Source organism: Enterobacteriaceae bacterium ESL0689, from assembly GCA_029433525.1.
Classification (GTDB): Bacteria; Pseudomonadota; Gammaproteobacteria; order Enterobacterales; family Enterobacteriaceae; genus JAQTIF01.
In genome coordinates this window covers 1,845,489-1,903,159 of sequence record JAQTIF010000001.1, presented here as the reverse complement: position 1 = coordinate 1,903,159, position 57,671 = coordinate 1,845,489, and the positions used below count along the sequence as shown (strand labels likewise).

Here is a 57,671-nt window from a genome sequence, read left to right as displayed (position 1 = left end):
CCGGAGCAGATGATTGCCGAAGTGAGTCAGGAGCATCAGGCTGATTTTGCTGGCTTTAAGATTAGTTACGATAACTATCACTCCACGCACAGCGAAGAGAATCGTGCCTTGTCAACGCTTATCTATCAGCGTCTGAAAGAGAATGGCTTAATTAAAACGCGCACTATCTCCCAGCTTTTTGATCCCGAAAAAGGCATGTTTTTGCCGGATCGTTTTGTGAAAGGGCGCTGTCCGAAGTGTCACGCCGCTGATCAATATGGCGATAACTGCGAAGTATGTGGCGCGACTTATAGCCCGACAGAGCTGATTGCCCCTGAATCGGTGATTTCTGGCGCAACCCCGGTTATGCGTGATTCCGAACACTTCTTTTTTGATCTTCCGGCATTTAGCGACATGTTACAGGCATGGACACGCAGTGGCGCATTGCAGGAACAGGTGGCGAATAAAATGCAGGAGTGGTTCGAATCCGGTTTGCAGCAATGGGATATCTCGCGCGACGCCCCCTATTTTGGTTTTGAAATTCCCGACGCCCCCGGCAAATACTTCTATGTCTGGCTGGATGCGCCAATCGGTTATATGGGATCTTTCCGCAATCTGTGCGACAAACAGGGCGATAGCAGCCGTTTTGATACTTACTGGCAGCGCGATTCCAGCGCTGAGTTGTATCATTTTATCGGTAAAGACATCGTTTATTTCCACAGCCTGTTCTGGCCCGCCATGCTTGAGGGCAGCGGTTTTCGTAAACCGACCAACTTATTCGTTCACGGTTATGTCACCGTTAATGGCGCGAAAATGTCCAAATCACGCGGCACCTTCATCAAAGCCAGCAGCTGGCTGCAACACCTGGATGCCGATAGCCTGCGTTACTACTATGCCGCTAAACTGTCATCACGTATCGATGATATCGATCTTAACCTGGAAGACTTCATTCAGCGTGTCAATGCCGATATCGTTAATAAGCTGGTCAATCTGGCATCCCGGAATGCGGGCTTTATTAATAAACGTTTTAACGGCATGTTGGCCGCCGAACTGGCCGATCCGGCACTGTATAAAACATTTACTGATGCTGCAACAACCATTGGCCAGGCGTGGGAAAGTCGCGAGTACAATAAAGCTATCCGCGAAATCATGGCCCTGGCGGATCAGGCTAACCGTTATGTTGATGAGCAGGCACCGTGGGTGGTAGCGAAGCAGGAAGGTCGAGATGCCGATCTGCAGGCTATCTGTTCGATGGGGATCAATCTGTTCCGGGTATTAATGACCTGGCTTAAGCCGGTTTTGCCTGATCTGAGCGCACGCAGCGAGGCTTTCCTTAATAGCGAACTGCGCTGGGATAGTATTGAGCAACCGTTGTTAGCGCATCAAATCAATCCGTTTAAGGCGCTGTATCAGCGTATCGACAGCCAGCAAGTGGCGGCACTGGTCGAAGCCTCTAAACAGCAAATCGCGGCCACGCCAGCAACGGTGAGCGGCCCGCTGGCCGATGACCCCATTCAGCCGACCATCACATTTGATGATTTTGCCAAAGTGGATATGCGTATCGCACGCATCGATAATGCTGAATGGGTTGACGGTTCAGATAAGCTACTGCGTCTGAGCCTGGATTTAGGGGGCGAAAAACGCAATGTCTTCTCTGGCATTCGTAGCGCCTATCCGGACCCACAGGTGCTGATTGGCCGTCTGACCGTGATGGTCGCCAACCTGGCACCGCGTAAAATGCGTTTTGGTCTCTCGGAAGGGATGGTGATGGCCGCAGGTCCAGGCGGTAAGGATATCTTCCTGTTAAGCCCGGACAGCGGCGCACAGCCAGGTCAGCAGGTTAAATAAGCTGATAACGCATTCCCGGCGCGGGGGTCCCCTCCCCGGCCGGGAATGCGTTCAGCAAGCCGTGTGGCTACGCTCACTCAGCCCACGAAGAAAATAGCGCAGGAGCTGATCGCCACACTGGCGATAATTTTTGTGCTCTGGCGCACGCAGCATGGCGGTGATTTCCGGCATGGATACCCGGAATTTTTGTTGTGTCAAAATGGTGAGAATATCATCGGTTTTCAGCGCAAATGCAATGCGTAACTTTTTCAGCACAATATTGTTATTTATCCGCCGTTCAACAGCCAGCGCGGGTGACGATTCATTTTTACCGCGTCGGTCATAAATCAGGCCATTGAGGAAAATAGCCAGCATAATATCCGGGCAGCGCTGAAACCCCGCCTCATCTTCTTTTTTCAGCCATGCGGTCAGTTGTTCAGCACTGACAACCGCATCGCCGAGGGCAAAAATACGCGCCAGCCCGTGATTATTGACTTTCAGGGTATAGCGCAGACTACGCAGAATATCGTTGGTGATCATAATAATTTCACAATAAAAAAACAGTCGCGCTGAGTCTAGCATGATTCCACTGATTTACAGCCCAATCGCCCCTTTCAGGGTTCTTAAATAACGGCGGCTCACCGGCAGGATATGCCCGTTGCGCATCACCAGATCGGCCTGACCACTCTCTTCAAAACGGATCTCTTTCAGATGCGCGATATTGACCAGATACTGGCGATGACAGCGCAATAAAGGTGTACGGCTCTCCAGGGTGCGTAAAGTCAGTTCAGTAAAGCCCTCCTGCCCTTCACGATCCGTGACATAAACCCCGCTCATCCGGCTGCTGATAAAGGCGACATCGGCCATTTGCAATAGCCAGATCCGGCTGTGACCGGTGCAGGGGATATATTTTAACATCTGCAGGCTATCATCAGGCGGTGTCAGATCCTGTAAGCTGCGCTCCTGACGCAGACGCATCAGCGTCTTTTCGAGGCGGCTGGCTTCTATCGGTTTTAACAGATAATCAAAAGCATGCTCTTCAAAGGCTTTCACTGCATATTCATCAAATGCGGTCAAAAATACGATGTAAGGTCGCTGTTCGGGATCGAGCAATCCGACCATCTCGAGACCATTTATCCGTGGCATCTGAATATCGAGAAAAATCACATCGGGACGCAACTTATGCACCGCGCTAATCGCCTCTATCGCGTTTGCACATTCACCGACTATCGTAATATCGGCCACTGACTCCAGCAAAATACGCAGATTTTCGCGCGCCAGCGGTTCATCATCGACGATCAATACTTTTATCACACGCTTCCTCCACAGGTAGCCGCAGTGTCACACGGGTAAAACGTTCTGGCACACAGGATACCGTCATGTCACAATCTGCACAGAAATGCGCCCGTAAGCGTCGCTCGACCAGACTCATTCCGAGGCCGCTGGTGGGGCAATTTTCCTGATATAGCCCGGCATTATCTTCAATCTCCAGCCGCAACCAGTGTTGACACTGACTGGCACGGATCACGATCTCGCCGATCCCGAAATGCTGTGAAGTACCGTGTTTTATGGCATTTTCCACAATCGGTTGCAGCGTAAACGCCGGTAGCTGGTAATGTGCCAGCGCATCAGGCACCAGGATCTGAATTTGCAAATTAGTCTGAAAACGCGCTTTTTCAATTTGTAAATAGGCATTCACATGTTCGATCTCATCCGCCAGGGTGACAATCTCAGAGGGGCGTTTCAGATTCTTACGGAAAAAGGTCGACAAATACTGCACCAGCTGTCCCGCCTGATCGCTATCACGACGAATCACCGCTTTCAGAGTATTTAACGCATTGAATAAAAAATGGGGATTGACCTGTGCATGCAGCAGTTTTATCTCTGACTGGGTCAGTAACGCTTTTTGCCGTTCATATTGTCCGGCCAGAATCTGCGCCGATAACAGCTGGGCGATCCCCTCCCCCAGTGTGCGGTTAATGGAGCTAAACAGGCGATTCCTTGCTTCGTATAATTTAATCGTTCCAATTACCCGTTGATTCTCACCACGCAGCGGGATCACCAGGGTCGAACCCAGTTTACAGTGTGGGTTGATGGAGCAGCAGTAAGGCACTTCATTGCCATCGGCATACACCACTTCGCCACTCTCAATCGCTTTTTGAGTATAAGACGAGGCGATAGGTTTGCCTGGCAGATGATGATCATCACCAATGCCGGTGAAAGCCAGTAATTTATGACGGTCGGTGATGGCGACGGCGCCAGTACCCAGCTCCTGAATCAGCACCTGCGCCACTTTCATGCTGTTCTCTTCGTTAAATCCCTGGCGTAAGATCCCCTCAGTTAAGGCAGCCACTTTCAGCGCTGTCGCCGAAAAAGCAGAGGTATACTTTTCAAACATCGCCCGCTTATCCAGCAGGATACGCATAAATAACGCGGCACCAACGGCATTGGTCACCACCATCGGTGCGGCAATGTTCTGTACCAGATGCAGGGCACTGCTAAAGGGGCGCGCAATCAGCAGAATGATCACCATCTGTACCAGCTCGGCGAAAAAAGTCACCGCACCGGCGGTTAACGGACTGAATACTTTATCGGGTCGGCCACGCCGCACCAGTACACTATGCACCATTCCGCCCAGTAAACCTTCAATGATGGTCGAGAACATGCAGCTTAGCGCCGTCATGCCACCGAGTGAGTAACGATGCAATCCGCCGGTCAGCCCAACCAAGCTACCGACCAGTGGCCCGCCCAGCAAGCCTCCCATGACCGCACCAATAGCGCGCGTATTGGCGATAGAGTCATCGATATGCAGACCAAAGTAGGTTCCCAGAATGCAAAAAATGGAGAAAGTGATATAGCACAGTAATTTATGCGGCAGACGAACCGTCACCTGCATTAGCGGGATGAACAGCCGTGTTTTGCTCATTAACCAGGCGATGACTAAAAAGACACACATCTGCTGAAGCAGCAGTAACACTAATTTAAATTCATACATCGCTGCAAACCATGACCGTACTGATGACGATGTAACATACACCGCTGGCGCCGTGTTGTCCTCGCAGCAAGGCAAAAAGTGATTTTTTCATCGCAATTTTGCCGCTGGCGAGGACAACCGATAAATCACCACCTGCTTTTGACGGGCTACCTGATGTCGCCAGTCTGCTTTGTCCGTCAATTACAGCAATTCAAATCCACTGCGTCGCACATGTGCAGAATCTTCGCCGATAAAGAGATTAAATTTACCGGGTTCAGCGACATACTGCATATTCTGATCCCAGAATTTAAGCATATCGACGGTCACCGGGAAACGGACGGTTTTTGTCTCACCGGGTTTGAGCGCCACCCGCTGGAAGCCACGTAACATTTTTACCGGACGGCTGATTGAGGCTGTCACATCCTGTATATAGAGCTGGATCACCGTCTCGCCTTCCCGTTGTCCGGTATTACGCACTTGCACACTGGCGCTAATCGTGCCGTTGCGCGGCATGATCGGCGAAGACAGCTTTACATCAGACACACTAAAAGTGGTATAGCTCAGGCCATAACCGAAGGGATACAGAGGGCTATTGTCCTGATCGAAATAACGCGACGTATATTTATTCGGTCTTTGCGGGTTATAAGGACGACCAGTATTGAGGTGACTGTAGTAGACCGGCAGTTGTCCGACTGAGCGTGGAAACGACATCGGTAATTTTGCTGATGGGTCAATATCACCAAACAGGACATCGGCAATCGCATTACCCCCTTCGGTTCCGGCAAACCAGGTTTCGAGGATCGCATCCGCCTGTTGATCTTCCGTTTCCAGCACCAGCGGACGACCATTCATCAGTACCAGCACCAGCGGTTTACCGGTGGTTTTCAGTGCGGTGATTAAATCGCGCTGGCTTTGTGGCAGCGTGATATCGGTACGACTCGAGGCTTCATGTGCCATCCCCTGCGCCTCGCCTACTACCGCTACGATCACATCAGCGCGCTTTGCACAGGCGATCGCTTCGTCGATCATCGCCTGTGGTGAACGTGGATCGACCTGTACCGCAGGTTCATATTGATTGAGAAAAGCGATAATGCCACTATCGTGAGTCACATTGGCACCACGGGCGTAAAGAATTTTACCTTTATCACCGAGCACATTTTTGATCCCCGTCAGCACGGTCACTGACTGCGCAGCGACCCCAGCCGCTGACCAGCTTCCCATCATATCGCGTTGACTGTCGGCCAGCGGCCCGATAACCGCAATCGTCGCCGTTTTTTTCAGCGGCAGCGTCGCCAGACGGTTCTTCAGCAGTACCAGGCTTTGCCGTGCCACTTCGCGTGCTTCTTTACGATGCAGGCGGCTCTCGGCATTGGTATCCTCAGGATCGCTCTCCTTTGGCCCCAGGTGGCTATAAGGATCGTTAAACAGCCCCATATCATATTTAACATTCAGCACATGGCGTGTTGCTTCATTCAGCACAGCCATCGGGACTTTTCCTGATCGCACCAGGCCAGGCAGATATTGACTGTAATACTCATCGCTCATACTCATGTTAATGCCCGATTTGAGCGCGATGCGTACCGCATCCTGCGGATCAGTGGCAACACCATGATTGATCAACTCTTTGATCGCACCATGATCGGATACCGTAATCCCACTAAAACCCCATTTATTGCGCAGGATCTCTTTGAGCAACCAGCGGTCTGCGGTGGCTGGCGTACCGTTCAGTGAACTGAGCGCCACCATGACCGCCCCACTGCCTGCCTCCAGCGCCGCCTTATAGGGTGGCATGTAATCGTTAAATAAACGCTGAGGGCTCATATCGACCGAATTGTACTCTTTGCCCCCTTCCACTGCGCCATAGGCAGCAAAATGCTTGACGCTGGTCATCACAGAGTAGCGATCTGCCGGGCTTTTGCCCTGCATGGCGGTGACCATCGCCCGTCCCAGCACTGTGGTTAAATAGGTGTCTTCACCAAAACCCTCAGACACCCGCCCCCAGCGCGGATCACGGGAGACATCGGTCATCGGTGCCCAGGTCATATTCAGGCCATCATCCGCCGCTTCATAAGCAGAAATGCGCCCTACCGTGCTGATAGCCTCCGGACTAAACGAAGAGGCTAATCCGAGGTTAACCGGGAATATCGTGCGTTGCCCATGAATAACATCGTAAGCAAAAAACAGCGGGATTTTCAGCCGACTAAGTTGCATAACCTGATCCTGCATCACTCGGATATCCGGACGTGTCACGGTGTTAAAAATCGCCCCGACCTGGCCCTGACGGATCATTTCGCGGATCGCTGTTTTGGGGGTATCCGGCCCGACGCTGATCAGTCTGAGCTGACCAATTTTTTCATCGACGGTCATTTTATTCAGTAATTCACTGACAAAAACATCCCGTGCCTGTGGCGTTAACGGGAGGTGTTTGCCGGAAAGTTCATCTGCCAGCACTGGTTGCAGTGCCAGATTGACAATGACACCGAACATACAGAGCCATCTCATTTTATTCTTTTTCCTTAATCTGTCGCTGATAGCAAAACATCATAAAAACGCAGTGTGCCATACATTACAAAAATAGCTGTAAAATATCCGTGTTATTTATCATTTTTGATCGTCGGTTTGCTTGTGGGTATGTCGCCTTAACCACCAGCGGATAACAATAACCAGTGCGATCACCAGCAGCAGCCAGAACAGATACTTCAGATAACCATCAAGGTGATGTAGCCACGGCTCAATCGCTTTGCCACCGAGATAACCGAGCGTGGTAAATAAGCCTGCCCAGACCAGGGCGCCGATAATATTTAGCGGCAGGAATATGCGCGGGGGCAGATGGCTGGCACCGATTAATAAAGGCCCAACCACCCGGAAGCCATACATAAAACGGACACCGATAACAAACAGATAGGGGTGTTGATGAATCATCCGTTGCGCCTGGTTTATCCGTGCCTGATAGCGGGAGAAATGCTGCAAGATCCGGTCGCCAAAAAAATGGCCTAAGAAATACAATAACTGATCGCCAATCATCCCTCCTATCGCCACCGCCATTACCACCAGCGGAAACTTTAATAATCCCTGATGCGCCGCGATGCCGCCAAGCAGGGTGACGGTTTCGCCTTCCGCAAGGCTACCCACCACCAGCGCAATGTAGCCATAATGAGAAATCAAATGATTAAAATCCATGCAAAGCGCCCCCTCCTTCAGGATATCATGTTGCTTTAAGCATATACGCTGACGCTGCGGATTGGGTGAAAGACATTAGTATAAAAGCAAAATAGTCATGCAGGCATTATATCCGCTTGCGCTGTTCTCTTTTTCATTGATTCGATTATTCGATAATTCCTGTTAGCCAGTTGTGATCCTGTCGCTATATAATAGATATAGTGACGATATTTATTTTTATCTCGTTGCTTATATTTAGCCTGCAAACACAATTTTCAGAATATTGATAATGTTTAAATTTCACACTTTTTTGATCAGTCTGGTTTTATCCCTGACGATCTCTGTCACATCACCGGCCATCGCTCAGAAAACATCGCACGCTGCCACGTCACAGCCTGAGATTGCCGCCAGTAGTGCCATTGTTATGGATTTGACCAATAATCAGATTATTTACCAGAACCAGGCCGACCGCGTGCGCCCCATCGCTTCCCTGACCAAAGTGATGACCGCAATGGTGGTGCTGGATGCGCATCTGCCGTTAAATGAAATGTTGACGGTGGATATTCGTCATACTCCCGAGATGAAAGGGGTTTACTCGCGTGTGCGCCTGAATAGCCAGATTAGCCGTCGTAATATGTTGTTACTGGCACTGATGTCCTCGGAGAACCGCGCGGCTGCCAGTCTCGCCCACCATTATCCCGGTGGCTATAACGCCTTTATTCGTGCCATGAATGCTAAGGCGAAAGCGCTGGGTATGAACCATACACGTTATGTTGAGCCTACCGGGTTATCGATTAATAATGTGTCGACCGCACGCGATCTGACGAAGCTGCTGATCGCCAGTGCGCAGTATCCCTTAATTGGTCAGTTAAGTACCACTAAAGAAGCGTTCGCGACATTTAGCAATCCCAGCTACACACTGCCATTTCGTAATACCAATCATCTGATGTATCGCGATAACTGGAATATTCAGCTGACTAAAACCGGTTTTACCAATGCCGCAGGACACTGTCTTATCATGCGCACAGTGATTAATCAGCGCCCGGTAGCGATGGTGGTGATGGACGCTTTTGGCAAATACACCCATTTTGCTGATGCCAGCCGTTTGCGTAGCTGGCTGGAAAACGGAAAAGTGATCTCTGCCCCGTCCGATGCCCGCCGTAATAAGAAACAGCGGGAAGCACAATATGTGGAGGCGCTATTAAACGGCAGTGTACAAACTGCGCAAAACCGTTAGTCAGCCGCCGGAAAGTACGGCGGCGATAGCTGGCGAGGTTTTCAGTGTCCGGATAGCGCTAAACAGGGTCTGAGCCTCGTGATAGTGTTTACGCAAATAACTGAGCCATTGTTTAATACGTGCAACATGATACATTCCATTATCATTTTGTTTTTCCATGTAAATATATTTTTTCAGTAGCGCGTTAACCTCAGGCCACGGCATTGGGGGGAGATTCTCTTTTATGACCCGGCTTAAATTGGGTATCATCAGTGCTCCGCGCCCGACCATCACACCGTCACAGCCGGTGACCGCCAGACAATGCTGAGCACTCTGCCAGTCGTTGACTTCACCGTTGGCGATAACCGGAATCGACAGACGCTGACGAATTTCGCCAATCGCCGCCCAGTTAATGCGCTCTGCTTTATAGGCATCTTCTTTAGTACGACCATGCACCACCAGTTCGCTTGCGCCCGCCTGTTGTACCGCATCGGCAATTTCAAACTGTTGTGCCCCGCTGTCCCAGCCAAGACGTATCTTTACCGTTACCGGTAAATCATCGGGCACCGCTTCACGCATCGCTTTCGCCCCACGATAGATGAGTTCAGGATCTTTGAGCAACATCGCACCACCCCCACTGCCATTGACCAGCTTAGAAGGACAACCACAATTAAGATCCACCCCCCATGACCCCAGCGCCACCGCCCGTGCAGCATTTTCCGCCAGCCATTGCGGGTGCTGACCCAGCAGTTGTATTCGCACACGAGTGCCAGACGGGGTCTGACTGTGGCGATGTAATTCCGGACACAGGCGGTAAAACGATTTTACCGATAACAGCCGGTCTACCACCCGCAAAAATTCAGTCACACAGAGATCGTAATCATTCACTTCAGTCAATAATTCGCGCAACAGCGAATCGAGTACACCGTCCATCGGTGCCAGCAAAACACGCATATCATTACCCGGAGAAAAAGCGCCATTGTGTTAACTTCTGCCTGTCACTTCAGCATCACATCCAGCAGCAAAAACCGCCTCTGACATCGGCTTATCACAGAGATATGCAGAATTCATAATGTGATTAATGGCACATTTTAAAGTTTAATTATATGATGATTTTAATTTATCAAAGGTTATAAATCATGAGTCACTCGTTAAGTCTTGTCTGGCGGTATCTACGGGCCTTCGCACTGATCTACGCCTGTTTATATGCCGGTATTTTTATCGCTTCTCTGCTGCCGATTACCATTCCTGGTAGCATCATCGGTATGCTGATCCTGTTTGTGTTGCTGGCACTACAAATTTTGCCTTCTGCCTGGCTTAATCCCGGCTGTACGCTGTTGATTCGCTATATGGCGTTGCTGTTTGTGCCGATTGGCGTTGGCATTATGCAATACTGGGATTTACTGCGAGTACAATTCGGCCCGGTGGTGCTCTCCTGTCTTCTCAGTACCTTCATTACTTTCGTGATGGTGGGCTGGAGCTCGCACCTGGTACACAGAGGATCTCAGCAAGCAGAAGCAAAAAATGAGGATAAAAATGATGCATGAAATAGTGTGGTCTTTGCCACTGACGTTAATCGTTTTTTTCCTCGCCCGCAAACTGGCGGCACGGATTAAGTTTCCGTTACTGAATCCGCTACTGGTGGCCATGGTGACGATTATTCCTTTTTTACTGATCAGCGGCATTCCCTACGCACGCTACTTTCAGGGGAGCAAAATTCTTAACGATTTATTACAACCCGCCGTTGTTGCGCTGGCTTTTCCGTTATACGAACAACTGCACCAGATTCGCTCACGCTGGAAGTCAATCATGGCTATCTGTTTTGTCGGCAGTGTCATCGCGATGGTCACAGGTACTTTTATTGCCCTATGGCTGGGCGCAACACCACAAATCGCCGCCTCGATTCTCCCTAAATCGGTCACCACGCCAATTGCGATGGCGGTCAGTAGCAGCATTGGCGGTATCCCGGCAATCAGTGCAGTGTGTGTCATTTTTGTTGGCATTATTGGTGCCGTATTCGGTCATACCTTACTGAATCTCATGCATATTGAGACTAAGGCCTCGCGCGGGTTAGCGATGGGGACCGCCTCACACGCACTGGGGACAGCCCGCTGCGCGGAAGTGGATTATCAGGAAGGCGCTTTCAGTTCACTGGCCCTGGTGCTCTGCGGAATTATTACTTCACTGCTCGCCCCCTTTTTGTTTCCGCTGATCCTGGCGCTAGCGAGCTGAATGTGATTTTTATTACATTTATGAGTGCAATATAACGTATTTGCGATAACAATGTGGCAGCATTCGCGTATCGCGGTTTTGAGTCTCCTGAACGCGATCTCTATTACATTGTTATGAGGCAACATCATGCACTTACGTTTTCAGTCTGCCCTGCCCCTGCTGATGGCCGATTTACAATCGGCTATCACGCCGATGCTGGCCGACCGCCATTTTCCGGCACGGCTCACCGCAGAACAGATTGCACACTTGCGCCAGAAAACATCACTTGATGAAGACGCACTGGCTTTCGCGCTGCTGCCACTGGCAGCGGCCTGTGCGCGTACCGCTATTTCTCATTTTAATGTCGGCGCTATCGCCCGTGGCATAAGTGGCAGCTGGTATTTCGGCGGTAATATGGAATTTCCTGGTACGACCATGCAGCAAACCCTGCATGCAGAACAGAGCGCTATCTGTCACGCCTGGCTCAGCGGTGAACAATCCCTGCACGCACTCACGGTTAACTACACCCCCTGCGGCCATTGCCGCCAGTTTATGAATGAGCTGAATAGCAGTCAGCAATTGCAGATCCACCTCCCTGATCGTGCCGCCTGTTCGCTACAACACTATCTCCCGCAAGCCTTCGGCCCGCGGGATTTGGGGATAAAAACATTGCTGATGGATAAACAGGATCATGGTTTCCCGTTAAGCGGCGATCCCCTGATGCAGGCCGCTATCCAGGCGGCTAACGGTAGCCATATGCCCTACAGTGGTTCGCCGTCTGGCGTGGCGCTGGCGCTGAAAGATGGCACGATTTTCAGCGGCAGCTATGCGGAAAACGCGGCCTTTAATCCCACGTTGCCTCCTTTGCAAAGTGCACTTAACCTGCTTAGCCTGCACGGTTATGACTATGCTGACATTCAGCGGGCGGTTCTGGCTGAAAAAGCAGAGGCTTCACTGAGCCAGTGGGATACCACCCGTTCCATGCTAAAAACACTGAATTGTCAAAATATTGAACGCATATTCCTCGGTTAATTATCATTCTGATGTTGCGGGTCAATTGACCCGCTGTGCTGAAAATCACGACAATTAAACAATGCTTTCTTGCGCTTATCCGGCAGGTAAAGTAGCCTGATAGCTCTGTTATTCTGATGAGCCAGCTTCATGTTAAAGCGTGTGTTATACAGCTTGTTAGCCTTATTCGGTTTACTGCTGTTACTTGTGCTGGGCCTTGATCGCTGGATAAGCTGGAAAACAACCCCTTATATTTATGATGAATTACAGGATCTGCCTTATCGTCAGGTCGGGGTGGTACTCGGTACAGCGAAATACTATCGCACAGGCGACATTAATCAGTATTATTACTACCGTATTCAGGGGGCATTAAATGCTTATAACAGTGGAAAGATCAATTATCTGTTACTGAGCGGTGATAATGCACAGCACAACTACAATGAACCGATAACCATGCGCCGTGATTTCATTAAAAACGGTGTTGATCCTGCGGATATCGTGCTGGATTATGCCGGTTTTCGTACCCTTGATTCGATTGTGCGCACCCGCAAAGTGTTTGATACCAATGATTTTATCATCATTACCCAGCGCTTTCATTGCGAGCGGGCACTGTTTATCGCGCAGTATATGGGGATTCAGGCGCAATGTTATGCCGTTCCTTCCCCGAAAAATATGTGGAGTGTGCGTCTGCGTGAGTTCGCCGCCCGTTTCGGTGCGCTGGCTGATCTGTATCTTTTTAAACGTGAACCGCGCTTTTTAGGCCCGCAGATCCCGATCCCCGCGTCCCAGGAGGTGCCTGAGGGAAGCCAGTCTTATCCGGCAGTGACCTATGAGCAATTGCTGGACGCTCAAAAGATACCGAAGCCCGATCCTGCTGATACCAGTCATTATCGCACCGCTACCAAGCACCACTGAACATGATATCGCGTTCAGTAGTGATGACGAACCGCACGCAGAAATTCCTGACGGGTATTCTGGCTGGACTTAAACAAGCCACCCAATGACGTGGTGGTCGTCGCGCTGGTAGCATCACAGATACCTCGTGCTTTCACGCAATAATGGACAGCATCAATAGAGACGGCGACATTATTCGTCCCTAGCAGTGTCTGCAACGCGGTCAGGATTTGTTGTGTCAGGCGCTCCTGTACTTGCGGGCGCTGAGAAAAAAACTGCACAATACGATTGATTTTCGATAAGCCAATGACGGCATCTTTCGGAATATAAGCTACGGTGGCTTTACCATCAATGGTCACAAAGTGGTGTTCGCAGGTACTGGTTAAGGTGATGTCGTGAACCGTTACCATTTCATCAACCTGCATTTTATTTTCGATCACCGTGATTTTGGGAAAGCGGGTATAGTCAAGGCCAGAGAAGATCTCATCAACATACATTTTCGCTATCCGATGCGGTGTCTCTTTCAGGCTGTCATCGGTCAGATCAAGATTGAGCAATTGCATAATGTCCGCCATATGACCAGCAATCAGACGCTTGCGCATCTCATCGCTTATTTCCAGCGCTGGCGGCTGCAAGGGGGTTTCCAGCCCACGGGCAACCAGCGCATCATGAACAAGCCGGGCTTCTTTACTCAATGCTGACATTTCATTCTCCTGCAAGCATCATAGGCTTTACTTTTCTGCGGATAAAACAGCGCTTGCCTGTAATCCCGCCGATATACCGGGTCATAATGACAGTTTTCCTGCTGGAGAATATCATATTTTTATATCATAACGGATAAAACTTCTCCCCGGACTATCGCCCCTTTATCCGTAACGAAAAACAGGATTTCTCACGGTGAATTTATAAAAATTTTTTAGCGCCTGGCCACCTGGCGCAGCCCGTCTGGACAGCGACAGCGCAGCATACAGGGAGTACCTGAGCATGTCAGGCACTGCCCAGGACCAGAATGGTAAGTCAAGCCAGGCGCTTAATATGGTCAATATAGTTTTTAGCAGATATCTCTAAATCAGCGAGGGTATATTGCGGTGCGACCCCCGGATCACTGATGGCACCATTAAAATAAAAGAGCGGCTGATAATCGGCCCTGATATATTTCGCGACCATTTCAAAAGGTCTTAATATATCCGGCAATGTAAAACCACAACGCCCTGCCTGACTAAAGTCTTTTTCACTCCCCCCTGCCGATACAGCAAGCCCCATTTTACGCCCCTGCAACTGAGTTGCAGTTGAACCATACGCCCAGCCATAGGTAAACACATCATCAAACCATTTCTTTAATAACGGTGGACAATTAAACCAATAAAGCGGAAATTGAAATATAATACCAGCATGGTCTTCAATTATCTTCTGTTCTTTTGCAATATCAATATGCCAGTCCGGATAGGATGGATAGAGCTCATGTATAGTAAAAAGCTCAGGATATTTTTTTACTTCCTCCAGCCAGCGTCGATTGATCACAGAGGTTTGAATACTGGGATGAGCAACAATAATAAGGGATTTTTTCATTTAAAACTCCGGAAATATAAATAGTGTAAACAGCTGGTTTCAGAAAATATATTCAGAAAAATTAACTATGAAAAGTATACGAGTCACTGAATTTTATGTAAAGTACTATCCCGAATGTAATATACTTACTTGCAGGATAGTATAAATGATCAATATCCCTTGTGATGGCCCCATACTGAAGCTGGATGATACGGGTTTTGGATATACACTTTCGCTGATTAATGGCAAGTATAAGATGGTCATCATCTATTGGCTTTATCAAAATAAAGTGATGCGATTTAATCAACTAAAACGAGTTGTTGGCACCATTTCATTTAAGACATTAAGCACCACATTAAAAGAGTTAGAAGGTGACCAACTGATTGAAAGAAAAGAGTACCCGCAGATACCGCCTAAAGTCGAATATCGTTTGACCAGCCGGGGAACATCTTTAGTTCCCATATTTAATCTGATGTGCCGCTGGGGAGAGGATAACCGAATTTGATTTTACCGGAGGCCAGAAAGCGCTGCCGGGCGTATGACAGAGACTTTGTTGAATAAATCAGGGGCAGTCGATGGGGACTACGGTTCCCTCGGATACATCCGTTATGCGATCCTGACACTATGCGGCATACCCAACGATGTTATTCGGTTCAGCGCTTTGATCATCGCCATCGCTTCATCCACCTGCGCATCATAGTCTCGCAGGCTCAGATAACCTCCCGGCAATGTTTTGACGCAGTACATTGCTGCTTCTGTCACTGAACGCCGGTGATGGCGCTCCCCTGGCTGGCAAACATTGATTAATGGTCGGTGGGCCAGAACAGCGCGTTCAGGCGGTCTTATTGGATGAGGGTTGCCATGGGTAAGGGTCGCGATCACGTTATATGATATAACCATTATTTCACACAGAACTCTCTGGCACTATAATCTCATAGTCAAACCTGAGGACAGAATATGACACCTGTCGATGATGCTGTGCTTAAATTTGTCAGAGATGAATTACGTTGTGAGGCGCTTGATATTGATTCATCACTGAGTACAGGTAAATATCTGACTGTTCGTGAAGATGTCTATGAACTGGTCGATAAATATGCTGAGGTTTTTGGTGTTGATTGTAGTTCTATAGACTGGCGTCGTTATTTCCCAATACTCACATTGCCGTTTCTCCCTAATCGTATAATGCCCGCTCGTTTACGCTCAGATCGACATAAGCCCCAGCCGTTTACCGTCAGAATGCTTGCTAAGTCTGCAAAAGTGGGACGCTGGCTTTATGACTGAGCAGTTAAATGAATGATTTTGTAAATTATTCACTACGGGGAAACCGACGGGGACGCTGCGCATGAGTGTCATCAGCTCATCCGGTGGATTAATGAGGCCATCGCGGCAGGAGCCCGACGCAGGGTTGCCTGCCGTGAAGTGAATCTGCGCCTTCGCACCTGGCGGCGCTGGCAAAAGCACCATGAGGATGACCACCTGGCGACTCACCGCTTATACGACAGCATTAATACTGAACCACAAATTCATAAAACAAATGATTTTAATTATCATTTGTATTTACAATCTGTATTGGTTTTGTACAATCCACTGATCTCTTCTTCATTCTTCATCGCATTCATCAAGTAAATCAACATTGTTTACCGGGTTATTGCCATGAAGTTTTATTGATTTAAAAGGGAATACCAGAATGACAAAACCACAGACCAAAATACTCTCTACGGTAATAGGTATCGCTGTACTGCCCTCTTTTGTTCACGCCAGTGATGAAACCATGGTGGTTACCGCTACCGGATTTGAACAAAAAATCAATAATGCCCCTGCCTCTATTACTGTAATTACTAAACAGGAAATTGAAGATAAGGCCTGGCGCGATATCACTGATGCGCTAAAAGATGTTCCTGGGATTGTCGTGACCGACGGTGCCAGCAATAGTGATATCAGTATCCGGGGGATGTCCGCAAAATACACACTATTTCTGGTTAACGGCAAACGTATCAGTACCCGTGATACTCGTCCCAATAGTGATAATTCAGGGATTGAGCAAGGATGGTTACCGCCGCTGGAGTCGATTGAGCGCATTGAAATCATCCGCGGCCCCATGTCTTCGTTATACGGTTCCGATGCGATGGGAGGCGTGATTAACATCATCACCAAAAAAATCTCCACCACCCGTGCCTGGACCGGTTCTTTGCACGCTGACGCAACACACCAGCAACATCACCGTTCCGGGGATCTCTTACAAACCGATGCTTATGCTTCCGGGCCGTTAATTAATGGCTTGTTGGGTGCCAGCGTCACGGGCCTTTTCTCTCGTCGTGCGGAAGATAAAATCATCAACGGTTTCAGCGAGCAGCGGATGCGCGATGGCGGGATCACGCTGAATCTCACTCCCGATGATAAAAATGATTTTGATTTCAGCTATACACGCGAACTTCAGGAGCGTAACGGTACGCCGGGCAAAACGATAGCATCGCAAAACTGTCGGGGACAGGTGTGTACCCCCAGTCGCAAAAGTGAGGATCAGTATCAGCACAGCACGTATACCCTGAGCCATAACGGCTATTACACCGACTTTAACAGCACCAGTTATATTCAGCGCGAAGAAACCCATAATCCACGCCGCCAGATGAGGTCATACAACACAACCTTCAATAATCAGAACCAAATCTTCCTCAATGATCATACCCTGACACTGGGAGGGCAGTATCTTTATGAAAAACTGACTGACCATACCAGTAACCGGCTGAACAATGCCGATGCCCTGAACCAGCTGACACGCTGGAGCTGGGCCCTGTTTACCGAAGATGAATGGGCGATAACCGAAAGCGTGGCACTGACCGCTGGCTTACGAATGAATAAAGATCAGAATTATGGCACTCACTGGACGCCACGCGGCTACGGCATCTGGCATCTTACTGACAACTGGACGCTTAAAGGTGGCGTCTCTGCGGGCTACCGTGCCCCCGATCTGCGTCAGTCTTCCGCAGGATGGGGACAAGCTACGGGTGGATCACGTCTTAATGGTATTATCATTGGTAACCCGGATCTTAGTGCTGAGAAAAGCCTCAGCGAAGAGCTGGCGCTACTGTGGGATAATCACAGCGATCTGAATGCCAGCGTCACGCTGTTTACCACCCAATTTAAAGATAAGATCACCGAAGTACGCCGTTGTAGTGACAGGTCCGATCCACGCTGTACGCTCGGTCATATTCAGTACGACTTTATCAGCGATCGTATTAATGTCGATAAAGCCGATATGCGCGGTGCAGAAGCCACTTTTGGCTGGAAAATCACCCGTGATATCAACTGGACAACCAACTACACCTATACCCATTCAGAGCAAAAAAGTGGTCAGTTTTCTGGCAAACCGTTGAACAAAATGCCAGGCAATATGCTCAATACCCTTATCGACTGGCAAACCACACCGACGTTCGGCCTCTGGGGTCGCCTCAATTTTCGCGGCAAAACCTCTGAATACCTGAGCCGTACTTCGATGGCGCAGGGAACGCCATCCTATACTCAGGTTGATCTTGGCCTGCGTTATCAGGCCAGCAAACATCTGCTTATCTCTGCCGGTATTTACAATACGCTCGATAAAAAAATTGATTATGCTGATTATGATACTGTGCTGGATGGTCGCCGCTATACTGCCGGGATAACTTACAGTTTCTGATCACATAATAACGAAAATAGCCCTGCATCAGCAGGGCGTTAAATCAGGCTATTGTTTATCGTGTTGCGGAAATTTCATTTCGCTATACCTGACAAAATGCGTACCTTTAATCAGTTTATAGCTAAACCAGATAACCAAAAACAGCGGAATGCCGATATAGGTGGCGACAACCGCTCCCCAGTCAATGGTATCCTGCAGAAAAGCCTGATAATTCTGCCCGAGGGTAATAATCAGGCATAATACAAAGGCAAAAATCGGCCCAAGGGGGAAGAAACGAGAGCGATAAGGTAAATCATTCAGATCATGGCCCTGTAACACATATCCCCGACGGAAACGATAATGGCTGATCGCGATCCCCAGCCAGGCGATAAAACCGGTCATACCGGATGTATTCAGTAACCACAGATAAACGGTCTGGTTACCAAACATTGAGCTGAGAAAACACAACGCCGCAATCACCGTAGTGGCATACAGGGCATTTCGCGGCACCCCTCCCTGAGAGAGACGCGCGAAGATACGTGGCGCTTTGCCGTGACAGGCGAGGGTATATAACATCCGCGTTGAGGCATACATTCCGGAATTACCCGCCGATAATACCGCCGTCAGGATCACCGCATTCATGATGGCGGCGGCTGACAACAATCCCGCATGCTGAAACACCAGAGTAAATGGGCTGACAGTGATGTCTTCTACGTTATTGCGCAATAAGTTGGGATCCGTGTAGGGAATGATCAGGCTGATGATCAGAATCGCGAATATGTAGAATAACAGAATACGCCAGAAGACTTGCCGTACCGCGCGGGGGATATTCTTTCCTGGGTTTTCTGACTCACCTGCCGCAATACCGATAAGCTCGGTTCCCTGAAACGAGAAACCGACAATCATCGCCACACCGATCATCGCAGGTAATCCGCCGACAAAGGGCGCATCTCCTGTCGTCCAGTTACGCCAGCCCGCAGGTTGTACACCTTTAAAAATTCCGGCAATCATCATAATACCGATAATAATAAAGATGATGACTGTCGCCACTTTAATCAGCGAAAACCAGTATTCCGCTTCGCCGAAACCTTTTACCGAAATCCAGTTCAGCATGAACATGACACCGAGGAACAGCGCACTCCAGATCCAGCCAGGAACATCAGGAAACCAGTAGCTCATGACCAGCTGAGAAGCGACAAGATCAACGGCGATAGTGACCGCCCAGTTATACCAGTAATTCCAGCCCAGCGCGAAACCGAAACCCTCTTCGACATAATCCTGACCATAGACGGCAAAGGAGCCCGATACCGGCATATAGGCGGCCAGTTCACCGAGGCTGGTCATCAGGAAATAGACCATCAGGCCAATCAGAATATAGGATAGAAGCGCGCCCCCTGGGCCCGCCTGGGAGATGGTTGCTCCTGAAGCAACAAAAAGCCCGGTGCCGATAGAACCGCCAATGGCAATCATGGTCAAATGGCGTGCTTTCAATTCACGGCGCAAACCCGTTGCTTGTGTGTTTTTTATATCTGAAACCATGTAAAAATGTTACTAATCCAACAACAAAGGTCTGATTGTAACAGATGAATTTCACCCTGGTCGGTATAAATGCGGTGTCATAAGAGAGCTTCATAATGGGTAAGTAATTATTAGTAAAGCACTCTCTCGCGCGCTTTTTACCTCGCCTTACCAGGCTGACAGTGATCATTGATGTCATGCTGCTGCTAAACCGTTATGATGATGCTTTTCCTCGTGGCTTACCCGGAGTTTGGTTATGAAATATATCGGCGCGCACGTCAGTGCTTCAGGCGGACTGGCTAATGCTGCGATTCGTGCGGCAGAAATTAACGCGACAGCCTTCGCGCTGTTTACCAAAAATCAACGACAATGGCGCGCTGCCCCGCTGACAGAAAAAAGCATTGCAGAATTCAGGGCTGCGTGTGAAAAGTACCATTTTACGCCCGCACAGATCCTGCCACACGACAGTTATCTGATAAACCTGGGTCACCCGCTCGCGGAAGCACTGGAAAAATCGCGACAGGCATTTATTGATGAATTAAGCCGTTGCCAGCAACTGGGGCTGACATTGCTGAATTTCCATCCGGGTAGCCATTTACAGCAGATAAAAGAAGAGGCATGTCTGGCGCGTATTGCAGAATCGATTAATATCGCGCTGGATAAAACAGCTGGCGTTACCGCTGTGATTGAAAATACAGCGGGTCAGGGCAGCAATCTGGGATTTCGCTTTGAACACCTGGCGGCTATTATTGAAGGTGTGGAAGATAAATCGCGTGTCGGAGTGTGTATTGATACCTGCCATGCTTTTGCCGCAGGCTATGATCTGCGCAGCGTCGAAGCCTGTGAAGACACCTTTGCCCGTTTCGACAGCATTGTCGGTTTCCAGTATCTGCGTGGTATGCATCTGAATGATGCTAAAAGCGATTTTGCCAGTCATGTGGATCGCCACCACAGTCTGGGTGAGGGGAATATCGGCCAGACCGCTTTTCGCTGGATCATGCAGGACAGCCGTTTCGATAATATCCCCTTGATTCTGGAAACAATTAATCCGGATATCTGGGCACAGGAAATTGCCTGGTTACGCGACCAACAAGTCGCGACAACGCCAGCCTGATGGGTTGTAAAAGGATAAAAAAAGGCCGTGTATTCGGCCTTTTTTTACTGCCCGATCATGAGATCAGGCCAGGGTTTCCGCCGTCGGGGCTTCTTTCGGCTTCAACGCCGCGTAAGCCAGTCCGGCAATCAGCGTTCCGACGACAATCGCCAGCAGATATCCCAGTACCGGGGTGATCGCACCAGGGATTAATAGCACGAACAGCCCTCCGTGCGGTGCCATCAGCTGTGCTCCAACCAGCATCGAGATCGCACCGGTCACTGCCCCTCCCACCATACAACATGGCAGTACGCGGATCGGATCACGTGCCGCGAAGGGAATCGCCCCTTCCGATATAAAGCACAGTCCCAGAACCAGCGCCGCTTTTCCTCCCTCACGCTGACCCTGATCAAATTTCTTACTCGCCACCAGTGTCGCTACCCCCATCGCCAGTGATGGTACCATCCCGGCAGCCATAATCGCCGCCATTGGCCCATAAGTCTGTGTACTCAACAGGCTGACCCCGAAAGCATAGGCTGCTTTGTTAATTGGCCCCCCCATATCCGAACACATCATTCCGCCAAGGATCACGCCCAGCAGTACCGCATTGGTTGTTCCCATTGTCCGTAGCCAATGGGTCAATCCGTCAAGAATAGCCGCCACGGGTTTGCCAATCAGGTAGATCATCGCCAGACCGACAATCAGGCTGGAAATCAGCGGGATGATCAGAATCGGCTTGAGTGCCTCCATACTGGATGGCAGTTTTAATCGGGTACTGATCAGCTTCGCGATATAACCGGCCAGGAAACCGGCGATAATCCCACCGATAAAACCAGAACCGCCGGTGGCGGCCAGCATACCGCCGATCAGGCCAGGCGTCAGGCCGGGGCGATCGGCAATAGAGAAAGCGATATAACCTGCCAGTACCGGAACCATCAGGGCAAATGCCGTATCACCCCCGATATGCATTAATGCGGCAGCCAGCGTGCCTTTCACCTCATAGGCTTTAATGCCAAAAGCGAAGGACAGCGCAATACATAACCCCCCCGCCACCACCATCGGCAGCATATAAGAAACCCCGGTCAACAGGTGACTGTAAATACCGGCACCCTCTTTCTTCTTCGCCACCCTGGTTTGTGGGGTACTCTGGCTACGCGGGTGATAGGGTTGGGCTTCAATCAGCGCTTTATCCAGCTCCTGCGCCGTTTTTTTCAGCGCCAGCCCGGTTGAAGTATGATACATCGGTTTACCGGCAAACTTGGCCAGATCAACATCAATATCGGCAGCCACAATGACTAAATCCGCCAGGGCGATTTCTTCCGGGGTAATCACGTTCCCGGCACCGACCGAGCCGCGTGTTTCCACTTTCACTTGCCAGCCACGTTTTTTTGCTTCCTGTTCAATGGCCTCTGCCGCCATAAAGGTGTGTGCCACCCCTGTCGGGCAGGCGGTGATCGCCACCACACGTTTGGCATGTTTGTCATGATCAGATTGAGCTGATGCTGCAGGGGCCACATAAGGAGTAGCCTGATTTTTTGCTTCGTTGAGCAATTTCCCCGGCTCAATAACCGCCATAGCCGCGCACTGAGTATCACCGTGATAGACACGTTTACCATTAAGTGCTTTATCTGCCGGCAGCGCCGGGCCTAAAACGATCACCAGTTCCGCATCATCCGGATTATCAGTGAGTTCCAGTTGAGCGCTATGTGCCGCAGCACGCAACTGATTTTTTAACATACAGGCGCGAGCCTGTCCGATGCTGTCATCAATAATCAGCAGCGTTTTCATTATGCCTCTCCTGCTGTCAATAAAAGGGTTTCAGGTCGATACGGGCCATCATGGCCGCCAGCTGATTACGATCCGTAATACCAACATTGCTCTGGCTGACCGCCAGAACAGCCACCGCAGTAGCCAGTCGCAGTGTGTGTTCACTCGATTCGCGCATCAGCAGGCCATAAATCAGTCCCCCCACCATCGAATCTCCCGCACCAACCGTGCTGATAACATCGACTGAAGGGGGTTTCGCCAGCCATTCACCGGAGGCATTGACCCACAATGCCCCCTCCTCACCTAACGAGATAACGACATGCGCAATCCCTTGTTCGCGTAAAGCGTGAGCGGCTTCGATAACATCTTTTATTTCCGGTAGTTTACGACCGGCCCACAACTCCAGCTCCCGGCGATTCGGTTTCACCAGCCATGGTGCGGCTTTGAGTCCGGCAACCAGCGCTTCCCGACTGCTATCAAAAATGATGCACGGACAGAGACTACGCAGACGCACCATCCAGTCAGTGAAGGCTTCAGGCTTGACACCCGACGGCAGACTGCCGCTGACACACACCATATCGAATTGCCCCAGCCAGCTCAGTGAGTCATTCACAAAGCGTTCCCAGTCTGCTGTCGTTACTTCAAAACCAGAGAAGTTCAGATCAGTGACTTCGCCATCTTCTTCCGTCAGTTTGACATTGATACGGGTTCGGCCTTGTACGATCTGAAAGCGATTAGCAATCCCTAATTCACTGAATAATTGCTGAAAACCATCCTGATTATCTTTACCCAGAAAACCGCCGACAGTGACATCAATACCGAGATCTTTCAGCACTTTTGCCACATTAATACCCTTCCCGGCCGCATGCAGACCCGTGGTACGTACCAGATTGACTTCACCGTGTTCGATACGGGCAGTATAGCCCACCAGGTCATAAGCCGGATTTAAGGTAATCGTTGCGACACGCCTGCTCATTTATACCCCCTCCCCCAGGCCAGCTGCGATGACTTCACCTATCGCATTCAGCGCCTGTTGCGCATCTTCACCTTGCGCCGTAAAGCGCAAGCGATTTCCTTTTTTTACCCCCAGCGCCACAACTTTCATCAGGCTGCGCCCATTGGCGGGTTTACCTGAACCATCCAGATTGGCTACCGTGATATCACTGTTGAATTTTTTGATCGTATTGACCAGCATCGCACCGGGCCGTGCGTGCAGGCCATGTTCATTACGCACGACAAATTCGGCACTTAACACATCGTCAGCCGTGGCCTCATCACTGGTTAATAATGCCAGCAATGCCGCGCTATCGGCCTTCAGCAGCCGATCGACTTTCTTTTCACGCAAGATCTGACTCAACCGATTCAGCACCGCGACAGGCTGATCATCGGCCATCGCTACTGTGATCAACAGAGAGACCGGTTGCCCGTCAGCAGTGAAGCTCTTTAGCGGACGCGCGATGGCAATCGCACTATGTAAATTGCCTTCCGGGCTGTCGTTCAGCCAGACGCCCTCTCCCAGATTCATCGGTTTATCATTAATCACCTTGCTGACAAAAGCGGCATCCACTGCCCCCGCTTCCTTCAGGCGAGCGGCGTTCAACGCCTGTAGCGTCAGCAAATCACTGGCGGCAATATCAAGGTTCAGCATCTCATTATCCAGCTTCAGCGTCTCCCGCTGTTTTTCGCCCATCAGCAGCGCACGCAACGCTTCTGCGCCTGGCGCGGTCTTAAGCTGTTCAGCAATCTCATCATCGCTCAGGATATGCGTCAGCTGGCGTAGCAATCCGAGATGCTCATCGGAACGGGCCGCGATACCAATCACGATATAGGCTGTCTGCCCATCTCCCCAGTCAACGCCCTGCGGAAACTGGTAAACCTGAACACCTGTTTTTATCACTTTATCGCGGGTATCGGTGGTGCCATGAGGTATCGCGATTCCGTTTCCCAGAAAAGTGGAGGTTTGCTGTTCTCGTGCCAGCATACCATCAACATAGCCTTCTGCCACATTGCCTGCACTGACCAGTGCGGCGGCCACCTGGCGAATGGCGTCCTCTTTATTACTGGCCTGTTGGCCAGGATGAATATCCTGCTCAGATAACTGGAACATAGTTCTCCTCTCTCGCTGACTTGAATCGTTTCAGTCATTTTTGCAAAAACAGACTCTCTTTTTCACGGAGATACAAGGGCTAATACCGAAACGGTGCAATAATTCTGAACCTGTATTACCTATTGCGCAAGAATAGTTGGATATTCGATATCAGAAATAAGAAGTACCGCATGTTTTATGCTGAATCGGCCGCAGATTTCTGTCCTGATTTCAGCTTTTGCTGAAATCCAGTGACCTGTCAGCCGTTGTTCAGATGCCTGGCTGGTAGCGTGAAAAGACGCCAGCAAGACAGATAATTTGATCACCCGCGATCACGACATCACTCACTGATCAACCATCAGTCCAATGACAGAGATATCTATTTATTGTTATCGCGCGTAAAATCATCCGCTCTGATAACGCTGATTCACTTTCTTACTTATGCAAAATAGTGGTTCTTTTCTGAGGGGCCGATTTAATCTGACCTCGTTTGCTTTCCTGTGCGTTGCCTTCCTGACGGGGATTGCCGGTGCGTTACAAACACCTACACTGAGCCTGTTTTTGAGCGATGAAGTTCACGCACGGCCCGCCATGGTCGGTTTCTTTTTTACCGGCAGTGCCATTATCGGCATTTTCGTCAGTCAGTTCCTCGCCGGGCGTTCAGATCGCCGGGGCGATCGCAAACAACTTATTATTTTCTGCTGTCTGCTGGGGGCGGTCGCCTGCGTACTGTTTGCCTGGAATCGTAATTACTTCATTCTGCTTTTTGTCGGTGTCGTCCTGAATAGTTTTGGCTCCACTGCCAATCCACAAATGTTCGCCCTGGCACGCGAATATGCAGATAAAACCGGACGCGAGGCTGTGATGTTTAGCAGCATTCTGCGCGCTCAGGTTTCGCTATCGTGGGTTATCGGGCCACCACTGGCTTATGCACTGGCGATGGGTTTTGGCTTTACCGTGATGTATCTCTGTGCTGCTATCGCTTTTATCATTTGTACTGCCATGGTCTGGCGATGGCTGCCGGGGATGCGTAAAGAGGAGCAGCCAGGCGCTACACACGTCGAAGCCCCGCGTGTCAATCGTCATGATGTGCTGTTGCTCTTTATCATCTGTACATTAATGTGGGGCAGCAATAGCCTGTATCTGATTAATATGCCACTGTTTATCATTAACGAATTGAAACTGCCTGAAAAACTGGTGGGGTTGATGATGGGTACGGCGGCCGGGCTGGAAATTCCGGTGATGTTAATCGCAGGCTATTATGCAAAACGCTTTGGTAAGCGTTTTTTGATGCGTCTTGCGGCAGCGGCAGGTTTACTGTTTTACAGCGGTATGCTCCTCGCCGATACCCCCGCAGAACTGCTGGCGTTACAACTACTCAACGCGATCTTTATCGGTATTCTGGCCGGGATCGGGATGCTCTATTTTCAGGATCTGATGCCCGGTCAGGCGGGGTCAGCCACCACTTTATATACGAATGCCAGTCGTGTCGGCTGGATCATCGCCGGTTCACTGGCGGGCGTCGTGGCGGAACTCTGGAACTATCATACCGTTTTCTGGATTGCATTGATAATGGCCGGGATCAGTCAGATGAGTTTGTGGCGAATTAAAGATATATAATGTCCGCATCTGATGTCGCGATACCCGTGCTACTGACGGAGATTATCAACATGGCGAACGGATTTATTTCCTTTGTTTCCCGTGATTTTATTCATTCCGCTTGCCTGAACAGCCGGGTGCGAGTAGTTTTACGCGATATTTTTCAACCTTCATTGACAGGATGATAACAATGCCCAGAGCGAATGAAATAAAAAAAGGTATGGTACTGAACTACAACGGAAAACTCCTGATTGTAAAAAATATTGATATTCAGTCGCCGAGCGCCCGTGGCGCCGCAACACTCTATAAAATGCGCTTCTCTGATGTCCGCACTGGCCTGAAAGTGGAAGAGCGTTTCAAAGGGGATGACATTGTCGATACGGTCACGCTGACGCGCCGTCCGGTTGATTTCTCGTATGTCGATGGCGATGAATATGTGTTTATGGATAAAGAAGATTTCACGCCTTACACCTTTAATAAAGAGCAGATTAAAGATGAACTGGTTTTTATTCCTGAAGGCGGCATGCCGGATATGCAGGTATTAACCTGGGATGGTCAGTTGCTGGCGCTGGAACTGCCACCTACCGTCGATCTGGAGATCATTGAAACCGCACCAGGGATTAAAGGTGCCTCTGCCAGCTCCCGTACTAAACCCGCCACCCTGAGTACCGGACTGGTAATTCAGGTGCCGGAACACCTGTCTGGCGGTGATAAAATTCGCATTCATATTGAAGAAAAACGTTATATGGGGCGCGCAGATTGACAATATCACCGGATAACACAGCGTACAGGGAGTACCTGAGGACTTCGAGCACTGCCGAGGGGCAAAATGGCCACTAAAATAGCCTGATGGGCCAGGCGCTAAGGGGTAACATAAAGCTACCCCTCGTCAATCGTGACAACGAAACAGGATGGCTCACTGCTTTGTTGAAATTTCGTTTAACATAATACAGTTATGTTTCTTAGCCATTTGACACAATTCATAACGACTATGATTAAAAATCGACTGCCGCTGATTTTGTTACTTAATATGATGGGTTTGATACTCTTTTTCTCATGGTATCTCCCGGCTAATCACGGTTTCTGGTATCCGCTGGATGCCGCCATTTTCCATTTTTTTAATCAATGGGTAGCAAAAAGTCATAGCTACGCCCTGCTGCTGGCATTGATCAACCATCGGGTTTTCGATGCCTGCTCTTTACTGGCGATGGGCGCTCTGATGTTATCCTTCTGGCTAAAAGGCCAGCATGCTGAACGACGTCGGATCGTCATGATAGGTTTGGTTATGTTGCTTTCGGCGTTGATTATTAATCAACTGGCGCAACATCTGATGCCGGTTGACCGTAGCAGTCCCTCCCTCGCTTTTAGTGATATCGTCAGAGTCCGTGACGTCGTCTCTTTGCCAACCAAAGATGCCTCGAAAGATAGTTTTCCGGGTGATCATGGCATGATGTTGCTGGTATTCGCGGCCTTTATGTGGCGCTATTTTGGCTCTCGTGCTTTTATTATTGCCCTGGTTATTTTTATTGTTTTTGCTTTTCCCCGGGTGATGATTGGCGCTCACTGGTTTACGGATATTATCGTCGGTTCATTATCGGCGATACTGATTGGCGCACCGTGGATCTTATTGACATCACTCAGCGATAAACTTATTGCGTGGTTTAATCATATCATTCCGCTCAGAATAGGGAATTTTAGTCTTTAAATAGACAATGGTGCTCTGCGCTTATTTCGCGAATGATTCCGCTGGTGCCAGCGCATACCATGAGCTTCTCGCTGGTCATATCGATAATGGTATCGACCAGCAGACTTGTGGATTATTGCTCTTACACGGTGTTTTCCTCTTTACATCCCTTCATCTTGCAACGCCAATACTTACAATAAATTGCATAAAACTACTCGTCATCATAGCGTTAATACGGTAATCTCTCTGACCGTCAGCTTCATGGTAAGGTCAATCCTGTTAGTAAAATGTAGGTATTACCGTGCATTTTAAGGAATTGTCTTATTGCTTATTGATGGTATGTGATCGGATTTTATTGTGTTTTCTATTTTTACTGTGACACCGTTGTTAAGAACCTTCAGCAGGACCGTCAAATCCTGGCCTGTTATAAAACACATTATGCGGTTGATCCTCGCTATTCTCGTCTCTATTTTGCTTTCCGCCTGCAGCGCAACCAGCCATACCATAAAGAATCCCTCTTCTGAGAATCATGAAGACTTCTCATCGCTACAAACTTCTCAGAACGAATTTGAAGCCATGGTGCACAATCTTGATATTAAATCCCGCTTGATGGAACAATATACCCGCTGGCAGGGTGTTCGCTATCGCCTGGGCGGCAGTGGACAAAATGGCATTGATTGTTCGGGCTTCGTGCAACGTACTTTCCGGGAGCAATTTGGGCTTGAACTTCCGCGCTCCTCTTATGAACAACAAAACTCAGGGAAATCGATTTTACGTTCTCAACTCCGCATGGGTGACCTGGTTCTGTTTCGGGCGGGTTCTACCGGACGTCACGTGGGAATTTATATCGGCAACGACCAGTTTGTTCATGCATCGACCACCCAGGGAGTGACCATATCCAGTATGAATGATCCTTACTGGAAAAAGCGCTACGATAACGCACGCCGGATTTTAAGCCATTCGTAATTAGCGCCATCCTGACCCCTGTTTCTGATGCAATCAATCTGGATACGGACAAGGAATAGGGAAGAATCTTATTCCATGACTATCCACAAATACTAAACGATGCTGACTCATTACTTTTCATCCCGGCGCAATATCTGGTTAACCAGCATATTTATCGGCATCGCTGCCGCGCTGCTGGCTGGCGTGATACAATCTATAGCACTCTATCACAGCCGCACTGAACGGCTTGATACCATTATCAATAATATCAGCACCCATCTGACTGAGCATTTCAGCGAACTTAATAAAGCGATTACTCATTTGCAAACGCTGGCTGATCAGGATTGTCAAAGCATTTTATCCAGCCCGTCGGCACAAACGATATTTGAGCTCGATGTCAGTATGTTCATGCTGATAAAAAGAGGACATGTTATTTGCTCCTCCACGACGGGCGCGATAAATGTCCCGCTGACTCAGATTATTCCACAAATCAACCCGCATAAAGCACTCGATCTGCAGTTACTGTCTGGATCATCCGGGATACCACGAGCCCGGCTGGCGATGTGGCTGCGTAGCTCAGATGAAGATCAGGATGGAGTGTATGTCTCAATGAATCCCAACCTGATACCTTACCTTCTCTATTCCGATCATCCGGATAATTTCAGTAAAATTGCGCTGGTGGTTGACGATAAAGCTATTTTCAGATTAAAAAACAGTCCTGTTGATCTGCGAACACTGCCGGACAAACCGACGCGGCAGATACCGGTCCAGGGATTACCGCTAAAGCTCTCTCTCTATACCAGCGGTCAATTATCAGAAAGAAATATGCAGTTTATCCTGCTGTTAAGCGTGGTGTGTGGTGTGTTAGCCGGTTTCGCTGGCTACTATATCATGGCGATAAAATGTGGACCGCGTAAAATTCTGCAAACCGCGATGAAAAATCATCAGTTTTATCTCGTCTATCAACCAGTGGTAAAAGCCAATAGCTTACAAATTGTCGGCGTTGAAGTGCTGATGCGCTGGCATCATCCAGCGGCAGGCGAAATCCCACCGGATGTGTTTATTCGCCTTGCCGAAAAGCAACAAATGATCGTGCCGCTGACACATCATTTACTAACCCTGCTCGCGCTCGACGCACCAATGTTACAGACCATTCTTCCGGCCGGGAGTAAGTTAGGCATCAATATCTCACCAGCCCACCTGCAAAGTAGCTGTTTTCAGCACGATATACAGCAATTCGTTGCCGCTCTGCCAGAGGGTCACTTCAATCTTGTGCTGGAAATGACCGAACGCGCTATGATCGATACCAGCCAGTCCGAGGCGAATTTCGACTGGTTACACCGACAAGGAGTGGAAATCGCCATTGATGATTTTGGTACCGGTCACAGCGCCCTGATCTACCTTGAACGTTATAACTTCGACTTTCTGAAAATCGATCGCCGATTCGTGCAAGGCATTGATACCGAAACTGTCACCTCTCCTGTTCTCGATGCGGTCCTGAAGCTGAGCCGCCACCTGCAATTGACTACCGTTGCCGAAGGGGTGGAAACACCAGAACAAGCGGAGTGGCTGACCCGACATGGTGTTGATTATCTGCAAGGTTACTGGCTGAGTCAGCCTTTGCGTCTGGAAGCGTTAATTGCGGCACATAAGCAGCAGGTAAAATATTTTACAGGCTGATGATCACATACTGAACAGACCCGATAGGATGATGCACATGATCCCACCAGGTTATCGTGTTACTAAAAAGATGAATCATGGGGCAAGGAAAGAGAATCGTGCTCTCTTTTAACATTCCATAACGGGCATGCACTGACCCGTTTCTGATACTCAATATCTCCTCAGAACAGAACGTTAAACTAAAAATGGCTCAGCGATCGCCACACCGAAGTTTTTCAGTCGGCCGATTGCCAGAAACTCATCCTGTTGTTTAACAAACAGACAGGGTGCGTCGTCGTACTCAATGATAGAGCAATCGACATCAATACCACTCAGCGCCTGGCCGACTTTATTCATGGCTGGCCACGCATTTTCGCCTTCCGGACTAATCAATTTGATAGCCACCAGATTATTTTCAGTCTGTACCCCATTTTGTGGAACAGGCTCCACCTTTGAACCTGTAAACCCCGCCTGCCATCGATAATACTGTGGCAAACGACTTACGACAGCGCGTTGTAATATATCCATATCGTTTCCCCGGCATATAATTATTAACAATTATTTTACATCAATGCAGACAAACTGGTGAAAAATAATCATCAATGGTATCAGAACCGTTTATCTTCCTGCTATATCAGCATTAATGCACCTTTACCCGGATGCCATCATTTCACAACAGAAACTCAATGGTGTTATATATCCCTAATTTTGGGATCTATAGCAACTTTTTTAGCTTAATAATACGATTCTTTACGTAACTTTATTTTACATAAAACAAACATTTCCTCCATATTCCCACGGTGAATGATGACGGGAATCAAATTCAGAAGATAAATATTTGCCAATATTGATAGATAATAACAATTGATAATTTAAAGGTTAGTTGAATTATATTATAAAGACAGACAATTCCCTCTCCGGTAACGCAGATAATGCGGCTACCAGAGTTGGAAATGTGATCAATAAAGGGGTTATCTGATATAGGCGAGAGGCCAGAAATAATCAGCCAAATACAGTTGATGTCTATTTATCAGAGGATATCCTATTCCATCGGCGATGAGTTACAGACTAATATGGCTAATTTCTTCTTCCGTCAATGGACGGTATTCACCCGGTGCCAGTGCACTGTCCAGTATGATATTGCCGATACGTTCACGATGCAGTGCAACCACATGATTACCGGTAGCGGCAAACATGCGTTTCACCTGATGATAGCGCCCTTCAACAATCGTCAAACGGACATCAGTCGGTGTCAGGACTTCAAGACGCGCAGGCTTCGTTAATTCTTTTTCATTATGCAACTGTATTCCTTTGGCAAACTGCTCTACTGTTCGTTCATCCAGTGGATATGCCAGCGTTACCCGGTATGTCTTCTCACAATGATGACGCGGTGAGGTGATCCTATGTGACCATTTTCCATCATCAGTTATCAGTACCAGTCCGGTGGTATCGATATCGAGGCGACCTGCGGCATGCAGTTTGTTTGCCATCGGTACATCGAGAAAATAGATGATAGTCGGATGATCAGGATCATCGGTAGAACAGACGTATCCCTGCGGTTTATTGAGCATAAAATACCGCCAGCCACGGTGCTGGATCAGCGGAGTATCATTATACTTCACCTCATGCTCCGGCTGGAGCTGAAATGAAGCGTCCTTGATGATTTTATTATCCACCAACACACGGCTGCTGCGGATTTCACGACCAGCCATAGCCCGGCTGATACCCAGTTGCTGGGCGATAAATTTACCAAGTCGCATAAGTTTTTTTGCCTGTGATCATACTGAAACGGGCACTGGCCCGAAAAAAAGAAATGAAGCGGTTAGTATAGCGGGCTCTTCATGTCACTCAAGAGGAACAGAAAAAGAGTGATGTATTCAGTGTGTTTATATTGTCTCAAACATCATATTCGCGCTCAATAAAAGTACCGATGATCCTGTTATGCATCTCAACAGATTTTGAATACCCCAGGGTCTTACGATTTAAGCGGTTACGCAGATTCAGATTTTCCCGCGCAATCCGCTGCGTGTAAAGCTTACTGATGCCGCGCGCGATAAATGCACCTCGAAACGCGCGATAAATCACGTTGAATTTATTTTCAGTATACGAAAATGAATTACAAAAAACACGCTACTAACAGCCCCGTCATCAATCCAGCATTGTGGGCGACTTGGGCAATACCAGGTTGCTCATCCCAGCGGATAAACAGACCACTCACTGTCAACAACATTAATCCTCTTAACAGATATAAATCACTGACGTGATTACGTTCACCCTGTAACCACAAAAATCCTGTCAGGGCATACAGCACACCAGAGAGACCTCCAAACCATATTCCATTTGCCATAAACTGTGCCATCCCACCAGTTATTGCAGCAGTCAACGTTAGTATCAATAATTGCAGGCTACCCTGATTGCTTTCCATTCTGCCTGCGAGATAGCACCATCCCAGCATATTGCTAAATAAGTGAGCAAAAGAAAAATGAATAAGAGAATGGCTAACGTAGCGCCATATCTCAGGGCTTACGTTAGTTTTTGGCCAGCTCAATAGCATCATTACAGATTGTGATTCGCCTGTTTGCATTACGCCATATATAAACAGGCTTATAATCAATACTGACCATGTAACTGGCAGACATCGATGCTGCATATCACACCGGTTTTGTAAGCTTGTACTCTTGCCAGCTTTGCAGACCATCGCGTTCACTGCATAGCGTAATCTGGTTAAATATCTCACCTTCTACTGCCACCGGGTCAGGCCAGCTCCAGCTTGTTTCACTGGTGATAATCGTGCGAACAATCCGCGTCCCCTGTAGTAACGTGATTCGGTATTGCGTTCCGGCTTCTGGCCCCGTATCAGCTTCGCTGTGGGAAACCAGATTATCTGCCTGCAACAATCTGTCGCGGTGTGACCACGATAACGTCAGGCCGGGTTCTGTTAGTGCTGGCAGCGTAGTAGTGAGTTTGCCGTTCACCCGGACATTACCTGGTGGATAGGGACGCGCCTGGCGCTGGCGGAATTTGAGTGTCTGAACAGTGGCCACGGAGGCATCCAGTGACCCGTTCGCAGTTGTCGTCAGTAGTCTGACACTGGCCGTTTCCCCTGGCAGGTAGTCAACACCATCACTCTCCAGCCAGCCGTCATAGCACCAGATAATCGCACCGCCTTTATGTTTTTGTGGCACAGTATCTGCGCAACCACGTCCCGTTGTAAGCGTACCGCCAGCCAAATCAATACTGTCAATACGGACAATTTCATCATCAATCAGCAGGGCGTCTCCAGTTGTAAACGTCGCGTTGTTAAACGAGACAGCAATAACACTGTCCAGACGGTCAATATCAGTGAGCAGTAATCCTGCTGGCGTCCAGTCCCCCGTACCGTGATCGAGATAGTCAGCACTGCCAGTGCGTGACTGGATAGTGTAATTAATTGATGTTGCTGTCGGGGCAACAGCCAGAATCCCCATCATACAGATTTCTGCTGTCAGGGCATTCAGGTCTGCTGTACTCATTCCGGCAGCCAGCGAGGCATATGGAATTTCTAACAGCCTCTGTTGTGTGACCGGGCATAGCGCTGTATCCGGGGGCGTCCATTGTCCCTGTGGCTGGCTGCTGCTATAAACCGTCGAAGGTAATCCAAATACGTCCTGCACAACTTTGACTGTTATCGAACCATCCTGCTCTTCTTTCAGGCTACCGACCCGAACTACCATATTAGTAATATTGTGTTCTGGCAGAGAAATACGGAAAACACCAGCTGGTGTTAACTGACAGGCCCGACGATCCATTTTTAGTGCAAACCGGTTTAATCCACTGCCACCGGCTTCGAGATCACGTTGGGCCACACGGGCAGCCAGTGACCAGGTGGGCAGTGCTGGATAGTCGCGTTTTTCACTAATCAGTCCCACTGACTGGATTGCGCCGAGGTTCTGCGCCCGGACTGAACTGTCAGTATTACTCACTGGATCATGCCAGTTTACAACAATTTCATTGGGTGCATTATCACTGGCGGCACTGTCATCATCCTGCACACTGAGAATACCGTTATCACAGGTGAATAACGGCAAATCCGCGATGTTATAATCGTTCCGAATTAATCTGGCAGTTAATTTACCACTGGATAAATCACAATATTGTACTGCACCAATATGGTCTAAGATTTGCTGAATAAAATTATCCAGCGAATCCTGGCGATTATAACGAAAACAGAGACCGAAATTTTCGTTATACAGCGTATCGGCCATCTGCTGATAGGCATTCAAATCCAGATCGTCATTCAGCGATAAACCGCGCCCCCATTCCCGACTGGTTGCTGCCTGCACCAGAATATGCGCCGGATTCATCGCGTAAATAGCGCGGTAATTTTCCTCAGCGGCACCTTTTATATCTCCACTCAGTACCGCATCGCCATTGTTTAGCTTAATCAGTGCTTTTTCCGGGTACCAGACCACGCCATTATCCCAGCCCTTTTTAACGCGCCGTACCCGGTAGACCCACGGCTTCGGGCTGGCGCTGTAGGCACTGACCAGACCAGAAAACAGAGTGCTGACAATACCGCGAAAACCAGGCACTAATCCGCTCAACAGGTTACGTAACCGTGCACCAGGTTGCTGGTCAGGTTCACCAAACATCACATCAAGCCACCCCTTAATACCGCCTTCGCCGCTGGTTTCTGTACCGCCAAATAAATCGGGTTTATCAATATAAATACTGGTGTTAGTCGTAATTTGTTGTGGTGTAGTGGCAAGAATAACTTTTTTATCAGCGATAATAGCCACCAGTTCGTCAATCGGCCCCCGGCCAAGTCCCGCGTGAATATCCCAGAAATATTTATAACCGACGGTTACCTTCTTTTTTTTACCGCCCATTACTGGCTCCTGTTGCTATTCTGCCGAGCCAGATTGACTACCCGTAATGCAAACGCATCACCAGTCTTCAGCAATATCTGGCTACTGATCCTGCCCGTCTGAATAAACTGACGAAAATCGAGGTTATATTGTTTAAACCACGTCCGTGCTCCGCGTGCGCAGCCACCGGCAGCACGAATATCTGCCATAGTGATAAATATCTCGGTTTGAATTTGCTTCATTTTTTAATCGCCTGATAACGATAATTACCATACGCCAGAACCTGCCAGTCTTCCGTCCAGCAGTCACCGAAAAAAATACATTGCGGTGTTCCCTCATCTGTCTGGGGAAACTGCCAGCTATCAGCAGTCGCCGCTTCGGTTTTATTACGTACCTTTTTCGTTAACGCTTGGTTCAGAAAATAGCTGGCGATCATTACCGCGATATAGTAGACAATCTGCCAATAGGCTTGTGCTACGACGTGACCATCAATTACCACCTGAGTCGGCTGCAATAACTCCGGGATAAACGCCAACATAAATCACCTCCGTTAAAAAACTTTAATAATCTGCCACGGGTTGACATCAGGCAGGTGTGGAATGCCTCCATAATTCAGGCAATTAGCAAACTTGTTATTACAGGTGGTTATTGTCAGATCACAGCCAGGATAGGCGGTAATTTCCTGCCCGACACTCAGGCCGTCACAACCACCAAACAGGGCAATCGTGTTATTAGTGTGGCTACGTGCTCCCCGGCGCTGCAATACACCACCCACCTGATATTCGATATAACCACCACTAAACCAGCCGTCAGGCGTGGCTGCAGGCAGATTGACGGTGATTCCGTTACCTGTCAGGGCAGTAATAATCAGTGCCACCGCATACTGGCTCGGATTAACCCGGCAGTTTACATCGTATAGCGCATACGGACAGGCCCGGCCCCAGGTTAACCGTACACCGGAGCGGGTGAACGTGGCCGCGAGGCTGATATCTCCCACTCATATACTGCCAGGCGGTTAAACTGCCGTGGTGTTTGCGGGCCACTAATGCGAATACCATCACTACCACTGACCGTAACAGCCAGCAGTGTCTGGGATTTAAGCCAGGCATTCCAGACTTTTACCCTGACGGTCTGTACAGAGCTGACTGCTCCCAGTGAAATTGCCGCTGGCAGCAGTCTGATGCGGTTGTAAAAACGACTGAGCCAGGCATCCGCCAGATAGCCGTTGTGATGTGTCTGACTAGCTGTACTGACTGGACGGGTCGCGATACCAGCAGGTAATAACGTTGTCGGTAGTGCCAGTCTGGCCCCACCCTGACGGGTGACTAGTTTGTGGACATTACTGCTGACGGGTGGCCGGATCAGCGCTCTGCCAGGAGTGAGATAGCCCGTGCTCATTCGACAATCCTGTATCCAGAACACTGATAGAACACCTCGACTGGCAGCAATGTGTTACACGTTACGACCGTTCATACACGCTGTTTTACTGCGACCCACCGTACTGGGGAACTGAGGGCTATGGCGTTGCGTTTGAGCTGGATAATTATCAGCGACTGGCGGAACTGGCACGTAGTATAAAGGGGAAGCTGATTGTTTCCGTCAATGATATCCCCGAAATGCGGGAAATATTCCGGGGATTGAGACAGCAGTCTTTAGCTGTTAAATACAACCTGGCCGTTAGTGGGCAGCCCACTGCGCGCAGGGAACTGGTGATTTGTAATTTTTAACAAGGAAAGTGGTGGTGATAACGTGGTGCTGAAAAGTGATTTGCTGGTGAAATGAGCAAGTAATGATAATGATTCAAATTTTATACACATTTTATTTTTCCTGTTTATTTCGGTATCCATCTAAATCAATAATTTTTGAGCTTTTCTGTACTGAAACAGTAGGGCCACGTATTGGCGGTGGCCCTTGGGAGGTTTTGTCAGGGTAGAAACTGAATATCAGCGTTACATTATCCAGCAAGCCTGCCTGATTTTGGCTGAGTGAGAACCTTGCCAACCTCAAGAATGGCCCTCCGTTGTTCCGGCGTCATATTATCAAATGCATCTATCAGTTCTTGCTTCTCAGAAGAATGCTCTGGATGCACTTGCACTACTGACTGACTTGGTACGCCAGTAACAACATACAAAACATCTACACCAATATTTGATAGTGCAGATAACTGCACTGCAGTCGGAGAAGTACGATCTTTCTCCCAGTCAATAAAAGTTCTTTTAGCAACACCAATAGCATCTGCTATTCCTTGCTGAGTAAGTGATAGTCGTTCTCTTTCTTCTTTAATACGCAAACCGATCATGTGAGTTTTTCTGCACTATATAGGTTGACTGGTGAGGATATCTGCACCATAATCTATCACACATAAGGCAAACATCATTGCATCAATCAAGGAGACAACGATGACTGCGGAACAAGTTAAGTCGCACTTCCGGCAACGGGGAATTACGTTCACTCGCTGGGCTGAAGAACATGGCTATAGCCGCAATGAAGTTTACCGTGTACTCAACGGTCAAACCAAAGGACGCTACGGCAAATCACACGAGATTGCCGTCAAACTGGGACTGAAATCAGCGATCCAGGCAGCCTAACATTTTACAACCTGCGTAACAGGTTATCACATATTGCAAAAAGGAGAATGAATGACATGAAGGCTACCATTTTAAAACCTCGGATGCGTGTTCTATTACAGTGCGGGCAGGACTACCTGGAAGCTACTGTTATCAAAAGGATACCTCGTAACAGTTATGGTTTGAAAGCACGCACCATTATTAGTGTAAAGGAATTTGTCGGACTGAGAGGCCCAGCAGATCAGGGGATTGTGGAACTTTCAGACTATGAGGTCTCCCGAAAACTGCAACCTATCGAGTGTTGAGGTTATGACTATGAGAGCAAATTCAGTTTCCAGTTCCGGTACCCGATGCTTTCACCATAAGTTCTAGCCCGTCACCATCACGGTAGGGGGTGTCCTGCTTTTTACCTGTAACCGGATCTGTTTTGGCTTTAGCGTTAGCAACTTCAGTAGGTGTTAAAGGCGTAATAATCCTAAATAGCTGCGCCTAATACCGCTACACTTTCGCCAGCCCATGTTTACCTCCGGGGAATGGGCTGACGGTTTCCATAAAATGGCGAACCTTTTTCAACAGTTGCCACATCGAACGGCACTGGTGGTTTCGGGTTATCGTATCGTGAAGCGCCAGCCATAACCGCTCAACATGATTCACCCATGGCGAGTATACAGGTTGATAAATTACTCTGAACTTCGGGTTCGCTTTCAGCCAGTTTCGTGTTTTCTCACTCTTGTGAATAATGTAGTTATCCACGATGAGCGTTATCGTTTTTGCACGGCGATACGTCGCTTTCAGATGCTCTAACAGACTGATAAATAAAGATGAGGATTTGCTACTGCCGCCTACATAGCTGACCTTTCCTGTATCACTATGCAATGCACCTGCCAGATAATATTTTTCATTCTGACCGGGTGTGACCACCCGTTTTTGCTGCCCGCGTAACTGCCAGTCAGCACCGATTTTCGGGTTGAGATGAATATCCACCTCATCTTCGTAAAACACCGGGTTTTCTGCGCTGCATTGCTCCAGCGCGTTATGGATTGCCGCCATTTTCTCTTCTTTATGCGGATCGCGTATATGTAGAGTGGGTGCTGCTCTGCGCCACACCAGCCCCGCGGAAGGCAGCCAGCGGCGGACTGTACCGGGATGAAGTTTACATCCGGTTATCTCGTTGATTTTTATTGCTAACAGTTCGGTGCTCCAGCGGGAGCGCTGATAACCGAAATCACCGGGAGAGCGGCTGACGAGCAGAACCAGCAGTTTGCAGATTTGTTCAAATGGCCATTTGCGTTCACGGCCGGACTCAGTGATATCAGGCCTTCCGCGCCATACAGGGTAAACCAGTTAATCCAGCGCCCGACGGATGAACGGGCACAGCAGAGAGTTCGGGCAACATCGCTGACACTGAACCCGCGGCTCAACATCAGCATGGCGGTCAGCCTGCGGGCATGGTTTTTATCGCGTGTTTTATGGATAGTTTTCTGCATCAGGCGTCGTTCGTCACGGGGTATTGGTGCTATGATTGTCATCGCTCAGTCCGGTAGGTGATGTGAGATATTTGGCGATTGATCAGATCGCAAAATCCGGGCTGAGTTCCCTCAAAGTGATCTACTATTTGGCGCAGCTATTTAGGCATAGTGCAGTCTTCCGGCATACTACCAAAAACCAGAGTGGCATACTGCTAACCCCTGATCGTCCGGGAATGGACAGGGCGTGTCCCTGTTTTCTCTGCCCGTGGACAGGGTGTTTTTACCCATATTAGGCTGTGTCCCTTAACCTATTTGAAGGTCAGAATTGAAAGCAAAAATTATCTCTAAAAAGGCAATTTTGGCTGATAAATGCACTTTTTGTGGCGATTTTTCACCCTCACAATGATGCTGTATTGTACAAAAAACAGTTACGGAACACACCCTAGTAAGTAAAATCATTTAGTTACGCCATTATGGACAGCAGGACAGGCCGGACGTCCTAAAAAAGCATATAGGAAATAGAAAACATGCTTTTTTATGTAGTAATGGTTTTTGGTAGTACGCATTTTTGTAGTACAGGTTATCCACTACCAAACATACTACCAAAGTTTACGAGTTAAAATGATACTAAACGAATGCTAAAGGCACTAAAAAAGCCCTAACTCATTATGATTTAGGGCTTTTTATTGGGTTTTCAATAGTTAGAGAACGCTACCGAATGCTTAATTGGGCTGGCGTCCCTGTAATTAGCTATTCATTCCATTGATTTTTAATATTATTTAAACTTTGAATTTTATGTGTGGTTCTAAAAAGGAACCATAAATCGTAATGGTATGGGTTCTCACGATTAGCGGATTGGAGAATTGTATCAAAAGGAAACAAATTCTTCAGTTCAACTCCCTGCTGGTAGCTGAACTGCGCAAGCAGGATCTGCTTTTCACCGATTAGTGAATGCGGTAGTTTTTCAGCAAAACTGAATTCTATCCGTAGGGCAGTACCAGCATAGGTGGAGAATGGATTTTGAACAACTGGTCACCAGAGCACACAAAAGACATCAAGAGTTGGTTTAAGATTGATACATATCGCAAATTTGAAGACCTCTCATTGCTCCAGTTTTACCATGAGATATGGGCTCGTAACTTGTTCTTTAAGGAATATCGGGAAGAGTTTGAGAGCAGAACTCTTATGGGTTACTTCTCAAAAATTTTCAGTGGCAATCCTTTTTTAATTGAAGAAGGGCAACTGGGATACATGACTCCTGCCAACAAACTCTTTCAGCCTCCCCATTTTTTTCTAACAACTCTTGATCGCCTTGCTGAAACGAGCATCATTGCTATGCAACGCGGAGGTTTTGTTTGGGATGGTGATGACAATTATTCAATAAACAGAGATCTTCGGGAAGAATCACTTTCAGATATTATGCCAGATCAGTTTTCACGAACAGTCATGTTCGAGATTGATTTGGCAAGTGGCACAGACGAAGAGATTGCAGAGTCGCTTAAAGCTGCATTACCGCAGTGGCGTAAAATCAAAGGTATCGAACCAGATCCTTTAGAATCAGTTCGCTTTGGGTATGGAACTATCAAGAAACTCATCAGTTATCGTGTGATACCTATGCTGGATATCCTGGTGTGGGCAGCCGTTAAAAAAATCCGTGTCTCTGACGACAGGTTATCCAGACTGCTATATACAGACGATGACGAAGAAAGCGAAATGAGGCAGTCTAGCCAAATCAAAGATACCGACAGGCCTTTGGCTCTTAAATCCTGCACAACTGACTTTATCCGACAATTCCATTACTTCATGAACAAAAATAGCCATTTGAAGCAAATGAAAGTCTCTGATGTAATGAAACTATCGGATTAGAATTACATTTATAACTATTTGTTTTAATTGTGAAAATTAACTAAAGGCATCATTGTGAATGGTGCTTTTTTTTTGTGATTTTTACTTTAAACCGGGCATTTTGACACTTGCTATAAAACGGGGGAATTTCAGCTACTCTCAAGTTCCCCTTTTCTGTACGGCACCAACTTCGAGAAAACCATCCTGCATAGCTACGAAGAACCTCCGCTTCAGGAGCTTCGCTCTTTTCTTTTCCCAACTGCTCGTATAGTGACTTCACCGCAACGACAAGGGATAACGAAATGAAAAATCAAGCAACCCGCCTCATTCGCTTACCAGAAGTTCTCGAACGAACTGGCTACGGAAAAGCCTGGATATATCGTCTGATCAACGATGGTAAGTTTCCTGCTCCTGTCAAAATTGGAAGTCGTGCAGTAGCTTTCGTTGAAAGTGAGATTGATACCTGGATTCAGTCTGTTATCGAAACAAGTCGAAATAATGTTGCTTAATTGAACATAGGAGCGATTTTATGAATATCGAAGAATTTGTAAGCGAAGAAAACCATATGTGCAATTTATGCGGAGATCTTTTTTACAAGATCTTTGACCAAGAAGTGATTTATGACTTACCTAATAACGAGTTTAATAAAGAAATCATTTACTGGCTCAGTCAGTACCTTGTAGGAAATCTGAGAGAACCTTTAGACTCGATCTCTGAGCTTAATGCTTGCAAACAGATATATGTTTACGAGACCTGGTTATCTCTAATTAAATGTCCTGATGAATTGAAACCCCTAGCGAAGCGGATAATTTTATATCTAATTGATTAAGAGCTTTTTATGAAAGTGTAAAGTTTGGCTGCATAATTTACCTTAAAACTTTACAGAATAAATTACATTATTTTGGTTGTCGTTTATTAGCAAGGCAGTGAGATAGTTTTCGAAGTATTAGGTGTACATAATATTAACTAGATCTACCAGATGATAATTTGACAAGAATAATCGTCTATCTCACTGTTTTAATTTAAATAAATATCTTAATCGAACCAAATAAATTTGTAAATCTACGAAATGCTTATTATTAATATATTGGAATTATACTTTTTGTAAAGTTTAGGAGGAAAATATGTGCAGTATTTGTGTAGATTCTTTTATGTTCGAAAATGGTGAGAGATATTGTCATGTTGTAAATAAAGATACTGGTGAGCCATTGTATTATCCAAACTTGTATATAACAACACAAGTCAGGAATCGGTCAGAGTCTATATCAACAATGAAGGTTATCGCTGGGAGCATTTCATTGTTATATCGATTTTTTATGAGGAAAGAGATCAATATTGATGAAAGAATTCAGAAAAAGATATTTCTGGCTCCTCATGAAATTGAAGATTTGATTGAATTCACTTCATTCAATTTCCGAGATGGCGAGAATGATAATTTTAGGAGTTCAAATGTCAAAAAACCAACTAAGTACTTTCGGATTACAACCATAGCTAACTATCTGGAATGGCTGTGCAAAATACATCTTTCTCATACAGGACAGAAGGATACTCTCAAATATATTTTAGATTTCATTAACAACATAAAACGAAAGAAACCGAGAAACAATGACAAATATAATATGGATATAGAAAAAAGCTTAGATAAAGAACAATTGGATTCTTTGTTTAGCATTCTTGCACCGGGTAGTAAATTAAATCCTTTTTCAGAAAAAGTGCAAAAAAGAAACAATCTAATATTCCTGCTATTACACTGCTTCGGCCTGAGAGTAGGTGAACTTTTGAATCTGCGAATTGGTGATATAGATTTTGCAGAATCGACAATTGCAATAAGAAGAAGAACAAATGATAAAACAGATCCGCGAGTGTATCAGCCATTAGTTAAAACTTGTGAGAGGAAATTAATTGCTGATACAAAGCTCATGTTTGAAATTTCAGATTATATTCTGAATGATCGAAGAAAGATAAAAAATTCTAACAAACATGATTTCCTATTTATTACTTATAAAGCAGGAAAAACTCAAGGGCAACCTATTTCATTTTCTTCATATCACAAAGTGGTGAGTGTTGTTCGTCAATCCTCCTCACTTCTAGGGGGATTGACAGGTCACAAACTCAGACATACGTGGAATTATGAGTTTTCGAAAGCAATAGACAAGAATCAGGACATATCCGATGAAAAAGAGCAACAAATTCGTTCTTATCTCATGGGATGGCGACCGGGTTCAGAAACTTCAATGATTTATAATCGCAGGCATATTTTTGAGCTATCGAAAAAAACTGCACTTGAACAACAAGAGCAACTATTCAAAGGAGAATTTGATGAATAATTTAATTAAAAATAAATCTGATAAAATATCTTTGCATGAGCATAAAATCGTCAGTTCGATTGAAAATAACGGAATCAATCTTACAAACTTAATATATGCTATGAACGAAAATTTGGTTTGTGGATTTGTATATACAGTACAATGTTATTTTAATAGCAACAGCTATTTGTATGTGAAAAATATTGTTAGAAATATGGAGAGTCTTATCCGTAAACTATCTCCTACTCATATTGATGATAAGGTTCTAATTGAATATCAAAATAAGAAATTATCAAAAGCCCCGGCATCATTTCGCGTTTTACGACCATTTTTGATTAAATGGTTTGAGTTAGGATATCCAGGAATAGATGAAAGTGCGGTAGAGCTGTTAAAGCATTTGGACCTAAAGATAAAAAAATCTGGTCAGTCTGTGCTTCAAGATGATCCAACAGAGGGACCACTAACTAAAGAAGAACATACTTCTTTGATTAAGGCTATGAATCATGCATATAGAAAAGGTGAACTGTCACTGCCACATTATGCAATATCACTATTGATCAGCCTTACAGGTAGAAGACCTCAGCAGTTAGTTATGTTGAAATATAAAGACCTTCTTCAAAAGAACTTAGATAATGGCAAAGCAGAATATGTAATTTCAGTGCCACGAGTTAAACAACGGGGTAAAGAACTACGATATCGAGAACTTGCAATAATATCAGAGGTTGCATCAATTGTTCAATTGCAAGCTAATCAATCAGTGAAACTTGTTGAGCAAGCTCTTGGAAAAACTCTTGATGATTATTCTAAACGAGAAGTTCCTATTTTCTTAAATGAGGAAAAACTCTCAGATTTATCCATAACAGGTTCAATTCTTCTGGAATATAATAAATTATATGCGAAGCCTACAATTGCTAATATAGCATTGAAAAGTATTGTTAATAATGAGGGTGTAATATCCAACCGTACCGATTCGATACTAAATGTTACTCCTCGTAGGCTTCGTTATACAATAGCAACTATGCTGGCTAAGGATGGGCATAATGTTAATACTATAGCTGAATTATTGGATCATTCCTCTACTTCAAGTGCGGGGATTTATATTAAAAATCATGCTGACAGTGTTGAAAGGATTGATTCCGCTGTTTCAGAACAATTGTCATTTGTCGCTGATATTTTTATGAACGGAATCAAATCGAAAAAGAGTTGTCATTTCAATTTTTTTTCTTCAAGTAGATGCCAGAGCCAGAATTCAGGATTCCCTTGCAATCAATGTATATTTTTTATTCCGATTGATCGCAGTGAGGTGAATCAACTATGAATAATATTATTTTGTTCAAATCAAAAAAACATATTCTTGTAGAAGAAAATTATAATGAGTTTATAAAATTTTGTCGCTATCAACTGCCCGGACTAACCCAAACTCAGGATTGGGAGCAGTATGCCTGGAAAGGATATGTAACATTTAGAAAAATAGGGGTTGGAAATAAAGTCTTTGATTCCATTGATGCAATGCACGAAGATTATATCAATTTTGCGAAAGCATATATCAGATATCAACACTCATTGAAACCATTGAAAAATTATGGGGTTATTATGATGGCCTTGCGATGTCTCGAACAGGCCCTTTTGCAGGTTCAGAACACTGGTCTCATTTATAATGTTACAGCCGTTGTTTTCGATGAGGCAATGCAGATCGGGAGTAAATATTTTGAAGGTAACGTTTTAGCTAAATGTGGAATACAGCTTGAAAAAATATCAAAGTTTCTATGTGAACATAATCTTGTGAAGTCAGGATATATCTCATGGAAAAATCATGTAAAACAGAAAGTCAAAAACAATTATCTTCCTGAGATTGAGGATTATCACCGAAGCGATAAGTTACCAGATGAAGAGGCATTACTCGCTATTGCTGATATTTTTTCACAAAATGATGAGTTACTGAGTCCAAGGGATAAGTTCACCAGTTCAGTATTTGCACTTCTACTTTGTTGTCCGAGCAGAATCTCTGAAATTTTAGCCTTACCTGCTGATTGTGAGATTACACAAATAGATGGCAAGGGTATCGAAAGATATGGGTTGAGATTTTATTCGGTAAAAGGGTATGGTCCTAATATCAAATGGATTCCACGGGTTATGATACCAGTTGCAAAGAAAGCGATTAGAAGATTACTTTCCTTATCACAACATGCAAGAGCACTTGCTCACTGGTGCGAAAAGTACCCGGATAAATTTTACCGACATGAGCTTTGCCCAACAGTTGATGAAAAAGCTAAATTGACCGTTGTACAAGTTTGCCATGCACTGGGATATCATTTATTTGATCATAAATCATGTGTTTTAAAAATTAAAAGAACGAGTTTGGATGGTGGGAAAAGCTTCTTAAACCACAATGATTACAACTATTCATTGAGTGATTTGTGGGAAATTATTAGTTCTAATTTTAGCAGAGACTTTCCATGGTATGATAAAGAAAAATCCATAAAATTTAGTAATGCTTTATGCTTGCTCAATACTGATCAATTTTCTTTATCAAGAATGACTTCAATTTTCACATTTTATAAGCCTACTAAAAGTTTCTTTTTCAGTGATATACAAAGTAAAAAAAGCTATGAGATGAATTATAAAAATATATTTTCCCGATATGGGTATTATGATGATGAAGGTAAACCACTACTTATTCGCTCACACCAGCCACGGCACCTTTTAAACACAATAGCCCATTATGGTGAAATGTCTGAACTGGATATAGCTAAATGGTCTGGTCGTATCAATGCGAATCAGAACAGAGTTTATAACCATGTGTCAGAAGAAGATATGTTAGATAAAATCAAAGCTATTAAATTGAATAGGAGTAATTACTGTCAAAGGGAGTCAATACCCACAAATGAATTGACAATTGATTTTGATAACCTTAATCAAGGTGCAATACACTTAACTGAATTTGGTTACTGTGTACATAACTATTTAATCAAGCCTTGTGTAAAAATTAATCAGGTTATTGAGTGTGATAATGAAACACTGGGCATTAATTCAGTAGATAGAATTAGACTGCAATCTGTCCGAGAGAAAGTAATGCAATTAAAGAGAATAACTCAGATCGCTTATGAAAATGGTGATTATGGTGCAGACAAATGGTTGCAACACCATGAAAAAAATTTGGAAAGAATTAATAAGCTTTTGAATAATTAAAACAGGAGATACTTATGGCAAAACATTTGAACAGGAGTGAGATAAAGGCAATTAAACACATTATACTGACTTGGGACGGTAAAATCACATGGAGTGATTTATGTGAATCAGTTTATAAGAATCTAAACAGAACTATCACAAGGCAATCTTTAAGTGCTCATGATGAAGTTGTTGAAGCATATAGAACAAAGAAAAGTTTGTCCAATTTGAAAAAATCTGGTCTAAAGAAACCAGCTAACTTAACTATTGCGGCACAACAAATAATAAACCTTAAAGCCGAAAACGAAATGTTGAAAAAACAGAACAATAGATACAAAGAGCAATTTAGCTATTGGCAGTATAATGCTTATAGACACGGTCTTACTATGGAACAGTTGAATAGGCCATTTAATAAAAAATAATATTTGATAGGTTACACCTATTGACAAGTTGAATAAATGCGATAAATATAAATATATGGTCAGGAAGACTATTTAACTAATGCAAGGATGCATTTTATGGACAAGAACATTATCTATCCAGAGTTTACTCTGGAAGAGCAACTTATCATTATCGTCGATAAATATATCTCAAAAAGATACCAGCCCGGAGATAAAAGTTTCTCATACCAGCTTTACTTAATTTTTGTGGGCTATCATTTAAAATATTTCTACCCTAAAAGGATTTATTCCAAATCCAATCGTAATATTGATAACATAATGGCTATGTTTAGCTCAGTTTACAAAAGTCTGACAAGCAATCTTTTACAACGATTAAATAACAAAGAAGGCGTTATTAGGGAACTAAACTCGCTTGTTAATTACATAGATAACAATCAAGAAAAAGCAGAGGAAATCTATGCTACTGTCAGGGCACAATATGAAGTTAAGGTTATCGAGAACGAGCTAACCCATGAAGCAGTTCGCATAAGAACCGTCAGATTATAGGTAATAAAAAGCCCCTAAACAGGGGCAAAAAGACTTCTTTATATAGCTACTACTGAACTTCTTTCCAGACACCATCAGCTTTAACTAATTTGATTGGCTTTGTCTGTTTATTGTTGCTAATAGAAGCATCTACAATGCAGTTATATACATTATTTGCTTCTTCTGAACAGCTAACTTTCTTCACATAATCGATTCTTAAAAGATCCTTTTCTGAAACTCTTGAATCAAAAGCTTTCATGCTTGCGTTTGTTCTATCTACAACACTTTTGAATGCATTATAGATGTCTTTGTCTGATGGTTCAGAATTACATGCGGTTAATAGGAAAGTAGAAAGAATGATTGTAAGCATAGCATATGCTTTCATGTTTAATCCCTTTTGTACTAAATTAATGTTTGTGTGTGAAAACTGCTCTATGTGCAAATTTTTTACGAATATACAATCTTGTAGAAATCATTAAAACCAGCAAAATAACGAAAGCTACTAAAAAACTTTGACTTATATAAAGTATGATGTAGGCAATGGCTAATAAAATAAATCCTATGAACAACGATAACCAGGGTGAAACTTCGCCATATTTGATGGTTGAATGACAGCCAGTGCAGACACGTACTCCGAACTGGCTCTCTTTAAAGCAAAATGGACACTTTATTATTTCGTTTTTCATAGCTATCCCAATCTGGAAGATTAAATGCTGTTTGTAGGGATTCTCGATGACCGGCTCGCTTTAGTAAAATTGCTTGTACCGATCAATGAATGTTACTTGATAGGTGTAGTCTATCATAAATGCATTATCGATCTGTAATAACGATCAATATTTTCTTGACTAAACACAAATCTATTACTAGAGAATAGAGTGTGGTTACGAAAGGTGTTTACAACTAGCTGTCTATAAAAGGATTTTTCTCGCCTTGTTTAAAGGTTTCATTGCGGAGATATTTGAGAAGGTCATATGGGTTTTGTGAAGAATGCTCTTCCCATAGCTTCTGAGAAGCTCTGCGAGCCTTCTGAGAAATGGAATCCAGCCGATAAGCCTGAGATGCTTTTGCTGTTGTACTGAGTTTTTTTGAAGAATCTTTTCTACGATTTCGTTTCTTCTGTCTTCTTTGAGTCGTAATTCGAGTTCAGCAATTTTTTCACTGATACTTTCCTTTCTCTCAGTGTTTATCAAAACTGTTGCAGGAGCAGGAGCAGGGGGGGCTTCTGGTGGTATGCCGGTTCGCAGAGCTTCGAGATGGTCTGGGTTGTAGTTGAGCCTATTACTAGGGTGTGTCCCGTAACTGTTTTTTGTACAATACAGCATCATTGTGAGGGTGAAAAATCGCCACAAAAAGTGCATTTATCAGCCAAAATTGCCTTTTTAGAGATAATTTTTGCTTTCAATTCTGACCTTCAAATAGGTTAAGGGACACAGCCTAAGATTTGCCCAACTGTAGCTCTTGCCCAATTGCGAAGCTTTGAAAGCTATATCGCGGTAGGAAAATGAGAACCCGTTCATTTTCCCCGTAGAAGCGACATTCGCTGTCCATGATACTTCCGCTTCTTCCAGTCGTTTTGTGAAAGTGAAAAGGTCCGGCTTATCAGATAAACTTTTATCAAGTATCTGTTGGAGAGCTTCTTTAGGGGAGGGAAGGCCAGTCCGTTCTGAAAGCATCTGTTCATTGCGGGAAACCTTTCTTCGCTTCTGTTGTTTTGGTGTAATGGAAGCTGCTGTCTTGGTCACTGTCAGACCGTGAGCGATTTCGAGTTCACTGATTATGCGGGTGCTGATGAGGTTTTCGTTCCTACCCAAGTAGAGCTTCCCACCATTGAGATCTATGCGACTTGCAATAATGTGTATGTGCTGACCAGCCTGATCATCATGAAGAACATAGCAACGGAGGTGTGTATCACCGAACCCCATTCGCTTCATGTAATCGTCAGCAATTCGTTTCCATTGTTCGTTGGTAAGAGATTCTCCCTGGGGTAATCGAAGTGAATTGTGCCAAACAGGTTTTGCCACATCTGAACGAAGCTCTTTCGTAAGGTTAAATTCGTCGATTAACTCTTGTGAGCAATCACCTGTCATGTTGCCACCAATTACTTCTGGAACGGTTCTATGGTGTGAGCCTGGCTTTAACACATAGAGAACCACACCTGAGAAGCTTTTCCCCCTTTTGATCTTCTGCATTCCCTTCATGCGAAAAAACTACCTTACAGACGGATTAGAAACTGTAAGACATGATCGAAGCTCTTTGATCTGTTTCTTGACAGCGAAGATTTCTGTTTTCGTCAATTCACTATTACTGCTTTTAGTATCAAGGTGATTTATTAGACGATTTAGCTTTTGAGATATATCAGACAATGATTGCCAAACTTCTAAATTGATTGCAGGAATGGTAGGAGGAAGCTTTTGAAGTGATGCCATGCGAAGCCATTCACCTTTTCGTTTATCACCACGGCTTGCATTGAGAAGCTCTAACTCTTCTTTATTTAATCGTACACTGACACAGTGTGTTCGCAATGATTGAGATTTATTATCGCTGACTGGCTTGAAATTATTTGTATACGACAATGTTATTATTTTACTCATATAAACTCCTTTTCATATGTGCATTAGCTTTAAAGTGAGCAATTCCTTTGCAACACATTATATATTTATAGTGAAAATGCAATTCATGTCAATGAGTTAGGTACGACTTTGACTTTCTTTTTCAACCAAAGGGCGAAAAACAAGGGAACTCAAAGAAGCGGAGCTTCGATGAGTTAGCCCTTGCTTAACAAATATTTGATGTTTTAATTTCAATATATTAATAATAGTACAGGAGGTGATATTATGAAATTGAGTAAAGAGCTTGGATTTATCAGAGAATGTCCTGACCCAGTAAGTTTGCCGGAATATAAACTGCAAATTATAACTGAAAAAATTTACGAACTACTGGATACTTCTTTTTTATATAAAGATAATTTGAAATATGCATTGTCAAGTATTTTTGTAAGTAGCGATAATAAATTTTACATAAATAATTCAAAGCTACCTAATAATAAAAAAGATTTTTTTGTAAATTCAGTTTTAGATATAAAAAATAATATTGCAGTTGATTACTTATTTTTAAGCTTTGGACGAGGTCGATTGGAGTACATAGATATATTTGATGGCCCTTACATTAAAGCTTATAACAACTATGGCTATTTTATGAGGTACTATGCATTTTGTTTCTGGTCGGGAGAGTTTAAACATTTTGATGTAATGGATATAATTTTCTTATATATAAAAAAGCACGAATAATTTCATTTGAAAACTGTAGTATAAAAATGCTTAAAGAGATTATACTTTTAGGTTATAATTTATTAGTGAAATTTAATTCTATCCAAGCCATGAAATTAGTACAGCTTTTTTATTTTTATGAATTGGAATCAATTGCAGATAAGATTATGGAAAAGTTATTTCAAAGAATCAAAAAGAAAAACAATGTTTTTTTTAATGCAAACAATGTTTTTTATCTGCAACAATGTATTAAATCAATGATAGATTTAGAAAGAGTTAGAATTAATGTGGCTGATATTTATATGAAAAATGAAAAGGAAGTTGGTTTAGGAGTCAATGAATTACTAAAACATTTTAATAAAATTAAAATGGAAATAGATTCTATCGAGGTTGATTAAAATCAACCTCTTATAACGGTGAATATCTACTTTTATTTTGGAGATGATTTTCGTGAGGAGGAGTACTTTATATCGGTGGAAATGCTTTTTAACTGTTCGATAATGATTTTAATATTTGATTCAATTGCAGTTAATTTGTTTTTGATTGTGTCTTCATCATTTTCATCAGATGCGAATCCGATGTCAACCTTCTCTTCTAAATAAACTGTTTCATCCGATTTTTTATATTTATCGAAGTTAAATTCCTTGAAACCAAATGCTCTGTTTTTTTCATTGCATTTGTCAAGTGCCGATATATTGTCTCTATAAGAAAAAGAAAGAGTAGTATGGGAATCTCTATCGAAGATAAAAAATACTTCTGTTGTAAGGTTTAACTCATTACCCGAAGATATATAGTCAGAACCAGACCCCACATACTTTGAGAGAACATTTTTTGGTACAAACAATGAGTAAACAAAAAATCTATTCGACATTTTATTCCTTTTTCTTGTTAGGTTAGTGATCTGATAATTCTTTAAATTCAAAATTCCATGTATTTCTATCGATACCATTTTGAGCACAAACTTTTTGGAATAAGATTCTTAATCCTTTATAAAAGGCTTCGTTAGCTTTATAGTTCTCGTCCCTCTCTAACCAATTGCGTAAAACCATGCGGAAGAAATTTATATTATCATTAAAAAGAGCCTTATTTCGCTCTCTCTTAAACCCTTTAGTCGATTGACCAAGTTCTTTTTTATTTTGGTAATCAATCTCAATAGACAGTATTTCGGGTTGAATTTTTGTTAAATAATATTCTTTTGTAAAACCTTGATTATATATATCAGGGTTGATCCAAAAAGATTCATCATCGCTTTTATAGATTAATTCGGCATGTTCAAAAAATAATTCTTCCGGAGCTAAAGAGCCTGGAAGTGCAATAGTACTTAGGTTTAAATCAGTTTGATGATCGCCATCGAGAATACAGATCGATTTCAGTGAAGTTTCTGATAAATGTGGATCTCTGAAAATCGTTCTTAGGTTATCAGCCCCAATAAAGCATTCTACAAAATGGAAATAACTTCTTATTATTGCCATTTCAGGCTTTCTGTGTATCCAAAAAGAAAATATTTCTTCGAGAAAGAAACGAGCTTCTTCATCTTCTGTGAAGAGTGGTATCTTTTTACGGGTATATGTTTCATCTCTATTTTGATTTTTCAAGAACATCGATATCTTGAGGTAGTCTGGATCTTCAAGACAAAAAACTTTACTCATGTTATTCATTAGATATATAACATTAAATTTCTTGGAGAACGCATATTCTAATAAAGTTAAACTATGGGTGGTAAAGAAAACCTGTATTTTATATGCCTTAGCGTATTCATTTATTTTATCAAGTAGTCTTATTTGTAATGAAGGGTGCAAAGTAGCATCGAATTCATCAATCAACAATATACTTTCTTTAATATCATTAGATTCAATTAATGATTCAAAATAATATCTTAGACTCACTAAGGCTTTTATTATAATAAATGAATTGTCTTCCCCAGATGATATAGTGTTTGAATCAATTTCGGGATTATCTGTGTCAAATAACGGACCGGATTTGAAATCACCTATATTATTGGATTCAATGTTAGTGATACTTATTTGGAGAAGATCTTTGTAAAGTTGAGAGATGTAACTTACATATTGATCGGGGAGATTTAAAGAAATTTTTGTAAGGTCGCCATCCTTTGTTTCCCCAATAGGAAATAATCGTGATAAGCCTAAATATAAAACTGGTTTTGAAGGCAGTGATTGTTTTGGTCCACCTCTTGGATATAATGGCTTAATCGCGTACCTTTGAGCTTCGTCTGGGTTTCGTGAATTATGTTTTCTAAAGCCCAACTCACTCCCATCTAAATAGCTAATAGAGAATAGGTTTCCTTTTGCTCCCTCAGCTGGGTCTGTATAGCTTTTTGACTCCCTGACTATTGCTTCCATTTTTGGGTTGGCAATTTTATTTATAGCTTTAATTACTTTGAGGCAATTATTATTTGAATAATTTGTGGACCGAGTAGGTGGCATTTGAAAACCATTGCTAACTAAGTGGAGCAATGTCGTTTTACATGTGCCGTTGGTTCCTGAGATGATGTTAACATCCTTATCGAATGAAAAATCGATGTCGATAAGTTTCTTGAATTTTTTGAAGCTAATATCTTTGATCATTTCAACTCATCCTTAAAATCAAATCTCAGGGATATTTACCCCGTCATTATAAATAATAACTTCAAGCCCTTTTTTCTTATCCTGAGCCGTATAACTTAATGAATAATCAGCCATGTTAAGGCCCCGATAGATTTCTCTTATTTCATTAACGTTATCGTAAGAAACAATCCAGGGAAGCGTGATATTTCGCAAGGTTTTAGCAATTTTAACATGGTCATCATGCTGATAAAAGTTGCGATATAGTTCGGCACCCTTAACATAGTAGGGAGGATCAAGATAGATTAGGCTTTTCTTAGGTAATGAACTTTTTTGAGCCATCAGAAAATCCACAGCATCAAGATTCGATACATGAATTTTATCTTTATAGGTGCCAATTAGTTTTATTCTTTTGGTTAAGTCCTGTTTATTAAACCTGGCATCTAATTTCCACTTTCCTTTTTGTTCTTTACCGCCAATAACTCCGGCTTTGAGAATGCCTGAGCGGTTTGTCCTGTTCAAAAAGAAAGTCGATAAAGCGACTTCAAGCATACTATATTTATCATTATTAAGTAGTATGTCTCTTTGTATATGCCAGTTCTCAATAGTTACAGGGATTTCGTTAATCATTTCGCATAATGATTCGTTATAATTTACAACAGCCGACCAAAAAGCATAAAGTGCTGGGTCTATATCATTAATAAAAATGTCCTCAACAAGACCGTTGAGTAGCAAACCCAAAGCAACACCTGCTCCACCAGCATAGGGTTCCGCATAGCAACCTCCGACTAAGTCGTTACAACGGAGAATTTGCTCTATATGTGGAGAGAATTTTGCTTTACCTCCAGGATAACGGAGGGGAGTTTTGAAATGAGAAGGCTTTGGCATCCGTTATCAACTCAGTAAAAAAATAATCGCAATTTTACCATACTACCCACATTGAATCCATCAAATCTATGTGTAAATATAAAGATGATCTGTGGATTTATTTTGTGAGTAAAAGATGTTGCAAATGCTAATGATTTACTCATTATTCTGTTGCTTTATTTTTTTAGCTAATTCAATCATCTCTTTCAGGTATTGCAAATGATTTGCTACATTTTTAAGTGCTAATGCTCCAAGTGATAACCCAAAAAGAAAAGCCAGTCCAAATACGATTAATGTATTTGCTGTGCCGGAATTGAAGATCCCTTTTGATATGGTATCACCCAATTTGTCTAACCCACCAAAACCTTGAACTGCTGAGTATGCTAATCCTATTATTGATAAGACAGCAGTTTTTTCTCCAAAGAAATCATTTATTCTTGATTTCACTCTTTGTATCTTTATGTTTAACCAATCTATTGAATAGTTTAATTCAGTCAACGAGTAAGGCATCAGTTTTTCTATATTTTGTTCATCATTGTCAATTTCACAAATTAGATCATTAAAAATTTCTTTTTTGAAGTTGAGCATGAACTTCACACCTGGAATTATAGGTGTAAACAAATAAACTATACCGGCAACGGAATTGAGGGCATACAGTACGAGTGCTGGTAAAAGAAATGGCTCCTTGGGAAGGTCACAAATTTTATAGATAACTGCCATTATCACCATTAAAATAAGAGAAATGAGTGATGTGAGAAATGAATATACTTGAACCTTTCTAAGTAAGTTACTTTTTTTATTTATTTGATTATAGGGAGCATAAGAATTCATTTTGCTTATTGTTTTGATGATTTGATTTACTCTATACATTGTTTATAATTCCATTAATAAAATTAATTTCTATACAATTAGGCAGCAATAGCTTTTAGCCTTTGAGCTTGCACATAGTCACTCCACCACTGCATGAGAACCACTCGTTCTGCCAGATACTCTGCACGATTATAAGCGGCAATTATTTCATCCTTCTTCGAGTGGGCAAGGGCTGCTTCTAAGACGTCTGTCCTGAACTTTCCAGACTCCTCAGCAGCCGTTCTAGCGATGGAACGCATTCCGTGGGCTACAAGCTCACCGCCAAAGCCCATTCGAATAATAGCGGCATTGGCTGTTTGTTCATGCATGTGATTGAGCGGAGCTTTGATACTGGGGAACACCCACTCTCTGTGTCCACTGATGGCTTTCATTGAATCCAATACTCGCAAAGCTTCTTTACTTAATGGCACCTTATGTGGCTTCTTCATCTTCATAAAATCGGATGGTATGTTCCACATGCCGGTTTCTATATCAATATCTGACCATCTTGTGCGAACAGCTTCGCCAGGGCGAACCCATGTGAGAAGTTGCCACTCAATCAGTAGCCTTGTTTCTAAACGGATAGAAGCATTGTTTAGAGCAACCAGGAAGCGGGGGAGTTCGGAAGGGGGTAATGCTGGCATATTTTGTTTTTTAGGCTTACTGAACCGTTGCCCCAGGTTGTCAGCCGGATTGAATTCGATAAGTTCCTCAGTTGCTGCATAACGGAAAATTTCATTTAATCGGGAAATTATTCGCCGCAAAGTTTCGAGGACTCCTCGTTGCTCGATAGGGTCAAGATGTTGCTTTAAGAGTTTAGGTCGGATCTCATTGATAGGAACATTACCCAAGCCGGGAAAGATATTTCTCTCCAAGCTTCGCCAGATGTCTTCTGCATGGTCTTGTGAGATACCTGAGGTCTTTACCTTCTCATCTAACCATTTCCTTGCCACGGCTTGGAGAGTGTGTTCAGTAGCATTCTTTAAGGCATTAGCTTTATCGTTGTTATGGACTTGAGGATCGATGCCATTGGCAAGCAAGGAAAGGTATTCATCTCGCAAGGCTCTTGCTCTTGCCAGTGTGAGGTGAGGGTAGGTCCCAAGGCTCATTTTGGTTCTTTTCTTACTCACCGGCACTGCATATCTGAAATACCAATTCTTCTTTCCTCCTTTCGAGAGAGGAGCGATTCGTAGTATCAAACCATCTCCGTCAAACAAGTTGATTTCTTTGTCGGCTGGCTTGGTGCTTTTGACTTCAGTGTCAGTGAGTTTCTTAGCGATTTTTGCCATTTTGGGACCCTCGGTTTTTGGACCCTTCTTAGTGGGTCCCATTCAGGGTGCCATAACTGATAGTTCTCAGCAATTCTCACTGGACGACAATAGACGTAAAAAAGCCCGCAGAGCTTGTGCTGTGCGGGCTTAGTAGACTTCACTGTACTTCAAACAACTAAAAAGTGGTGGAGCTGGCGGGAGTTGAACCCGCGTCCGAAATTCCTACATCCTTGGTACTACATGCTTAGTCTAATCTTTACATTCGCAAGTTAGCTGCGGACAGACACGCTACTAACAAACTAGCCTGATTGATTTTAACGCTTCCACCCCAGGCAGGATATCCACGCGATCTCTTTTGGGTTTGACCTCTCTTGATCCCCGTCCTAAGAGCGGAGGCTAGGGAGAGAGGGCTCTATGCAGGTTATTAAGCTGCTAGTGCGTAGTTTTCGTCGTTTGCGACTATTTTTTGCGGCTTTTTACGAGGCCAACCGCCCCTCGGCATGCACCTTGGGTTTTGCGAATCCCGTCGAATCCAGAATCAGCCCCAATGTGTTGGCCTGAGTATAACAGATTTATGAACGCAGTTTCCAGTATTCACCAGAAGATATCTGGTCGCGGAAAAGCAGATGCCAGCAAGGATAAAAGCCCGTTAAGCTTATTCCGACAGCGGATAACTAGCGACTGGCATGTTTCATAATGCGTGCCTTATCCAGCGCCCATTCACGATCTTTCAGATCGGTTCGTTTATCGTGCTGTTTCTTACCTTTGGCGATCCCTATTTTTACTTTGCACCAGGCATTCTTCCAGTACAGAGACAGGGCGACAACAGTATAACCATCGCGATTGATACGTCCGTATAATGTATCCAGTTCACGCTGGTTAAGCAGAAGTTTACGGGTGCGCGTCG

54 protein-coding genes, 1 other RNA gene and 7 pseudogenes (2 of these 62 cut by a window edge) are annotated in these 57,671 nt (G+C 44.9%); 27 read left to right on the top strand and 35 right to left on the bottom strand.

What is annotated here, in order from left to right; translation table 11 throughout:
* Positions 1–1,827, top strand: partial view of a methionine--tRNA ligase gene (metG, locus tag PT300_09200; protein MDF7680746.1) — the 3' portion only. Its footprint begins 207 nt before the window's first position; the window shows 1,827 of its 2,034 coding nt (coding positions 208–2,034); its start codon lies beyond the left edge, outside the window; the stop codon is at positions 1,825–1,827.
* A 51-nt stretch (positions 1,828–1,878) separates the two neighbouring features.
* On the opposite strand, the gene PT300_09195 is transcribed toward metG, so the two are convergent.
* From PT300_09195 to PT300_09175, 5 genes are all read right to left on the bottom strand, one after another.
* On the bottom strand, positions 1,879–2,346 hold the full coding sequence (locus tag PT300_09195; protein MDF7680745.1) for a DUF1456 family protein: 468 nt from the start codon (positions 2,344–2,346) through the stop codon (positions 1,879–1,881).
* Positions 2,347–2,400: 54 nt separating this feature from the next.
* Entirely contained in the window at positions 2,401–3,120 is a 720-nt protein-coding gene (btsR, locus tag PT300_09190) for a two-component system response regulator BtsR (protein MDF7680744.1), read from the bottom strand.
* Complete coding sequence (locus PT300_09185) at positions 3,095–4,801, bottom strand: sensor histidine kinase (GenBank protein ID MDF7680743.1); 1,707 nt, start codon at positions 4,799–4,801, stop codon at positions 3,095–3,097. The genes btsR and PT300_09185 overlap by 26 nt, the downstream gene beginning before the upstream one ends.
* Positions 4,802–4,981: 180 nt before the next feature.
* Positions 4,982–7,282 (bottom strand): beta-glucosidase BglX, encoded by a 2,301-nt coding sequence (gene bglX / locus PT300_09180; GenBank protein ID MDF7680742.1) that lies wholly within the window; start codon positions 7,280–7,282, stop codon positions 4,982–4,984.
* A 99-nt stretch (positions 7,283–7,381) separates the two neighbouring features.
* Positions 7,382–7,960, bottom strand: coding sequence for a DedA family protein (locus tag PT300_09175; protein MDF7680741.1), 579 nt, complete (start codon positions 7,958–7,960; stop codon positions 7,382–7,384).
* Between the two features lie 265 nt (positions 7,961–8,225).
* Between PT300_09175 and pbpG the strand changes: the two genes are divergently transcribed.
* A complete protein-coding gene (gene pbpG / locus PT300_09170; protein ID MDF7680740.1) occupies positions 8,226–9,176 on the top strand; it encodes a D-alanyl-D-alanine endopeptidase in 951 nt (316 codons plus the stop codon).
* On the opposite strand, the gene dusC is transcribed toward pbpG, so the two are convergent.
* Positions 9,177–10,109: a tRNA dihydrouridine(16) synthase DusC gene (gene dusC / locus PT300_09165; GenBank protein MDF7680739.1), complete on the bottom strand. Its 933-nt coding sequence runs from the start codon at positions 10,107–10,109 to the stop codon at positions 9,177–9,179.
* 185 nt (positions 10,110–10,294) lie between these two features.
* Between dusC and PT300_09160 the strand changes: the two genes are divergently transcribed.
* The 4 genes from PT300_09160 to sanA all read left to right on the top strand — a co-directional run bounded on the left by PT300_09160 (position 10,295) and on the right by sanA (position 13,292).
* Entirely contained in the window at positions 10,295–10,702 is a 408-nt protein-coding gene (locus PT300_09160; protein MDF7680738.1) for a CidA/LrgA family protein, read from the top strand.
* Positions 10,692–11,387 (top strand): CidB/LrgB family autolysis modulator, encoded by a 696-nt coding sequence (locus tag PT300_09155; GenBank protein MDF7680737.1) that lies wholly within the window; start codon positions 10,692–10,694, stop codon positions 11,385–11,387. Before PT300_09160 ends, PT300_09155 begins: the two co-directional genes overlap by 11 nt.
* A gap of 126 nt (positions 11,388–11,513) precedes the next feature.
* Positions 11,514–12,398 (top strand): cytidine deaminase, encoded by an 885-nt coding sequence (gene cdd / locus PT300_09150; GenBank protein MDF7680736.1) that lies wholly within the window; start codon positions 11,514–11,516, stop codon positions 12,396–12,398.
* 129 nt (positions 12,399–12,527) lie between these two features.
* Positions 12,528–13,292, top strand: a complete 765-nt coding sequence (gene sanA, locus PT300_09145) for an outer membrane permeability protein SanA (GenBank protein MDF7680735.1) — start codon at positions 12,528–12,530, stop codon at positions 13,290–13,292.
* Positions 13,293–13,306: 14 nt separating this feature from the next.
* Here the strand turns inward: sanA and folE are convergent, their stop codons facing one another.
* Both folE and PT300_09135 read right to left on the bottom strand, forming a co-directional pair.
* Complete coding sequence (gene folE / locus PT300_09140) at positions 13,307–13,975, bottom strand: GTP cyclohydrolase I FolE (GenBank protein ID MDF7680734.1); 669 nt, start codon at positions 13,973–13,975, stop codon at positions 13,307–13,309.
* 313 nt (positions 13,976–14,288) lie between these two features.
* Positions 14,289–14,840, bottom strand: a complete 552-nt coding sequence (locus PT300_09135) for an NAD(P)H-dependent oxidoreductase (protein MDF7680733.1) — start codon at positions 14,838–14,840, stop codon at positions 14,289–14,291.
* A 145-nt stretch (positions 14,841–14,985) separates the two neighbouring features.
* Here PT300_09135 and PT300_09130 point away from each other — a divergent pair, with 145 nt between their 5' ends.
* Entirely contained in the window at positions 14,986–15,324 is a 339-nt protein-coding gene (locus PT300_09130; GenBank protein MDF7680732.1) for a helix-turn-helix domain-containing protein, read from the top strand.
* Positions 15,325–15,425: 101 nt separating this feature from the next.
* On the opposite strand, the pseudogene PT300_09125 reads toward PT300_09130, so the two are convergent.
* Positions 15,426–15,596 (bottom strand): annotated as a pseudogene (locus PT300_09125) (IS5/IS1182 family transposase).
* 180 nt (positions 15,597–15,776) lie between these two features.
* On the opposite strand from PT300_09125, the gene PT300_09120 reads away from it, so the two are divergent.
* The gene (locus PT300_09120) at positions 15,777–16,100 is read left to right on the top strand and encodes a DUF1493 family protein (protein ID MDF7680731.1); all 324 of its coding nucleotides are present in this window, start codon (positions 15,777–15,779) and stop codon (positions 16,098–16,100) included.
* 406 nt (positions 16,101–16,506) lie between these two features.
* Complete coding sequence (locus PT300_09115; GenBank protein ID MDF7680730.1) at positions 16,507–18,492, top strand: ligand-gated channel protein; 1,986 nt, start codon at positions 16,507–16,509, stop codon at positions 18,490–18,492.
* 48 nt (positions 18,493–18,540) lie between these two features.
* On the opposite strand, the gene PT300_09110 is transcribed toward PT300_09115, so the two are convergent.
* A complete protein-coding gene (locus PT300_09110) occupies positions 18,541–20,010 on the bottom strand; it encodes an amino acid permease (GenBank protein ID MDF7680729.1) in 1,470 nt (489 codons plus the stop codon).
* Positions 20,011–20,245: 235 nt separating this feature from the next.
* Here PT300_09110 and nfo point away from each other — a divergent pair, with 235 nt between their 5' ends.
* Complete coding sequence (nfo, locus tag PT300_09105) at positions 20,246–21,103, top strand: deoxyribonuclease IV (protein MDF7680728.1); 858 nt, start codon at positions 20,246–20,248, stop codon at positions 21,101–21,103.
* A gap of 63 nt (positions 21,104–21,166) precedes the next feature.
* Here the strand turns inward: nfo and fruA are convergent, their stop codons facing one another.
* Genes fruA through fruB form a run of 3 tightly spaced genes read right to left on the bottom strand, consistent with a single transcriptional unit; the run spans position 21,167 to position 24,956 of the window.
* Positions 21,167–22,870 (bottom strand): PTS fructose transporter subunit IIBC, encoded by a 1,704-nt coding sequence (fruA, locus tag PT300_09100; protein ID MDF7680727.1) that lies wholly within the window; start codon positions 22,868–22,870, stop codon positions 21,167–21,169.
* 16 nt (positions 22,871–22,886) lie between these two features.
* Complete coding sequence (gene fruK, locus PT300_09095) at positions 22,887–23,825, bottom strand: 1-phosphofructokinase (GenBank protein ID MDF7680726.1); 939 nt, start codon at positions 23,823–23,825, stop codon at positions 22,887–22,889.
* Positions 23,826–24,956 carry a fused PTS fructose transporter subunit IIA/HPr protein gene (fruB, locus tag PT300_09090; protein ID MDF7680725.1) on the bottom strand — a complete coding sequence of 377 codons (1,131 nt, stop codon included), beginning with the start codon at positions 24,954–24,956 and terminating at the stop codon, positions 23,826–23,828.
* A gap of 420 nt (positions 24,957–25,376) precedes the next feature.
* Here fruB and setB point away from each other — a divergent pair, with 420 nt between their 5' ends.
* The 5 genes from setB to PT300_09065 all read left to right on the top strand — a co-directional run bounded on the left by setB (position 25,377) and on the right by PT300_09065 (position 30,843).
* Positions 25,377–26,555, top strand: a complete 1,179-nt coding sequence (gene setB / locus PT300_09085) for a sugar efflux transporter SetB (protein MDF7680724.1) — start codon at positions 25,377–25,379, stop codon at positions 26,553–26,555.
* A gap of 169 nt (positions 26,556–26,724) precedes the next feature.
* The gene (gene yeiP, locus PT300_09080; GenBank protein MDF7680723.1) at positions 26,725–27,297 is read left to right on the top strand and encodes an elongation factor P-like protein YeiP; all 573 of its coding nucleotides are present in this window, start codon (positions 26,725–26,727) and stop codon (positions 27,295–27,297) included.
* 228 nt (positions 27,298–27,525) lie between these two features.
* Complete coding sequence (locus PT300_09075) at positions 27,526–28,239, top strand: phosphatase PAP2 family protein (protein MDF7680722.1); 714 nt, start codon at positions 27,526–27,528, stop codon at positions 28,237–28,239.
* A 363-nt stretch (positions 28,240–28,602) separates the two neighbouring features.
* Positions 28,603–29,184 (top strand): bifunctional murein DD-endopeptidase/murein LD-carboxypeptidase, encoded by a 582-nt coding sequence (mepS, locus tag PT300_09070; protein MDF7680721.1) that lies wholly within the window; start codon positions 28,603–28,605, stop codon positions 29,182–29,184.
* A gap of 99 nt (positions 29,185–29,283) precedes the next feature.
* Positions 29,284–30,843: a cyclic di-GMP phosphodiesterase gene (locus PT300_09065; protein MDF7680720.1), complete on the top strand. Its 1,560-nt coding sequence runs from the start codon at positions 29,284–29,286 to the stop codon at positions 30,841–30,843.
* Between the two features lie 174 nt (positions 30,844–31,017).
* On the opposite strand, the gene PT300_09060 is transcribed toward PT300_09065, so the two are convergent.
* The 9 genes and pseudogenes from PT300_09060 to PT300_09020 form a co-directional block, all read right to left on the bottom strand.
* The gene (locus PT300_09060; protein ID MDF7680719.1) at positions 31,018–31,350 is read right to left on the bottom strand and encodes a YejG family protein; all 333 of its coding nucleotides are present in this window, start codon (positions 31,348–31,350) and stop codon (positions 31,018–31,020) included.
* A 533-nt stretch (positions 31,351–31,883) separates the two neighbouring features.
* Entirely contained in the window at positions 31,884–32,582 is a 699-nt protein-coding gene (rsuA, locus tag PT300_09055) for a 16S rRNA pseudouridine(516) synthase RsuA (protein ID MDF7680718.1), read from the bottom strand.
* Between the two features lie 136 nt (positions 32,583–32,718).
* A pseudogene (locus PT300_09050) lies at positions 32,719–32,865 on the bottom strand (IS1 family transposase).
* Positions 32,866–32,938: 73 nt separating this feature from the next.
* The gene (locus PT300_09045; protein ID MDF7680717.1) at positions 32,939–33,406 is read right to left on the bottom strand and encodes a rhomboid family intramembrane serine protease; all 468 of its coding nucleotides are present in this window, start codon (positions 33,404–33,406) and stop codon (positions 32,939–32,941) included.
* Between the two features lie 67 nt (positions 33,407–33,473).
* Positions 33,474–35,690, bottom strand: coding sequence for a phage tail protein (locus tag PT300_09040; protein ID MDF7680716.1), 2,217 nt, complete (start codon positions 35,688–35,690; stop codon positions 33,474–33,476).
* Positions 35,690–35,911, bottom strand: coding sequence for a hypothetical protein (locus PT300_09035; protein ID MDF7680715.1), 222 nt, complete (start codon positions 35,909–35,911; stop codon positions 35,690–35,692). Before PT300_09035 ends, PT300_09040 begins: the two co-directional genes overlap by 1 nt.
* Positions 35,908–36,207, bottom strand: coding sequence for a hypothetical protein (locus tag PT300_09030; protein MDF7680714.1), 300 nt, complete (start codon positions 36,205–36,207; stop codon positions 35,908–35,910). Before PT300_09030 ends, PT300_09035 begins: the two co-directional genes overlap by 4 nt.
* A gap of 12 nt (positions 36,208–36,219) precedes the next feature.
* The gene (locus tag PT300_09025; GenBank protein ID MDF7680713.1) at positions 36,220–36,666 is read right to left on the bottom strand and encodes a phage BR0599 family protein; all 447 of its coding nucleotides are present in this window, start codon (positions 36,664–36,666) and stop codon (positions 36,220–36,222) included.
* On the bottom strand, positions 36,615–37,067 hold the full coding sequence (locus tag PT300_09020; protein MDF7680712.1) for a hypothetical protein: 453 nt from the start codon (positions 37,065–37,067) through the stop codon (positions 36,615–36,617). The genes PT300_09025 and PT300_09020 overlap by 52 nt, the downstream gene beginning before the upstream one ends.
* 11 nt (positions 37,068–37,078) lie before the next feature.
* On the opposite strand from PT300_09020, the pseudogene PT300_09015 reads away from it, so the two are divergent.
* Positions 37,079–37,396: pseudogene (locus tag PT300_09015) on the top strand (DNA adenine methylase).
* A 227-nt stretch (positions 37,397–37,623) separates the two neighbouring features.
* Here the strand turns inward: PT300_09015 and PT300_09010 are convergent.
* A complete protein-coding gene (locus tag PT300_09010) occupies positions 37,624–37,968 on the bottom strand; it encodes a helix-turn-helix domain-containing protein (protein MDF7680711.1) in 345 nt (114 codons plus the stop codon).
* A 100-nt stretch (positions 37,969–38,068) separates the two neighbouring features.
* On the opposite strand from PT300_09010, the gene PT300_09005 reads away from it, so the two are divergent.
* Entirely contained in the window at positions 38,069–38,257 is a 189-nt protein-coding gene (locus PT300_09005; protein ID MDF7680710.1) for a DNA-binding protein, read from the top strand.
* Positions 38,258–38,734: 477 nt separating this feature from the next.
* On the opposite strand, the pseudogene PT300_09000 reads toward PT300_09005, so the two are convergent.
* A pseudogene (locus PT300_09000) lies at positions 38,735–39,765 on the bottom strand (IS630 family transposase).
* A gap of 960 nt (positions 39,766–40,725) precedes the next feature.
* Here PT300_09000 and PT300_08995 point away from each other — a divergent pair.
* The 8 genes from PT300_08995 to PT300_08960 all read left to right on the top strand — a co-directional run bounded on the left by PT300_08995 (position 40,726) and on the right by PT300_08960 (position 47,971).
* Complete coding sequence (locus PT300_08995) at positions 40,726–41,571, top strand: DUF6387 family protein (GenBank protein MDF7680709.1); 846 nt, start codon at positions 40,726–40,728, stop codon at positions 41,569–41,571.
* Between the two features lie 281 nt (positions 41,572–41,852).
* The gene (locus PT300_08990; protein MDF7680708.1) at positions 41,853–42,059 is read left to right on the top strand and encodes an AlpA family transcriptional regulator; all 207 of its coding nucleotides are present in this window, start codon (positions 41,853–41,855) and stop codon (positions 42,057–42,059) included.
* Positions 42,060–42,079: 20 nt separating this feature from the next.
* On the top strand, positions 42,080–42,379 hold the full coding sequence (locus PT300_08985) for a hypothetical protein (protein ID MDF7680707.1): 300 nt from the start codon (positions 42,080–42,082) through the stop codon (positions 42,377–42,379).
* Between the two features lie 295 nt (positions 42,380–42,674).
* Positions 42,675–43,877, top strand: a complete 1,203-nt coding sequence (locus tag PT300_08980) for a tyrosine-type recombinase/integrase (protein ID MDF7680706.1) — start codon at positions 42,675–42,677, stop codon at positions 43,875–43,877.
* Positions 43,870–45,174 (top strand): site-specific integrase, encoded by a 1,305-nt coding sequence (locus PT300_08975; GenBank protein MDF7680705.1) that lies wholly within the window; start codon positions 43,870–43,872, stop codon positions 45,172–45,174. The genes PT300_08980 and PT300_08975 overlap by 8 nt, the downstream gene beginning before the upstream one ends.
* Positions 45,171–47,045, top strand: coding sequence for a DNA-binding protein (locus PT300_08970; protein MDF7680704.1), 1,875 nt, complete (start codon positions 45,171–45,173; stop codon positions 47,043–47,045). Before PT300_08975 ends, PT300_08970 begins: the two co-directional genes overlap by 4 nt.
* Before the next feature lie 14 nt (positions 47,046–47,059).
* Positions 47,060–47,446, top strand: a complete 387-nt coding sequence (locus PT300_08965; GenBank protein ID MDF7680703.1) for a hypothetical protein — start codon at positions 47,060–47,062, stop codon at positions 47,444–47,446.
* A gap of 96 nt (positions 47,447–47,542) precedes the next feature.
* Positions 47,543–47,971: a hypothetical protein gene (locus PT300_08960; GenBank protein MDF7680702.1), complete on the top strand. Its 429-nt coding sequence runs from the start codon at positions 47,543–47,545 to the stop codon at positions 47,969–47,971.
* A 49-nt stretch (positions 47,972–48,020) separates the two neighbouring features.
* On the opposite strand, the gene PT300_08955 is transcribed toward PT300_08960, so the two are convergent.
* From PT300_08955 to PT300_08940, 4 genes and pseudogenes are all read right to left on the bottom strand, one after another.
* Positions 48,021–48,335: a cell wall-binding protein gene (locus PT300_08955; GenBank protein ID MDF7680701.1), complete on the bottom strand. Its 315-nt coding sequence runs from the start codon at positions 48,333–48,335 to the stop codon at positions 48,021–48,023.
* Positions 48,336–48,858: 523 nt separating this feature from the next.
* A pseudogene (locus PT300_08950) lies at positions 48,859–49,227 on the bottom strand (relaxase).
* A 156-nt stretch (positions 49,228–49,383) separates the two neighbouring features.
* A pseudogene (locus PT300_08945) lies at positions 49,384–50,148 on the bottom strand (relaxase/mobilization nuclease domain-containing protein).
* A gap of 12 nt (positions 50,149–50,160) precedes the next feature.
* A pseudogene (locus PT300_08940) lies at positions 50,161–50,541 on the bottom strand (hypothetical protein).
* Positions 50,542–50,784: 243 nt separating this feature from the next.
* Here PT300_08940 and PT300_08935 point away from each other — a divergent pair.
* Both PT300_08935 and PT300_08930 read left to right on the top strand, forming a co-directional pair.
* Positions 50,785–51,237 carry a hypothetical protein gene (locus tag PT300_08935; protein MDF7680700.1) on the top strand — a complete coding sequence of 151 codons (453 nt, stop codon included), beginning with the start codon at positions 50,785–50,787 and terminating at the stop codon, positions 51,235–51,237.
* Between the two features lie 26 nt (positions 51,238–51,263).
* Positions 51,264–51,614 carry a hypothetical protein gene (locus PT300_08930; GenBank protein MDF7680699.1) on the top strand — a complete coding sequence of 117 codons (351 nt, stop codon included), beginning with the start codon at positions 51,264–51,266 and terminating at the stop codon, positions 51,612–51,614.
* A gap of 32 nt (positions 51,615–51,646) precedes the next feature.
* Here PT300_08930 and PT300_08925 read toward each other — a convergent pair whose 3' ends face one another.
* The 7 genes from PT300_08925 to smpB form a co-directional block, all read right to left on the bottom strand.
* The gene (locus tag PT300_08925) at positions 51,647–52,087 is read right to left on the bottom strand and encodes a hypothetical protein (protein MDF7680698.1); all 441 of its coding nucleotides are present in this window, start codon (positions 52,085–52,087) and stop codon (positions 51,647–51,649) included.
* 22 nt (positions 52,088–52,109) lie between these two features.
* A complete protein-coding gene (locus tag PT300_08920; protein MDF7680697.1) occupies positions 52,110–53,801 on the bottom strand; it encodes an AAA family ATPase in 1,692 nt (563 codons plus the stop codon).
* Between the two features lie 18 nt (positions 53,802–53,819).
* Positions 53,820–54,665 carry a DNA adenine methylase gene (locus PT300_08915; GenBank protein ID MDF7680696.1) on the bottom strand — a complete coding sequence of 282 codons (846 nt, stop codon included), beginning with the start codon at positions 54,663–54,665 and terminating at the stop codon, positions 53,820–53,822.
* Positions 54,666–54,800: 135 nt separating this feature from the next.
* The gene (locus PT300_08910) at positions 54,801–55,364 is read right to left on the bottom strand and encodes a hypothetical protein (protein MDF7680695.1); all 564 of its coding nucleotides are present in this window, start codon (positions 55,362–55,364) and stop codon (positions 54,801–54,803) included.
* A gap of 188 nt (positions 55,365–55,552) precedes the next feature.
* Positions 55,553–56,782 (bottom strand): integrase domain-containing protein, encoded by a 1,230-nt coding sequence (locus tag PT300_08905; protein ID MDF7680694.1) that lies wholly within the window; start codon positions 56,780–56,782, stop codon positions 55,553–55,555.
* A gap of 165 nt (positions 56,783–56,947) precedes the next feature.
* Positions 56,948–57,310: a transfer-messenger RNA gene (gene ssrA, locus PT300_08900) on the bottom strand.
* Between the two features lie 128 nt (positions 57,311–57,438).
* Positions 57,439–57,671: the 3' end of an SsrA-binding protein SmpB gene (gene smpB / locus PT300_08895; GenBank protein MDF7680693.1), read on the bottom strand. The gene runs 250 nt beyond the window's last position; the window shows 233 of its 483 coding nt (coding positions 251–483); the start codon falls outside the window, past its right edge; the stop codon is at positions 57,439–57,441.

Excerpts from the sequence above, each read along its gene's own strand:
- PT300_08910 (MDF7680695.1), bottom strand. The coding sequence starts at position 55,364 with ATGGCAGTTATCTATAAAATTTGTGACCTTCCCAAGGAGCCATTTCTT.
- setB (MDF7680724.1), top strand. The coding sequence starts at position 25,377 with ATGCAAAATAGTGGTTCTTTTCTGAGGGGCCGATTTAATCTGACCTCG.
- PT300_09185 (MDF7680743.1), bottom strand. The coding sequence starts at position 4,801 with ATGTATGAATTTAAATTAGTGTTACTGCTGCTTCAGCAGATGTGTGTC.
- PT300_08925 (MDF7680698.1), bottom strand. The coding sequence starts at position 52,087 with ATGTCGAATAGATTTTTTGTTTACTCATTGTTTGTACCAAAAAATGTT.
- PT300_09175 (MDF7680741.1), bottom strand. The coding sequence starts at position 7,960 with ATGGATTTTAATCATTTGATTTCTCATTATGGCTACATTGCGCTGGTG.
- PT300_09155 (MDF7680737.1), top strand. The coding sequence starts at position 10,692 with ATGATGCATGAAATAGTGTGGTCTTTGCCACTGACGTTAATCGTTTTT.
- PT300_09135 (MDF7680733.1), bottom strand. The coding sequence starts at position 14,840 with ATGAAAAAATCCCTTATTATTGTTGCTCATCCCAGTATTCAAACCTCT.
- fruK (MDF7680726.1), bottom strand. The coding sequence starts at position 23,825 with ATGAGCAGGCGTGTCGCAACGATTACCTTAAATCCGGCTTATGACCTG.
- yeiP (MDF7680723.1), top strand. The coding sequence starts at position 26,725 with ATGCCCAGAGCGAATGAAATAAAAAAAGGTATGGTACTGAACTACAAC.
- PT300_09115 (MDF7680730.1), top strand. The coding sequence starts at position 16,507 with ATGACAAAACCACAGACCAAAATACTCTCTACGGTAATAGGTATCGCT.
- PT300_09075 (MDF7680722.1), top strand. The coding sequence starts at position 27,526 with ATGATTAAAAATCGACTGCCGCTGATTTTGTTACTTAATATGATGGGT.
- PT300_08990 (MDF7680708.1), top strand. The coding sequence starts at position 41,853 with ATGAAAAATCAAGCAACCCGCCTCATTCGCTTACCAGAAGTTCTCGAA.
- PT300_08975 (MDF7680705.1), top strand. The coding sequence starts at position 43,870 with ATGAATAATTTAATTAAAAATAAATCTGATAAAATATCTTTGCATGAG.
- nfo (MDF7680728.1), top strand. The coding sequence starts at position 20,246 with ATGAAATATATCGGCGCGCACGTCAGTGCTTCAGGCGGACTGGCTAAT.
- PT300_09160 (MDF7680738.1), top strand. The coding sequence starts at position 10,295 with ATGAGTCACTCGTTAAGTCTTGTCTGGCGGTATCTACGGGCCTTCGCA.
- PT300_09020 (MDF7680712.1), bottom strand. The coding sequence starts at position 37,067 with ATGAGCACGGGCTATCTCACTCCTGGCAGAGCGCTGATCCGGCCACCC.
- PT300_08965 (MDF7680703.1), top strand. The coding sequence starts at position 47,060 with ATGGCAAAACATTTGAACAGGAGTGAGATAAAGGCAATTAAACACATT.
- PT300_08970 (MDF7680704.1), top strand. The coding sequence starts at position 45,171 with ATGAATAATATTATTTTGTTCAAATCAAAAAAACATATTCTTGTAGAA.
- PT300_08935 (MDF7680700.1), top strand. The coding sequence starts at position 50,785 with ATGAAATTGAGTAAAGAGCTTGGATTTATCAGAGAATGTCCTGACCCA.
- sanA (MDF7680735.1), top strand. The coding sequence starts at position 12,528 with ATGTTAAAGCGTGTGTTATACAGCTTGTTAGCCTTATTCGGTTTACTG.
- PT300_08955 (MDF7680701.1), bottom strand. The coding sequence starts at position 48,335 with ATGAAAGCATATGCTATGCTTACAATCATTCTTTCTACTTTCCTATTA.
- PT300_09040 (MDF7680716.1), bottom strand. The coding sequence starts at position 35,690 with ATGGGCGGTAAAAAAAAGAAGGTAACCGTCGGTTATAAATATTTCTGG.
- PT300_09030 (MDF7680714.1), bottom strand. The coding sequence starts at position 36,207 with ATGTTGGCGTTTATCCCGGAGTTATTGCAGCCGACTCAGGTGGTAATT.
- PT300_09010 (MDF7680711.1), bottom strand. The coding sequence starts at position 37,968 with ATGATCGGTTTGCGTATTAAAGAAGAAAGAGAACGACTATCACTTACT.
- PT300_09120 (MDF7680731.1), top strand. The coding sequence starts at position 15,777 with ATGACACCTGTCGATGATGCTGTGCTTAAATTTGTCAGAGATGAATTA.
- PT300_09065 (MDF7680720.1), top strand. The coding sequence starts at position 29,284 with ATGCTGACTCATTACTTTTCATCCCGGCGCAATATCTGGTTAACCAGC.
- folE (MDF7680734.1), bottom strand. The coding sequence starts at position 13,975 with ATGTCAGCATTGAGTAAAGAAGCCCGGCTTGTTCATGATGCGCTGGTT.
- PT300_08905 (MDF7680694.1), bottom strand. The coding sequence starts at position 56,782 with ATGGCAAAAATCGCTAAGAAACTCACTGACACTGAAGTCAAAAGCACC.
- PT300_09110 (MDF7680729.1), bottom strand. The coding sequence starts at position 20,010 with ATGGTTTCAGATATAAAAAACACACAAGCAACGGGTTTGCGCCGTGAA.
- PT300_09035 (MDF7680715.1), bottom strand. The coding sequence starts at position 35,911 with ATGAAGCAAATTCAAACCGAGATATTTATCACTATGGCAGATATTCGT.
- PT300_08985 (MDF7680707.1), top strand. The coding sequence starts at position 42,080 with ATGAATATCGAAGAATTTGTAAGCGAAGAAAACCATATGTGCAATTTA.
- PT300_08920 (MDF7680697.1), bottom strand. The coding sequence starts at position 53,801 with ATGATCAAAGATATTAGCTTCAAAAAATTCAAGAAACTTATCGACATC.
- cdd (MDF7680736.1), top strand. The coding sequence starts at position 11,514 with ATGCACTTACGTTTTCAGTCTGCCCTGCCCCTGCTGATGGCCGATTTA.
- fruB (MDF7680725.1), bottom strand. The coding sequence starts at position 24,956 with ATGTTCCAGTTATCTGAGCAGGATATTCATCCTGGCCAACAGGCCAGT.
- PT300_09060 (MDF7680719.1), bottom strand. The coding sequence starts at position 31,350 with ATGGATATATTACAACGCGCTGTCGTAAGTCGTTTGCCACAGTATTAT.
- PT300_08980 (MDF7680706.1), top strand. The coding sequence starts at position 42,675 with ATGTGCAGTATTTGTGTAGATTCTTTTATGTTCGAAAATGGTGAGAGA.
- PT300_09195 (MDF7680745.1), bottom strand. The coding sequence starts at position 2,346 with ATGATCACCAACGATATTCTGCGTAGTCTGCGCTATACCCTGAAAGTC.
- rsuA (MDF7680718.1), bottom strand. The coding sequence starts at position 32,582 with ATGCGACTTGGTAAATTTATCGCCCAGCAACTGGGTATCAGCCGGGCT.
- PT300_08930 (MDF7680699.1), top strand. The coding sequence starts at position 51,264 with ATGCTTAAAGAGATTATACTTTTAGGTTATAATTTATTAGTGAAATTT.
- PT300_08960 (MDF7680702.1), top strand. The coding sequence starts at position 47,543 with ATGGACAAGAACATTATCTATCCAGAGTTTACTCTGGAAGAGCAACTT.
- dusC (MDF7680739.1), bottom strand. The coding sequence starts at position 10,109 with ATGCGTGTTTTGCTGGCACCGATGGACGGTGTACTCGATTCGCTGTTG.
- bglX (MDF7680742.1), bottom strand. The coding sequence starts at position 7,282 with ATGAGATGGCTCTGTATGTTCGGTGTCATTGTCAATCTGGCACTGCAA.
- fruA (MDF7680727.1), bottom strand. The coding sequence starts at position 22,870 with ATGAAAACGCTGCTGATTATTGATGACAGCATCGGACAGGCTCGCGCC.
- PT300_09005 (MDF7680710.1), top strand. The coding sequence starts at position 38,069 with ATGACTGCGGAACAAGTTAAGTCGCACTTCCGGCAACGGGGAATTACG.
- PT300_09130 (MDF7680732.1), top strand. The coding sequence starts at position 14,986 with ATGATCAATATCCCTTGTGATGGCCCCATACTGAAGCTGGATGATACG.
- PT300_08915 (MDF7680696.1), bottom strand. The coding sequence starts at position 54,665 with ATGCCAAAGCCTTCTCATTTCAAAACTCCCCTCCGTTATCCTGGAGGT.
- PT300_09045 (MDF7680717.1), bottom strand. The coding sequence starts at position 33,406 with ATGCAAACAGGCGAATCACAATCTGTAATGATGCTATTGAGCTGGCCA.